Annotated in this window: 41 protein-coding genes, 8 tRNA genes, 1 pseudogene and 1 riboswitch; of the genes and pseudogenes, 25 read left to right on the forward strand and 25 right to left on the reverse strand. The window is 48.4% G+C overall.

Annotated features, from left to right (window positions below; genetic code table 11):
• Positions 1 to 571: 571 nt before the first annotated feature.
• Positions 572 to 1,036: a DUF4124 domain-containing protein gene (locus KU855_RS09865; protein ID WP_218530123.1), complete on the forward strand. Its 465-nt coding sequence runs from the start codon at positions 572 to 574 to the stop codon at positions 1,034 to 1,036.
• Positions 1,037 to 1,093: 57 nt separating this feature from the next.
• On the opposite strand, the gene clpB is transcribed toward KU855_RS09865, so the two are convergent.
• The 3 genes from clpB to rluD form a co-directional block, all read right to left on the reverse strand.
• Positions 1,094 to 3,667, reverse strand: coding sequence for an ATP-dependent chaperone ClpB (gene clpB, locus KU855_RS09870; RefSeq protein ID WP_218530124.1), 2,574 nt, complete (start codon positions 3,665 to 3,667; stop codon positions 1,094 to 1,096).
• An 85-nt stretch (positions 3,668 to 3,752) separates the two neighbouring features.
• A complete protein-coding gene (gene pgeF / locus KU855_RS09875; protein ID WP_218530125.1) occupies positions 3,753 to 4,475 on the reverse strand; it encodes a peptidoglycan editing factor PgeF in 723 nt (240 codons plus the stop codon).
• A gap of 1 nt (position 4,476) precedes the next feature.
• Positions 4,477 to 5,451 (reverse strand): 23S rRNA pseudouridine(1911/1915/1917) synthase RluD, encoded by a 975-nt coding sequence (rluD, locus tag KU855_RS09880; protein ID WP_218530126.1) that lies wholly within the window; start codon positions 5,449 to 5,451, stop codon positions 4,477 to 4,479.
• A 120-nt stretch (positions 5,452 to 5,571) separates the two neighbouring features.
• Here rluD and KU855_RS09885 point away from each other — a divergent pair, with 120 nt between their 5' ends.
• Positions 5,572 to 6,333, forward strand: coding sequence for an outer membrane protein assembly factor BamD (locus KU855_RS09885; RefSeq protein ID WP_218530127.1), 762 nt, complete (start codon positions 5,572 to 5,574; stop codon positions 6,331 to 6,333).
• 67 nt (positions 6,334 to 6,400) lie between these two features.
• Here KU855_RS09885 and KU855_RS09890 read toward each other — a convergent pair whose 3' ends face one another.
• The 3 genes from KU855_RS09890 to KU855_RS09900 are packed head-to-tail and all read right to left on the reverse strand — an operon-like array spanning position 6,401 to position 10,341.
• On the reverse strand, positions 6,401 to 7,480 hold the full coding sequence (locus tag KU855_RS09890) for a 3-oxoacyl-[acyl-carrier-protein] synthase III C-terminal domain-containing protein (RefSeq protein ID WP_218530128.1): 1,080 nt from the start codon (positions 7,478 to 7,480) through the stop codon (positions 6,401 to 6,403).
• Entirely contained in the window at positions 7,461 to 8,213 is a 753-nt protein-coding gene (locus KU855_RS09895; RefSeq protein WP_218530129.1) for a hypothetical protein, read from the reverse strand. Before KU855_RS09895 ends, KU855_RS09890 begins: the two co-directional genes overlap by 20 nt.
• A complete protein-coding gene (locus KU855_RS09900) occupies positions 8,179 to 10,341 on the reverse strand; it encodes an RND family transporter (protein WP_218530130.1) in 2,163 nt (720 codons plus the stop codon). The genes KU855_RS09895 and KU855_RS09900 overlap by 35 nt, the downstream gene beginning before the upstream one ends.
• 233 nt (positions 10,342 to 10,574) lie before the next feature.
• Here KU855_RS09900 and KU855_RS09905 point away from each other — a divergent pair.
• The 8 genes from KU855_RS09905 (at position 10,575) to KU855_RS09940 (ending at position 11,519) form a co-directional block, all read left to right on the forward strand.
• Positions 10,575 to 10,650 (forward strand) — tRNA-Phe (locus tag KU855_RS09905).
• A gap of 46 nt (positions 10,651 to 10,696) precedes the next feature.
• Positions 10,697 to 10,783: transfer RNA gene (locus tag KU855_RS09910), tRNA-Leu, on the forward strand.
• Positions 10,784 to 10,819: 36 nt separating this feature from the next.
• Positions 10,820 to 10,906: transfer RNA gene (locus KU855_RS09915), tRNA-Leu, on the forward strand.
• Positions 10,907 to 10,934: 28 nt separating this feature from the next.
• A tRNA-Leu gene (locus KU855_RS09920) sits at positions 10,935 to 11,021 on the forward strand.
• Positions 11,022 to 11,068: 47 nt separating this feature from the next.
• Positions 11,069 to 11,144 (forward strand) — tRNA-Phe (locus KU855_RS09925).
• Between the two features lie 49 nt (positions 11,145 to 11,193).
• Positions 11,194 to 11,280 (forward strand) — tRNA-Leu (locus KU855_RS09930).
• Between the two features lie 41 nt (positions 11,281 to 11,321).
• A tRNA-Phe gene (locus KU855_RS09935) sits at positions 11,322 to 11,397 on the forward strand.
• A 35-nt stretch (positions 11,398 to 11,432) separates the two neighbouring features.
• A tRNA-Leu gene (locus KU855_RS09940) sits at positions 11,433 to 11,519 on the forward strand.
• 54 nt (positions 11,520 to 11,573) lie between these two features.
• On the opposite strand, the gene KU855_RS09945 is transcribed toward KU855_RS09940, so the two are convergent.
• Positions 11,574 to 13,442 carry a methyl-accepting chemotaxis protein gene (locus tag KU855_RS09945; protein ID WP_218530131.1) on the reverse strand — a complete coding sequence of 623 codons (1,869 nt, stop codon included), beginning with the start codon at positions 13,440 to 13,442 and terminating at the stop codon, positions 11,574 to 11,576.
• A 541-nt stretch (positions 13,443 to 13,983) separates the two neighbouring features.
• Here KU855_RS09945 and KU855_RS09950 point away from each other — a divergent pair.
• Positions 13,984 to 14,820, forward strand: coding sequence for a DUF4097 family beta strand repeat-containing protein (locus tag KU855_RS09950; RefSeq protein WP_218530132.1), 837 nt, complete (start codon positions 13,984 to 13,986; stop codon positions 14,818 to 14,820).
• Here KU855_RS09950 and KU855_RS09955 read toward each other — a convergent pair.
• A complete protein-coding gene (locus KU855_RS09955; RefSeq protein WP_218530133.1) occupies positions 14,789 to 15,703 on the reverse strand; it encodes a LysR family transcriptional regulator in 915 nt (304 codons plus the stop codon). The two genes, KU855_RS09950 and KU855_RS09955, sit on opposite strands and share 32 nt — an antisense overlap.
• Positions 15,704 to 15,977: 274 nt before the next feature.
• Between KU855_RS09955 and KU855_RS09960 the strand changes: the two genes are divergently transcribed.
• Positions 15,978 to 20,882 (forward strand): S8 family serine peptidase, encoded by a 4,905-nt coding sequence (locus KU855_RS09960; RefSeq protein WP_218530134.1) that lies wholly within the window; start codon positions 15,978 to 15,980, stop codon positions 20,880 to 20,882.
• A 67-nt stretch (positions 20,883 to 20,949) separates the two neighbouring features.
• Here the strand turns inward: KU855_RS09960 and rsuA are convergent, their stop codons facing one another.
• Positions 20,950 to 21,651: a 16S rRNA pseudouridine(516) synthase RsuA gene (rsuA, locus tag KU855_RS09965; RefSeq protein WP_218530135.1), complete on the reverse strand. Its 702-nt coding sequence runs from the start codon at positions 21,649 to 21,651 to the stop codon at positions 20,950 to 20,952.
• Between the two features lie 222 nt (positions 21,652 to 21,873).
• Here rsuA and KU855_RS09970 point away from each other — a divergent pair, with 222 nt between their 5' ends.
• Positions 21,874 to 22,281, forward strand: coding sequence for an SMI1/KNR4 family protein (locus tag KU855_RS09970; RefSeq protein ID WP_218530136.1), 408 nt, complete (start codon positions 21,874 to 21,876; stop codon positions 22,279 to 22,281).
• A 25-nt stretch (positions 22,282 to 22,306) separates the two neighbouring features.
• Positions 22,307 to 22,810, forward strand: coding sequence for a DUF4447 family protein (locus KU855_RS09975; protein WP_218530137.1), 504 nt, complete (start codon positions 22,307 to 22,309; stop codon positions 22,808 to 22,810).
• Positions 22,811 to 22,870: 60 nt separating this feature from the next.
• On the opposite strand, the gene KU855_RS09980 is transcribed toward KU855_RS09975, so the two are convergent.
• Positions 22,871 to 25,453, reverse strand: a complete 2,583-nt coding sequence (locus KU855_RS09980) for a TonB-dependent siderophore receptor (RefSeq protein ID WP_218530138.1) — start codon at positions 25,451 to 25,453, stop codon at positions 22,871 to 22,873.
• A gap of 270 nt (positions 25,454 to 25,723) precedes the next feature.
• Between KU855_RS09980 and KU855_RS09985 the strand changes: the two genes are divergently transcribed.
• Both KU855_RS09985 and KU855_RS09990 read left to right on the forward strand, forming a co-directional pair.
• Entirely contained in the window at positions 25,724 to 26,188 is a 465-nt protein-coding gene (locus KU855_RS09985; RefSeq protein ID WP_218530139.1) for a DUF1456 family protein, read from the forward strand.
• Between the two features lie 138 nt (positions 26,189 to 26,326).
• Positions 26,327 to 28,015, forward strand: a complete 1,689-nt coding sequence (locus KU855_RS09990) for an NAD-dependent malic enzyme (protein ID WP_218530140.1) — start codon at positions 26,327 to 26,329, stop codon at positions 28,013 to 28,015.
• A gap of 59 nt (positions 28,016 to 28,074) precedes the next feature.
• On the opposite strand, the gene KU855_RS09995 is transcribed toward KU855_RS09990, so the two are convergent.
• Entirely contained in the window at positions 28,075 to 28,506 is a 432-nt protein-coding gene (locus tag KU855_RS09995; protein WP_218530141.1) for a DUF3069 domain-containing protein, read from the reverse strand.
• A 16-nt stretch (positions 28,507 to 28,522) separates the two neighbouring features.
• Positions 28,523 to 29,056, reverse strand: a complete 534-nt coding sequence (locus KU855_RS10000; protein WP_218530162.1) for a phosphatase PAP2 family protein — start codon at positions 29,054 to 29,056, stop codon at positions 28,523 to 28,525.
• Positions 29,057 to 29,441: 385 nt separating this feature from the next.
• Between KU855_RS10000 and queG the strand changes: the two genes are divergently transcribed.
• Positions 29,442 to 30,605 carry a tRNA epoxyqueuosine(34) reductase QueG gene (queG, locus tag KU855_RS10005; RefSeq protein WP_218530142.1) on the forward strand — a complete coding sequence of 388 codons (1,164 nt, stop codon included), beginning with the start codon at positions 29,442 to 29,444 and terminating at the stop codon, positions 30,603 to 30,605.
• A 25-nt stretch (positions 30,606 to 30,630) separates the two neighbouring features.
• On the opposite strand, the pseudogene KU855_RS10010 reads toward queG, so the two are convergent.
• Positions 30,631 to 30,843: pseudogene (locus KU855_RS10010) on the reverse strand (dodecin).
• 186 nt (positions 30,844 to 31,029) lie between these two features.
• Here KU855_RS10010 and KU855_RS10015 point away from each other — a divergent pair.
• Positions 31,030 to 31,920, forward strand: a complete 891-nt coding sequence (locus KU855_RS10015; protein ID WP_218530143.1) for a LysR substrate-binding domain-containing protein — start codon at positions 31,030 to 31,032, stop codon at positions 31,918 to 31,920.
• A 51-nt stretch (positions 31,921 to 31,971) separates the two neighbouring features.
• Here the strand turns inward: KU855_RS10015 and KU855_RS10020 are convergent, their stop codons facing one another.
• The 7 genes from KU855_RS10020 to KU855_RS18865 all read right to left on the reverse strand — a co-directional run bounded on the left by KU855_RS10020 (position 31,972) and on the right by KU855_RS18865 (position 38,900).
• The gene (locus KU855_RS10020) at positions 31,972 to 32,697 is read right to left on the reverse strand and encodes an HDOD domain-containing protein (RefSeq protein WP_218530144.1); all 726 of its coding nucleotides are present in this window, start codon (positions 32,695 to 32,697) and stop codon (positions 31,972 to 31,974) included.
• Between the two features lie 135 nt (positions 32,698 to 32,832).
• The gene (locus KU855_RS10025) at positions 32,833 to 34,773 is read right to left on the reverse strand and encodes a TonB-dependent receptor (protein ID WP_218530145.1); all 1,941 of its coding nucleotides are present in this window, start codon (positions 34,771 to 34,773) and stop codon (positions 32,833 to 32,835) included.
• A gap of 103 nt (positions 34,774 to 34,876) precedes the next feature.
• Positions 34,877 to 35,056, reverse strand: a riboswitch (cobalamin riboswitch).
• A 49-nt stretch (positions 35,057 to 35,105) separates the two neighbouring features.
• Complete coding sequence (locus KU855_RS10030; protein ID WP_218530146.1) at positions 35,106 to 35,345, reverse strand: hypothetical protein; 240 nt, start codon at positions 35,343 to 35,345, stop codon at positions 35,106 to 35,108.
• 211 nt (positions 35,346 to 35,556) lie between these two features.
• Entirely contained in the window at positions 35,557 to 36,237 is a 681-nt protein-coding gene (locus KU855_RS10035; protein ID WP_218530147.1) for a type 1 glutamine amidotransferase domain-containing protein, read from the reverse strand.
• 36 nt (positions 36,238 to 36,273) lie between these two features.
• Complete coding sequence (locus KU855_RS10040) at positions 36,274 to 37,431, reverse strand: iron-containing alcohol dehydrogenase (protein WP_218530148.1); 1,158 nt, start codon at positions 37,429 to 37,431, stop codon at positions 36,274 to 36,276.
• Between the two features lie 417 nt (positions 37,432 to 37,848).
• The gene (locus KU855_RS10045; RefSeq protein WP_218530149.1) at positions 37,849 to 38,415 is read right to left on the reverse strand and encodes a DUF5655 domain-containing protein; all 567 of its coding nucleotides are present in this window, start codon (positions 38,413 to 38,415) and stop codon (positions 37,849 to 37,851) included.
• A gap of 362 nt (positions 38,416 to 38,777) precedes the next feature.
• On the reverse strand, positions 38,778 to 38,900 hold the full coding sequence (locus KU855_RS18865) for a hypothetical protein (RefSeq protein WP_256260967.1): 123 nt from the start codon (positions 38,898 to 38,900) through the stop codon (positions 38,778 to 38,780).
• 113 nt (positions 38,901 to 39,013) lie between these two features.
• Here KU855_RS18865 and KU855_RS10050 point away from each other — a divergent pair, with 113 nt between their 5' ends.
• Both KU855_RS10050 and trmY read left to right on the forward strand, forming a co-directional pair.
• Positions 39,014 to 39,307 carry a hydrogenase maturation nickel metallochaperone HypA gene (locus tag KU855_RS10050; protein WP_218530150.1) on the forward strand — a complete coding sequence of 98 codons (294 nt, stop codon included), beginning with the start codon at positions 39,014 to 39,016 and terminating at the stop codon, positions 39,305 to 39,307.
• A 306-nt stretch (positions 39,308 to 39,613) separates the two neighbouring features.
• Positions 39,614 to 40,216 carry a tRNA (pseudouridine(54)-N(1))-methyltransferase TrmY gene (trmY, locus tag KU855_RS10055; protein WP_218530151.1) on the forward strand — a complete coding sequence of 201 codons (603 nt, stop codon included), beginning with the start codon at positions 39,614 to 39,616 and terminating at the stop codon, positions 40,214 to 40,216.
• A gap of 49 nt (positions 40,217 to 40,265) precedes the next feature.
• Here the strand turns inward: trmY and KU855_RS10060 are convergent, their stop codons facing one another.
• The 3 genes from KU855_RS10060 to KU855_RS10070 are packed head-to-tail and all read right to left on the reverse strand — an operon-like array spanning position 40,266 to position 42,827.
• A complete protein-coding gene (locus KU855_RS10060; RefSeq protein WP_218530152.1) occupies positions 40,266 to 40,805 on the reverse strand; it encodes a GDYXXLXY domain-containing protein in 540 nt (179 codons plus the stop codon).
• Entirely contained in the window at positions 40,798 to 41,862 is a 1,065-nt protein-coding gene (locus tag KU855_RS10065) for a DUF4401 domain-containing protein (protein ID WP_218530153.1), read from the reverse strand. The genes KU855_RS10060 and KU855_RS10065 overlap by 8 nt, the downstream gene beginning before the upstream one ends.
• Entirely contained in the window at positions 41,859 to 42,827 is a 969-nt protein-coding gene (locus KU855_RS10070; RefSeq protein ID WP_218530154.1) for a DUF2157 domain-containing protein, read from the reverse strand. The genes KU855_RS10065 and KU855_RS10070 overlap by 4 nt, the downstream gene beginning before the upstream one ends.
• A gap of 276 nt (positions 42,828 to 43,103) precedes the next feature.
• Here KU855_RS10070 and metC point away from each other — a divergent pair, with 276 nt between their 5' ends.
• The 3 genes from metC (at position 43,104) to KU855_RS10085 (ending at position 46,851) form a co-directional block, all read left to right on the forward strand.
• Positions 43,104 to 44,297 carry a cystathionine beta-lyase gene (metC, locus tag KU855_RS10075; RefSeq protein ID WP_218530155.1) on the forward strand — a complete coding sequence of 398 codons (1,194 nt, stop codon included), beginning with the start codon at positions 43,104 to 43,106 and terminating at the stop codon, positions 44,295 to 44,297.
• A 357-nt stretch (positions 44,298 to 44,654) separates the two neighbouring features.
• A complete protein-coding gene (locus KU855_RS10080; RefSeq protein ID WP_218530156.1) occupies positions 44,655 to 45,509 on the forward strand; it encodes a hypothetical protein in 855 nt (284 codons plus the stop codon).
• 10 nt (positions 45,510 to 45,519) lie between these two features.
• Positions 45,520 to 46,851 (forward strand): DUF4785 domain-containing protein, encoded by a 1,332-nt coding sequence (locus KU855_RS10085; protein ID WP_218530157.1) that lies wholly within the window; start codon positions 45,520 to 45,522, stop codon positions 46,849 to 46,851.
• A gap of 70 nt (positions 46,852 to 46,921) precedes the next feature.
• Here the strand turns inward: KU855_RS10085 and KU855_RS10090 are convergent, their stop codons facing one another.
• The gene (locus tag KU855_RS10090) at positions 46,922 to 47,395 is read right to left on the reverse strand and encodes a MarR family winged helix-turn-helix transcriptional regulator (protein ID WP_218530158.1); all 474 of its coding nucleotides are present in this window, start codon (positions 47,393 to 47,395) and stop codon (positions 46,922 to 46,924) included.
• A gap of 240 nt (positions 47,396 to 47,635) precedes the next feature.
• On the opposite strand from KU855_RS10090, the gene KU855_RS10095 reads away from it, so the two are divergent.
• Both KU855_RS10095 and yghU read left to right on the forward strand, forming a co-directional pair.
• Complete coding sequence (locus KU855_RS10095; RefSeq protein WP_218530159.1) at positions 47,636 to 48,529, forward strand: alanyl-tRNA editing protein; 894 nt, start codon at positions 47,636 to 47,638, stop codon at positions 48,527 to 48,529.
• 201 nt (positions 48,530 to 48,730) lie between these two features.
• Positions 48,731 to 49,588: a glutathione-dependent disulfide-bond oxidoreductase gene (gene yghU / locus KU855_RS10100; RefSeq protein WP_218530160.1), complete on the forward strand. Its 858-nt coding sequence runs from the start codon at positions 48,731 to 48,733 to the stop codon at positions 49,586 to 49,588.
• Between the two features lie 88 nt (positions 49,589 to 49,676).
• Here yghU and KU855_RS10105 read toward each other — a convergent pair whose 3' ends face one another.
• Positions 49,677 to 50,750 carry a hypothetical protein gene (locus KU855_RS10105; protein ID WP_218530161.1) on the reverse strand — a complete coding sequence of 358 codons (1,074 nt, stop codon included), beginning with the start codon at positions 50,748 to 50,750 and terminating at the stop codon, positions 49,677 to 49,679.
• Positions 50,751 to 51,218: the final 468 nt, after the last annotated feature.

Consider the following 51,218-nt stretch of genomic DNA (forward strand, 5'->3'; position numbering starts at 1 on the left):
AGACGTCTTAAATCGTTGTCGATTTATCAACTACTGTGAATGTCCACACAGATTTGCTTGTCTTCTACTTGTTAAAGAACGTTGCCGCTGTGGGCTAGGGATGCGTATTCTACGCATTTCCTTGAGTGGGTCAAGCCCTTTATCAGGCCTTGAACCTAAGCGGTTAAACTTTCGCCTAGCGCCACTTAATTCACTCAGGGTCACTTACCATGTAAGCCCCATCCTGACTGGTGTTCGGTTGCTTTGCAGCGCCGTATTCCGTGTCAGTGGGGCGCATTATAGGGGCTTGCGCAAATTGCGCAAGGGCTAATTGTCCGCAACACCCTCAACTGCTCAAACTAACGCCAAACCCGGGGCTTTTGCTTAAAAATCACGCGAAAACTGTTGGCATTACAATCAGCAAGGGGGCATTTCCGTGACCCGCAGCTACAAGTCATAGCGTGAACTGGCATTAGCCAGCAACGGCACGGTAGATTAAGCAAGACTGTTTACTGCTTTGCTATTGGCACACCGCCTGCGCTTGAGTAAACTTTAACCATAATTACAATGCAATCATTGCAAGGATCTGCAAATGCCCACTCTTTACCGCCATTGCCAGTGCTCGCTACTATTATTGGTCTGTTGCTTTTCGTCCACTCTCATTGCCGCTGAGGTTATTTACACTTGGATTGATAATGATGGCTTGGTGCATTACAGCCAGCAAGCGCCGAGTGACGATATTCAATTCACTAAGATATATAACGATGATATCGAGCCGGCTAAGTCAGGTTTTATCGCGCCTAAGCAAAAACAACTCTCGCGTCAGGATCAGCAGGCAATCACTGAAGCGCAAGCCTTATTGATTAAAAATAAAGATGCTAATCAAGCCAGGGCTTTGTGTGAGTCTGCACAACATAAACAACAACTATTAACTAGCTATAGTCGATTAACGGTGGCCGATCCTGCCACTGGCGAGCAAGTTGAGCTCAGCGATACACAGCGCAAAGCCGATCTTGCGGTTCAACAAGAGCGTATTCGCCTTTACTGCACAAAATAATATTCCACCAATAAACAAGGCGCCATGGGGCGCCTTGTTTATTGAGTGGTTTAACACTTACTGAACAAAATCCAGTTGCTCATCTTTTACTAACACTTTTATCGGTTTTCCAGGCAATAAGTCACCACGCAATAATCGCTGGGCTAATGGGTTTTCAATCTCTTGTTGCAAGGTTCGCTTTAATGGCCTTGCACCATAAAGAGGGTCAAATCCCACGGCGGCAATATACGATAACGCTTCATCACTGATTTCAAGTCCAAACTCTTTTTCAGCTAGACGTCGACGTAATGACTCGATTTGGATGCGGGCGATACGCTTAATGTTTTCCTTATCCAATGGATGGAATACCACGGTTTCATCGATGCGGTTTAAGAACTCAGGCCGGAAACTTTGAGTAACCACGCCCATCACCCGGGCTGTCATTTCTTCGTAACTCAGGGTATCAGCAGATTCTTGAATGATGTCAGAACCTAAATTAGAGGTCATAATCACTACGGTATTCCTAAAATCAACCGTGCGCCCTTGACCATCGGTAAGGCGACCATCATCCAACACCTGCAATAGAATGTTAAACACATCAGGGTGAGCCTTTTCCACCTCATCAAGCAAAATCACTGAATAAGGTTTACGCCGTACGGCCTCGGTTAAATAGCCACCTTCTTCATAGCCCACGTAGCCTGGGGGAGCACCGACTAAACGTGACACCGAATGTTTTTCCATAAATTCCGACATGTCGATGCGAATTAGGGCTGACTCAGTGTCAAACAAGAACCGGGCTAAGGTTTTACACAGTTCAGTTTTACCAACCCCCGTTGGCCCTAAAAATAAGAATGAACCAATCGGTTTATCTGGGTCAGCAAGCCCAGCACGACTGCGTCGAATCGCATTGGCAACGGCATCGACCGCTTCATTTTGACCGATCACCCGCTCATGGAGGGCATCTTCCATTTGCAGCAGTTTTTCCCGCTCACCTTCAAGCATTTTAGCCACCGGAATTCCCGTGGCTTTTGATAAGACTTCTGCGATTTCAACATCGGTGACCTTATTCTTTAATAAGGTCATGTCTTGCATTTCTGCTTGAGAGGCTAAATCCAATTGCTTTTCGAGCTCGGGGATCCGACCATATTGCAATTCAGACATATGGGTTAAATCACCAGCACGTCGCGCCACTTCCAAATCCATTCGCGCTTGTTCTAAATCAGCCTTGATATGCTGCGTACCCGCTAGAGCGGCCTTTTCGGTGTACCAAATCTCGTTGAGCTCACCGGCTCGCATTTCTACGTCAACCAGTTCATGGCGTAAAATATCCAGCCGCTTGCGACTCGCTTCATCACCTTCTTTCGCCAACGCTTGCTCTTCTAATTTTAGCTGTATCGCCCGACGCTCCAACCTGTCCAATTGCTCAGGCTTGGAATCGATTTGCATACGAATGCTAGAAGCCGCCTCGTCAATCAAATCGATAGCTTTATCCGGTAACTTGCGATCAGAAATATAGCGATGCGACATACTCGCCGCGGCCACAATGGCAGGGTCGGTAATTTCCACGTGATGATGAAGCTCGTAGCGTTCTTTCAACCCACGCAAAATAGCGATGGTATCTTCGACACTCGGTTCATCCACCAGCACTTTTTGGAAACGACGCTCGAGCGCCGCATCCTTTTCTATATATTGGCGATATTCATCTAAGGTGGTCGCTCCCACACAATGTAAGTCGCCCCGAGCTAAGGCAGGTTTAAGCATGTTACCCGCATCCATCGCGCCATCGCCTTTGCCGGCGCCAACCATGGTATGCAGCTCATCAATAAACAGGATCACCTGCCCTTCTTCTTGGGCGAGTTCATTTAAGACCGCTTTTAAGCGCTCTTCAAACTCTCCGCGGTATTTAGCACCAGCAATGAGGGCGCCCATATCCAGTGACAAAACACGCTTATTCTTAATACCTTCAGGCACTTCACCATTAATGATCCGCTGAGCTAACCCCTCGACAATGGCGGTTTTACCTACCCCAGGTTCACCGATCAGCACTGGATTATTCTTGCTTCGACGTTGTAGCACTTGGATAGTACGGCGAATTTCATCATCGCGACCAATCACAGGGTCGAGCTTACCTTGCTCGGCACGCTCGGTCAGATCAATCGTGAATTTTTTTAAGGCTTGGCGCTGATCTTCGGCATTGGGATCATCAATTTTTTGGCCGCCACGAATCGCTTCGATGGTGCTCTCCATTAATTCTTTGGTCGCGCCGGATTGGGTTAAACATTGCGCTAACGTATCTTTCCCTTCAAGGGCGGCTAACACAAACAATTCACTTGAAATGTATTTATCTTTGCGCTTTTGCGCTAGTTTATCGCATAGGTTCAGTAACCGAATTAATGCCTGAGACAATTGCACATCGCCGCCAGAGCCATCAACTTGAGGCAAGCGGTCAAGCTCTTGTGTGAGCAAAGAACGAAGATTGCTGACACGAATACCGGCTTGGGTAAGTAAAGGATGAATCGACCCTGAGTCTTGATTAAGCAGGGCCATCATTAAATGAATGGGCTCAATAAATTGGTTATCTCTACCCAGTGCGAGTGACTGAGCATCGGAAATAGCCAGCTGGAATTTATTGGTCATACGGTCTAATCGCATATTACCTCCACAGCAAACTAACAAACGTAGAATAAGTGACTGTTAACTAAGATGGAGGCAAATACAAAAAATTCAAGCTAGCCAATCAATCTTTAAGCCAAATTAATGAAGCCTGTCGACCCGTTACGCCATCGCGGCGGTAGGAGAAATATTCATCTTTCAGAGTGAAAGTGCATTGATGGCTATGGAAAAACTGCTGAACACCCACCCGAGCCAATCGCAACTCAGCTAACTTGGCTAAGTCGGCGAGATATTTGTCTGCACAGAGGGCTGTAAATGCCGTATCATCGTCGGCATGACGACTAATAAATGCCGCCCTAACTTCGCTCCCCACTTCAAATGCCGAAGGTCCAATGCAGGGGCCAAAATACGCACGCACTTGCGCTGGCGGGCAGCTAAACTTGGCGACGCCTATTTCAAGGATCCCATCGCACAATCCGCGCCAACCGGCGTGCAATGCCGCCACTTGTGTACCCGCGTCATCACATAACAGCACAGGTAAACAATCGGCGGTCATCACAGTACACACTTGATGCGGGCTTCGGCTAAAACTGCCGTCAGCGCAATTATCTTCCGCTAACGGTAATTCCAGCACGCTCGTGCCATGCACCTGATTTAGCCAAGCAGGCAATGCCGGCAAGGCTAGCTCGGTTTGCAACCGCAACCGATTGGCAACCACATGCATAGGATTATCTCCCACGTGATCACCAAGATTCAAACTATCCCAAGGCGCCAAGCTATAACCACCTGTGCGGCGAGTAATCGCCATCCCTACATTCAAAGGCAGCGACCAGTGGCTTGGCAACATCTTAGATATATTCCATCGGATGAGCTTCAGTATCGGCACGTAACGCTTTGGTCAGCTGCACCATGTCATCAGGGATCGGAGCTTGCCAGCTCATCAGGAAACCTGTGATTGGGTGATACAACTCGAGACGCACGGCATGCAATGCTTGGCGCTTAAACCCACGGAGCATTTCCATAAACTCTGGGCTAGCCGCTTTAGGCGGACGTGGACGACCACCATAGACAGGATCTCCGACCAATACATGACCAATATGCGCCATATGGACACGAATTTGGTGAGTACGGCCCGTTTCCAAGCGTAAACGCAAACGCGTATGTGCTCTGAACTTTTCAGCCACACGATAATGAGTTACCGATGGACGACCGTTATGAATCACCGCCATATGCGTCCGCTTTGTCGCATGGCGAGCAATCGGCGCATCCACCATACCACCGGCGGTCATGGTGCCGGTGACTATCGCTTCATACTCACGGGTAATTTCACGCGCTTGCAACGCGGTCACCAAATGAGTTTGCGCTTCGACAGTCTTAGCTACCACCATTAATCCGGTAGTGTCTTTATCCAAACGGTGAACAATACCCGCTCTTGGTACATGTTCGATATCTGGGCAATGATGCAGTAACGCATTCATCAAGGTGCCATTATGATTGCCAGCGCCAGGATGAACCACCAAGCCCGCCGGCTTGTTGATCACCAAAATATCGTCATCTTCGTAGACGATGTCTAAATCCATTGCTTGCGCTTCAGCAACCACTTCTTCTTCGAGGGTCGCTTCAATCTCAATAATTTGAGATTCCAGTACCTTCTCTCTAGGTCGGGTCACCGCGACACCATCGACATAGACAGCACCTGATACAATCCATTCCTTGATACGGGTGCGCGAATAGTCTGGAAATATTTCAGCGACTGCTTGATCTAATCTCAGTCCAGTTTGGCTTGCTGAGATCTCGCTTTTTAGATTAATCTGTTGAGTCATAGGAACCGTACCCCGCTTTTGGGGTCCAAAAGTGTGTGCTATCTGATACAATCGAGTTTTCTATTTTATCTCGAAATGGAAAAATTCTTAACAACAACTTATAAAAGAATTGAATTCAGTATGTATAAATTTGCCAAGCGCACTGCAATCCTACTGCTCACTTTGAGCATCGGAGCCTGCAGCAGTAATGATCAACCGGACGATCTAATCAACCAACAATCTCCAGAAGCCCTTTATAATCAGGCGCGTACATCAATGGAGTTAGGTAATTTCGCCAAGGCAGTACGTTCTTTAGAAGGTCTGGATACCCGTTATCCTTTTGGCCCGCATAAGACTCAAGTACAGCTGGATTTAATTTATGCTTACTACAAGCTAAACGATCCTGCCTCTGGAATTGCCAATATTGACCGCTTTTTACGACTAAACCCGACCCATCCCGACATAGATTATGTTTATTATATGCGCGGCTTGGTCAATATGCAGTCCGATAGTTATCTATTTCATGACATGTTAGACATAGATAGAACTGACCGCGATCCGAAAGCCGCCATGGATGCTTTTAAAGACTTTGACCGATTGATCAAAGCCTATCCTAAGAGCAAATATGCCGCCGATGCGCAAAAACGGATGCAGTTTCTGAAAAACCGTTTAGCACAGTATTCAATCCGCGTGGCTGAATACTACATTAAGATGAATGCTTGGAGCGCGGCCGCTATTCGCGCGCAATATGTGATGGAAACCTTTCCCGGTACCCCATCCGTCGAGCAAGCCTTAGAAGTCATGATTGAAGCCTACGGTGAGCTCGGTCAAGATAAGTTAAAACAACATGCGCAACAGGTATTGGCGGCGAATTACCCAAATAATAAATTTGCCAAACAATAATAGCACTCACCGGCACGGTTAAGTGATTGTTGTTGCAACCTAGACTCACTCCTATCGATGAGAGAGTCTAGGTTGTGCTTTGCGACTCGCTGTCACAGTGATGATAAACACAGCCCCCATAAATATATTTTGTCGCCTCTGCCCCTAACACTAATACTTTATCATTATGGCGTAATCGGCCCGAGTGGATTAATCGCGACAGGCTCACCCAAATAGCCGCCGAGCCTAAATTGCCCAACTCAACGGCGTCATTAATGATGCGTTCCGGCGCAATCTGCCAATGTTGACTCAATAAAGTATCGATATGCCCATTGGCTTGATGGGGAAGAATATAAGCAAAATCGTCAAGTTGGTAGCCACGTGACAACACCGCCGCCAAGCCTAACTCAAACAAGGTTGGCCCCATGCTTCGCACCGCATTGGCATTATGGTGAAAGCGACTTATCTGTCCTTGCCAGACCGAATCACTGCCCCCAGCCAAATAAAACCCGGGTGACTGGCCAATGCCTTGATGCCCCAGATACATATCGCTAAGAAATGACACTCCAGCTTGCCAAGGCCCCAGCATCACGGCTCCGGCCCCATCCCCCATCTGCATGAGATTGAGTAACTGATCGGTATCGAGAAAGTCTGAAGTAAATTGGCTATATACCGAGCCGGTTTCGCTGCCCGATATCACAATCGGCGCCGAGTCAGCCGCAATCATCGCGGCCGCAATTTGCAAGCCATTAGCAAAACCACAACAGGCCTGACGTAGCTCAAGGTAAGGCGCACTAAACGCTAATGCATCGGCTATCCAAGCCGCATTGCCCGGCACTTGAGTATGGGGAGTGCAAGTGTGACTGATCAAATATTGACACGGCTCGAGCGTGTCAAAACCCGCATGCTGTCGCATCCGCGCAATGGCCGTCAGGCTTAATTCAATGCCATTGGGTTCGGCGCCACTGGCGGCTTTATCGAGACGCCGGCTTAAATATCTGTGCTGAACCCCAATGAGATTGGCGATTGTTTGTGCCTTACGCTTAAGCCTTGGATTGGTCAGTGCAGCGAGCGCCGCTAACAATTGTGCATTATCGACCCCTTGTGGCGGTAACGCATGACCTATACCAAGCAAACTTATAGAGTGTTTAGCAAACCTGACGCTCATGCCCTCTCCTTGTAAACAGCTGTTCAAGATCGATCCCAACGGCTTCAAAATGTTGCTGATAAGGCAGGAGCAACTCACCTAAACGCGCATTCACTTGCTGCCGATAAAAATGAAAATCATCGGCATTGGCCCCTAACGATTTAGCATAATAGCGACTCATATACACGTGCTTGGTTTCATCTTTAGCGATCAACTGGCATAACACGGCAAAGTCACGGTTTAACGACCATTGATAATGCGCTAATTGATGCATTAATTGCGCGACCAACATATCGAGTACGCTGATACTGACAAAATGTTCAGCTAAACTGTGGCCCTTGGCTAATTGCCGATAAAACGCTTGCGCTTGCTGCTGCGCCACTAATGCATCAACATGCTGCGGAACCTGACTGGCCACATGCGTTAACGCCTGATCATGCCAAAACTCTTCTTGACCAATACTTTGTAATTGCTGAGCCGCTTGCTGCTCACCTCGACGCCCCGCTCGGCGGCTTTGGACTGAAAATACCCATTGTGCCGACTGCTCACCGCACAGCAATAAGGGCAATAACAACCCCAAGTGCTCAGCAAGATCATCCTTAAGCATCAAGGGGCCCTGATGCGCGTGACACCATGATTTGACCTTGGTGCCACCGTTAGCTTGAGCAACGCAGGCAGCCCCTGAGTTTGGTGACGATGACAGGTTAAAATCATCCAGGTTAATCTGAGCGAAGCAGCGGGGGGGAGCTGGCATCTGATGACCTCCTCATTAAACGCATATAAAGATTAGGCAACAACAGTAAATCTACCCACCAAGCCGCCAGAATCATTAAGGCGGACAACAAACTAAGATCACGTATTGGCCCAAAGTCAGATAATATTCCGATACTAAATCCGGCCACTAAAATGAGACTGGTTAGGCTAATCGCTGGCGTGATTTGGGCTAACATGACGTTCATGACTCGGCGCTGCTGGGCAGCCTGCTGCGGCAATCTTAACAACAGATGCAAACTGTCATCCACGATAATCCCCATGATAATACCTACCGCCACGGCACTACCAAGGCTGATGCCTCCGCCGAGCACACTCCAAAGCCCAAACACCCAAAGGATGGGTAGTAGATTCATCACTAACGCCAACAAGGCCAACGATGTCGAACGACGCAAGCATCCCACCACTAGCATTAAAAATAGGGCGCTAACAGCGAACGACATCATCATATTAAGGCCATTATCTCGGCTCAGTCTCGCAAACATCATTTGAGGGCCAAGCGCCTGACTCAATGTCAATTGCTCCGGTAATGTCTGGGTTGTGAGCCAAGCATTGATATCATGTTCAAGGGCCAACATGCTGGCGGTATCTGTTGACGTAAGATGGAGGGTTATTGCGCTGGTCGACAACTGCCCATCGATTTCGCGGCGCAACATATGGCTCAGTTCGGGGCTATCGACAAGCAGTCGCGTCAGTGTTTGCCCACTCACCCCGGTGGCCTTTAACCAATCCACATAGGTGTCTACCGAGGTCACTTGTGGATGGTTCAATAGAAAGCGCTTAAATCGGTTAGTAAATGATACCACCTCTGGGCGCAACAGCCCTTGGGGGCGCTGACTATCTAACTGAAAATAGATATGATTAGCCCCTGCAAATTGCTGTTGTAACACCTCGCGCGCCTGCGATAAGGGATTGTCATCACTAAAATAGCCCAATGGATCATCACGCACAGTTAATTGAGTTAATCCCCCCCCTGCGGCCAAGGTGGCAATCACCGCCAACCACCAATAACGCCGCGGCTGTCGACACGCGTTAACGGCCCATGACACAGACCAAGCGGAGGGGGTCGTGACTTGACTCGCCTTGGCCCAACGACTAAACCACAGCAGCAAACTGAGATTAAGCGCTAACGCGACTAACACCGCAAAGGTCACCATAATCCCAAACGCTTGGATTGGGGGCGATGGACTTAAGGTTAATAAAGCAAAACCCAGCGCGGTGGTCACCGACGCCCACAACATCGGCTTAAGGTGCTCTAACACACTGAGCTGCATCGCTTGCTTAGGCTCCCCCCCTTGACGCACATGGCGCGCCCATCCTAAATATAAATGACTACTGCCGCTTAATAGCAAGGTCACCACCACAACAGGAACAAAGCCACTAATCGCCGCCAAGGTTAACGATAAATAGCCCGCTAATGCCAAGGTGAGATAACTACAGATGATGATATTGAGTATGATGGCGACGACCCAAATAAAGGCGCGCATCCGCCAGTATAGGCACAGGATGATCAGTAATAATAAGCTCGGAGCAAACCACAATAAATCGGCTTTTAATACATTGGCATATTGCCAATTTAAGGCCAAGGGACCATACCAATGATATTGGCTGGACTCGGGCAATAAGTGGGACACTGCAGCGCCAAGTGCCGCGATGGATTGATCAAGCCGAGCTGGATTAGCCGCCGATTGAGTTAAAGTGATTTCCACTAAACAAATGCGACCATCCTCAGAAAGTAAACTGTTTTGTCTCGGGAAACCCTTATAGGGCAGCCGAGGAAGCTCCGAGGTTGTGCTCAGCATTTGTGCCACGCTGAGCACTGAAGTAACTGACGTTTGCTGGCTAAGTACTTGCTCGATGGCGGTTAATAACGGCAGCTTAACACGCCAATCCTGCTCTGACTGCAATACCAACCATAAACTATCACCACGCTCAAATTGTGTTTCAAAGCGGCGATTGGCAATAAAATCACTGGAGCCATTGGCAAAATACGCATCATAACGACTGTTAATTTCTAGCTGACTTACGCCTGGCGTCATCATGATCAGCCATCCCAGCCAAAATATCGGCACTAGCCAAGGACGATGAGACAAGCTAAAGATCCAGGTCATTATTTTTACTTATATTTTCCATTGTTAGTTTCAGTCTGGCAGATATAGACCCTGTGCAGGGACTTATTCATTCAGCTCATCCCTTTTTTTTAACACCAACGCCCTGATTACGACGATAAAAACACCAGCCACAATTAGGCTCGGGCAAAACTTAGGCAAAACCATTGATTTTTTCACTTCTCGCTAGAAAAGTGTTGACTCAAATCGGCAAAAGCTTTTTAATGCACGCCGTTGCCCGAATAGCTCAGTCGGTAGAGCAGAGGATTGAAAATCCTCGTGTCCCTGGTTCGATTCCGGGTTCGGGCACCAATCAATCTTTGTCTTTGACAACTATTGATATTAACAAGTGTACAGCGCAGGTGTGGTGGAATTGGTAGACACGCTAGCTTCAGGTGCTAGTGCCCTTACGGGCGTGGAAGTTCAAGTCTTCTCACCTGTACCATCTTGTTAATAAGTTAAAGTCACACAGGTTGTCAGTGCAGGTGTGGTGGAATTGGTAGACACGCTAGCTTCAGGTGCTAGTGCCCTTACGGGCGTGGAAGTTCAAGTCTTCTCACCTGTACCAATTTCTGACAATCAATCGTGTGTGTAATGCAGGTGTGGTGGAATTGGTAGACACGCTAGCTTCAGGTGCTAGTGCCCTCACGGGCGTGGAAGTTCAAGTCTTCTCACCTGTACCAAAGTTGATGTGAATCATCTTAGGTACAAAATCACAAGATAGTAAGATGCCCGAATAGCTCAGTCGGTAGAGCAGAGGATTGAAAATCCTCGTGTCCCTGGTTCGATTCCGGGTTCGGGCACCAATCTTGATGACATTTCAACGTCAGACTAAGACGTAAACCAGTCAACAATGCAGGTGTGGTGGAATTGGTAGACACGCTAGCTTCAGGTGCTAGTGCCCTCACGGGCGTGGAAGTTCAAGTCTTCTCACCTGTACCAATTAAAAAATCTCGCGTAAGCGAGTTTTATCGCAAGAATTCGCCCGAATAGCTCAGTCGGTAGAGCAGAGGATTGAAAATCCTCGTGTCCCTGGTTCGATTCCGGGTTCGGGCACCATCTTTGTCTATACTAAGACATGAAATAAGTACAATGCAGGTGTGGTGGAATTGGTAGACACGCTAGCTTCAGGTGCTAGTGCCCTCACGGGCGTGGAAGTTCAAGTCTTCTCACCTGTACCAATTAAAAAAATCTCGCAATTGCGAGATTTTTTTTTGCCTAAAATTGGCCTTTCCTTAACTGGTGCGCCTAAAGGTGGCTAATGCGAGTTGCAATGCATCGACTTGAATGACTAATTCGGCGGAGTGACTGGCACTGGAGCTTGCGGTATCACTGCAACTCACCGAGGTATCGCGGATCACCACCACATTCTGATTCACTTCAGCGGCAACCGCACTTTGTTGCTCAACTGCCGCCGCAAGTTGAGAATTCATAGCCATGATCTCACTGACGTTACGATTGATTTCACTCAACAAATCCGCCGCTTTCGCCGAGGTAGCCACATTGACTTCCACTTCGTTTTGAGCCTGTTGCATCATGGATACCGCCGTCGCCGCACTGTGCTGCAAAGCTTGAATAATCCCGGCAATCTCACTGGTAGAATGCTGAGTTTTCTTGGCCAAATTTCGAACCTCATCGGCCACCACCGCAAATCCACGCCCTTGTTCCCCTGCCCGTGCGGCTTCGATTGCGGCGTTGAGCGCTAATAAATTGGTTTGATCGGCAATCGCGGTGATCACATCTAATACCTGCTCAACACTCTGACTTTCTTTATTCAAACGCGTTAGCACCGCCGAGGCTTGATCCATCGACCCCGCCAGTTGACTCATTTGGGTCATGCTGAGTTCGACCACCTGCCGTCCTTGTTCCGCATTTTTTTCGGTGACACCAGCTCGATTGGCCGCGTGCAAAGTGGTGTTGGCTATCTCTTCAATCGTGGCCCCCATTTCGGTAATCGCAGTAGCGACCATATCGGTTTCGTGCATTTGTTGCGCCACATCTTCGGCGGTTTTGCTGGCATCTTTAGCAAGATTGACACTGGAGCCATTAATCATCTTAATGGCGGACTCGACATCCAAGATTAGCACTTCAATACTATCGAGCATGCCATTAAAGTGTTGCCCCATAGCACTCAACTCATCGTGACTATCTAACCGAGTTCGTACCGATAAATCACGCGCCACCTCGACCTCTGTCATGACTCGCGAAATATGATCCAAGGGGGTAATAATGCTGCGCGTGATGATGAACGCACCGGCAACCAATAGCGATACGATCAGGCCAAATAACCCCAGCGTCAGATTCAGATAAAAAGCAGACACGGCCGCCATCGCCACATCGGTTTCCTGTTGTAAGCGGTTAAACTCTGCTTCGGCTTGCTCTGTGATCCCAGCTAACTCTCCGAACAAACCCGAGTCTGGCGCTAAACCAAGCGCCTGCTGCGCCATGACTAAACCTGAAAAATCCGCTTGATAGGCTTGAATATATTGCTGGATCTCAGCGCGATGCGCTTCGGGCAAATCAGCAGCGACAAGCGCTTGCTTAAAGGCCAACAAGGTTTGCTCAAATTGGTTAAAATAACTGAGCGAAGAGCGCAACATAAAGTCTTTCTCATGTCGCCTAAGTTGCAGCATCAACACCATCAATGTGTCATTATTGCCCGCCGCTAAACTTTGCTCTACTTGATGGACTGCTTCACGTAATTTGCCATAGAGCCCAAGCTTAGGGGTGAAGCCTATTTGCTCGCGCATGATGACGGCCTGATCCATTAATTGGTAATATTGTTGGAGCTGCTGCGACAAGCGAAACAAGGTGTTGTCTGAGATACTGTAATCACTAAATAGCTGCATCATTAGCCCTAACTCTTGTTGCAGCAATTGCCGGTGCTGCCGGTGCTCATCACCTAAGGCCTGATTTGGATGCATAAAAAAATCCCTCTCAAGCGCCTGCAATGCCGCCAGTTCAAGCTCAATGGTTATCAGGGAGGTTTTGGTCTGCTGTAAATTTTCTTGTTGCTGGCTCGAAAACCACTGTAACACCAACATGGCAAGGACAGACACCAAAGCTAAAGCCGTATTCAACACCATTTTATGCCGTATTAACATCGTAAATCCCCATATAGAGCAAGGTTACACTCACTCACTATTGTTATTATTTGGTTATTTTAGTTATCGACATTAACTCAAATTTCATGACAAAAAATCCCATTATTTAAGGAAATAGCGCGCCACTTGCTTAAATTATCACCGCGACGTTGATTAATTGAGCAGTCACAGTGAGACCAGCCGTTATTTGGGATGGCATTGTTAACCCGTCAGCAATGACCGCCGTTGAGATGGCAAAAACTCACACCAATAACGCCCTCATTGTCATCGAAGCTTGCGTCCACAATCACAACGAACGTTTAAGAGCGACCATTTATCATCGAAATAGCTGGCTCAGCATGGGTGTATAACCTAACGAACGCCTGACTGCGGCCTTTATTGATCAGCAAATAGTGCAAAATAGTGAACAAGGCGATAGCATCGTTGTTTAATTTATCACCAAGGAACGCCAATGAAACACTTAACTCTTTTGTTGATATTACTATGCGCTGTGAGCGTCCCTAGTGTTGCGACCCAAATTGAGCAACGCCTAGAGGCAAGTATGAACGAGAGCATCTCAATACGCGTCCTGCGTGGTGAAGTGAGAGTCGAAGGCTGGGATCAAGCTGCAATTGCGGTGACAGGTCAGCTCGATAGCTTGAGCGAAGGTTTTATTTTTGAAAAAAGCGGTAACACTTGGCACATCGAAGATAAGATACCTCACCGTTTTCAAAGCGATGATTGTGAGGGGTCACAATTAGTCATCCGGGTGCCGCGCCAGCTGACACTGCAACTTTACAGCATCAGTAGTAATCAACACTTAACTCAATTAACTGGGACAATTCACAGTAAAAATACGCGTGGTTCCATCCATGCTAACCAACTCTCGGGCAACATCCATCTGCAAACCACCTCAGGTGATATCTATAGCGACGCCTTATCAGGAGAGGTTCAGTTACGTTCGGTGTCAGGCAATAGTATCGACCGCCATAGCCAAGGTCAGATTATGATCAACAGTGTCAGCGGTAATATTGATAGTGATACCGAGGCGACTACCCTTGCCATAGCCACCACTTCCGGTAATAGCAAGATTAACGCTGACATGGCGCAAACCATTGATTTTTCATCTGTCAGCGGTGATAGCCACTGGCAGGTATCCGCGAGTCTAACTCAAGGAGAAATGACGTCCACCAGCGGAGATATCAATCTGTATTTTAGTGCCATGCCTGCACTAACAATAGCGGTCAAGGCTCGTGGCAGTGCTCGGCTAATCAACCAGCTAACCCAAGAGAGCCAACAAGGGAAACATACAATCCTCGAGTTAGGAAATCGCGGCGAGTTAACCATCGAATCCACCAGCGGCACGATTAAGCTGCAACACGCAACCAGCCATGAGTAGTGAGCTCATGGATGATTTGCTGATATAAGCCCGTGGCTTGCGCATGTTTGGTCATGACTAATCCGTATTGAGCCTGAATAGCGGGCATGTTAGCCAGCTCAATTTCCACCAGTTGCCCGCGGGCTAACTCCTTAGTGATGGCCAGTCTCGGGGTAATGGCAATCAAATCCGATTGCCACATACTATTCTTAATCGGCTCGAATTGGTCAAAGCGAACTAAGCCCGAAAAATCATGTCGATAAGCACAGAATAAATCTCCAAATTGATTCAAAACATGCTGAGAAAGTTGCCGCGAAACGGCTAGTGGGTATTCCCGAATGGCCTGTTCAGGCCATTCGGCGGCCAACATCGGGTGCCCAGCTCGACAGCAAAAGACCGCCGCTGTGGCGGGCAGAGGCAATATCGCCAGATCCGGGTGTTCAACCATGATATTGTCTTCCACCTCCGCCACAAACAAGCCAATATTGCCGGCCAATAATCGCGGTAATAGCTCCGACCAATGTGCCACTTGGATCTCAATTTGCACTAGCGGCTGGCGCATCAATAACCGCCCGATAGCCTCACCAACTAAGGCTTGCGCTACAATCGGGCTAGCGCCAATCACCACCTCGCCTTGGAGGCGCCCCTGCATTGATAAGATATCCTGATGCAAGGCTGAGACTGAGCTTATAATCGGCTCAGCCCGCTGGCTGAGCAACTCGCCGTATGGGGTCAAACTGATCCCGCCATGACAACGATTGACTAATTGCACCCCCAGCGAGCTTTCTAACTTTTGAATGCTGCGACTTAACGAAGGTTGAGCAATATTAAGCACATTGGCCGCTTGCTGATAGTTCAGTTGTTGCGCCAACACAATAAAATGCCTGAGATGTCTAAGTTCCATTGCGCCCCCTTGTAACGTATACGCAACATTAAGTGAGCGTGACTAGAACGACAAGCCAATGGGGGTGACAATTTGTATCAGCCCACAACATCCCCCCTGTCAACGGCCAGCTATAACACGCTGTTTTAAATCAATATTAATCTAATTGATACTTAGGCATAGGGTTTGACTATGAGGTTGATAGCCATAACGCATTGGATAAGTGTCGGACTTCCTGCAAAGAATCAGAGGTTATTTTTTAACAATTACGCAACCACCTTTCCAAGGGAAACACATGAAACTAAAAAAAATCAGCATGATGACTCTTGCTGCCTTGTACGCGGCAGGCGCTGGGAGCATCTCAGCCTCGCCGGCGATGCAAGGGCAGTCCGTCAATGGTATCAAGGCCGTTAACATCACGCCTGAAATATTGGCGCAAGCTAATCAAAAACCATTTCATCCAGCGATAGAAAAAGCCAATCGTCCAGGTCAGTCTGGGGTTAATATTCATCGTGCAATCCAATCAGGTAGTGCGAAAGTTCCCTTTCAGTGGGAGCAAGACATTGATGGCGAACACACCTATATCATTCAATTAACTGATGCACCGGTCGCGCTTTATCAGGGCGGTTTAGCGGGCTTTGAAGCAACCTCACCGCGCAGCCAGCAACCGAATATGCGCAGCAATCAACGCTACGGCGAATTAAACGCCAAGAGCCCAGCCGTCAAAAGCTATCGTCAATTTTTGACTGAACGCCAAGATATCGCGGCCAATCATATTCGCAGCGTGGCTCCACGCGCTGAGATTAAGCGTCGCTTTAACGTGGCCCTTAACGGTATGACCATGACGCTCACCCAGGCGCAAGCGGCCGAGATCGCTAATTTACCGAGCGTCAAAGCCGTCTCACGTGCCAAAAAATATGAATTATTTACCGACGTCGGTCCCAAGCACATTGGTGCCGATAAAATTTGGCAAGGCCAAGGGGTACCCAGTAATGTCCCCATGCGTGGTGAAGGTATCGTTGCCGGTATTATCGATACCGGGATTAACTCAGATCACCCCTCATTTGCTCCCATTGCGGCTGATGGCTATGCGCATCAAAATCCGCTGGGCGAAGGTAATTACCTCGGTGATTGTGTCGAATACCCTAGCATGTGTAATAGCAAACTGATTGGTGTTCGCTCCTACGATATCATCACTGATAGCTACAAAGATCCCGTCTTTCAACCAGACACGCCCGAGTGGGATGTGGACTATAAACGCCCGCCGACCGGTGAAGACTATAACGGTCATGGCTCTCATACCGCCGCGACCGTGGCCGGTAACATGCTGTACGATGTGGCCTATAAACTGGCTGAACCTAAAGAGCAAGGTAATGGTTTTGACACCCCACTAATTTTCCCTGAAGTCTCAGGTGTGGCTCCACGAGCTAACGTGATTTCATACCAGGTGTGCTATCCAGGTGATGGTAGTTTTGGCGAGCAATTTGGGGGGTGTCCGGGAGATGCCTTAGTCGCAGCCATTGAAGATGCCATTTTAGATGGCGTTGATGTCATCAACTTCTCAATCGGGGGCTTAGAAAGCCTGCCTTGGCATGACGCAATTGAAATGGCCTTCTTAGCGGCACGCGAAGCCGGAATTTCCGTGGCGGCATCGGCAGGTAACTGGGGACAATATGGCCCAGGCTACATCGACCACGTTTCCCCTTGGTTAACCTCGGTCGCAGCAAGCACCCATGGCCGTCAGATTGAGCCTATTGCCGGGCAATTGGCTGACTTTGTCGGTGAGAATGCACCCGCTGAGATCACAGGTTACGGCATCACGGGCAATTTCACTGGTACTATCGTCAACGCCGCTGACTTTGGTGATGAACTCTGTAATGAGCCATTTGCCGCCAACACCTTTGAGGCGTCGCACATAGTGCTGTGTAAGCGTGGGGATATCGCCCGAGTAGAAAAAGGGGTCAATGTCGCTGCCGGTGGCGCCGGTGGGGTGATCTTATATAATGCCCTCAACTGGGATAATGGCACGGGTAGCAATAGTTTAAACCTTAATGCCTTCCCTATTCCTGGCTTACATGTTGATTATAATGCTGGCCTTGATTTAGTCGAATGGGTCGGCGCCAGTCCAAGCAATCAAGCCACCATTTATACATCAGAAATCGTGACGACCGAGCGTGAAGCCGATGTGCTAGCTAACTTTTCTTCACGGGGACCAAGCCGTACCAATCCTGATGTGATGGTACCTAATGTGTCAGCCCCAGGCGTTGATGTGTTTGCCGCTTACGCCGATGAAATGCCATTTAGCATGTACCCATCGACCAGCGATTATGCCGCTATTAGCGGTACTTCGATGTCAGGCCCTCATGTCGCAGGCGCGCTCGCCTTGTTGACCCAAGCGCATCCAGAGTGGACACCGGCGATGATCCAATCGGCGCTGATGATGACCGCGGGTGCGGGTAAAACCCCTGGACGCGACAACAACTACGAGCCTATCTTGCTGGAGTCGAGCTTCTATGACATGGGCAGTGGTGTTATCAATCTTGAACGTGCGGTTAAAGCCGGTCTAGTATTAGATGAAAACGGAGATAACTACCGCGCCGCCAACCCTGCCGAAGGTGGCGATGTCACGGCCTTAAACATGGCCTATTTGGCCAACGCTAACTGCCAAGGCACTTGCACCTGGATGCGAACCTTTACCGCCACCGAAGATGGCCAATGGCAAGCGGCCACGGAAGTTATGACGGCTGAGGGTACGCCCTTCCTTGAATTAGATGTTTACCCTAAGAACTTCAACATTAGTGCTGGCCAAACCCAAAGCATCATGGTGACCGCCAAGATCTTAGATGTGGAATCTGTCAATGCGTCATCAGCGTTTAACGAAGTCTTTGGCAAGTTAGTGCTGACACCTAATGGTAGTGAGTTGCCCCAGCAACACCTGCCAATAATGGCACGTTTTAGTGGCAGCAACTTACCAAAAATCGTCTCAGGTCAAATCCACCGTGACACAGGCACCATGTTAACGCCTGAGTTATTTAGCAAAGAAATCAGCAATTTAAACATTAAAGTCAGTGGCTTAGTGGCGGGTGAACTCGAAACTCATAGCTTTGGTTATCCTGATGATTATGACTTTAAAGAGCCTGAAACCTTAATGAACAACAAGGGCATTAACGTGCGCTTTTTCGATATCCCTGAAGGCACGAAACGTGTGGTTTGGGAGCAGGTATCTGAAGAAAAAGGCATGGCGACCTCCCTTGATATCGGTATGGACCTCAATGACAATGGATTAGTCGATTGGTTTGATGAGGCCATTTGTTATTCGTTTACCGATGTACAAGAGTACTGTGCGATTAACGATCCTATCCCTGGTCGTTACTGGGTGATGGTCGGTAACTACCAACGCAATTACTTTGGCGACGCCGAAGTATTCAAAGAGGTGGTGACCAGCTTAGCCATTATTGGCGATGTGGATAGCAACAACTTAAGCGTCACCGGTCCACAAACCACTGACGGGTTAACCCCGTACCAGTTGCAATTAGATTGGGATCTTGTTGATGCCAAGCAAGGTGACCGCTTCTATGCACAGGTCGAGGTAGGTAATAGCGCCGATAACATCGGTAATCTCGGCAAAATGGCCATTAATTTAATCCACACCGGTGACGATGTGGTGGTCAATGCGAGTCAAGCACAAGCGGCTGAAGGCGACATCGTCTCCTTTACTGTCGACATGGCAGCTAACACCTTAGGACTTGAGCGTAATGTCAATCTGGCGTTAACCTTACCTAACGGGCTGCAATTGATTGAAGACTCACTTCAGGTGGCGAGCAATAACCAAGATCTGCGCGATCAACTGGCTATTACCGGCCAACAACTGAGCTTATCGACCACCCAAATGGCCAGTAATGCCCAGCAACGAGAGTATCAGTTCACCACCAGTGCCGACGATTTAACCTGTCGCATTCCTATTGGTAGCAATCCTTACTACCTTGATCTGTATAAAGAAGCCTATATCGAGCCGCTGTTTGATATCCAAGGCTACGCGAATCAAGGCATGTTGCTGCCCCTGAGTGCATTTGGTATCGATAGGATCCCGCTGTATAACAACGATCCTCGTTACATGGAAAGCGATACCCTTAACATTTCTCCGGCCGGTTTCATTCAACTCGATAGCACGCCATTATTCTGGCCAGCACATTATCCTATGGATGCAGCTTTCTTCCCAGATACTGTGATTGCCCCGCTGTGGCGTGGCGACGGCTTTATGTTGCCTGAGTTCAATATGGACTCAGAATCCTATGATGGTGTCTCGCTTGCAAGCACCTCTGATGGCCGCTATCTGATTGTTGAATGGGATAATATGCGCCAAGAAATGGCTTGGGGAATTAACTTCGACCCCGATCCTGATGCGCGTTATAGCTTTGAGTTGTTAGCCTCAAGCGAACTAAACTTCGCCCCAGGTGAGCATGAAATTATCTTTGCATATGACAAGATCACCGGTAATAAGTCCCACTTAGGTTCTATCGGTACCCATGGTTTCCATGGTCCACGAGGCACCTTCGGTCCGTCTTATGGTTACATTGGTGATAGCGTCGCCTTTAACAATGTTGATGAGGTCGTCAGCGAAGGACTCGTCATCTGTGGTAACTACTTTGGTCCTGAGCAATCGGCCATAACCATGAGCTTTGACGCCCGCGTCAGTGCCAGTGGTGTCGGCCAAACCTTGGCCGTTGCAGTCACCAGTGATTACACCGGCAGCAACAGTGTGACCAGTGTGGCTGAAATCAAGGTGCCCTCAAATCTGAGCCTAGGTAGCCTCAGCGATATGCAAACATCTGAAAACACAGCGGTAAGTTTTGAAGTGATGGTACGTGACCGTGAAAACAGTGCCAATGGCATTGAGGTCATGGGTGAACATATCACTGCCGAGGTGGTTGGTAATCAAGTCACTATCACCCCTGAAGCCGATTGGCATGGTGAAACCTTAGTCACGGTGAAGGTGTTTGATTTAGCCTTCAACAATGATGCGGTGGCTAGCGACTTTACCTTAACGGTGATCTCAGATGGTGTTGAACCTACACCTGAGCCAGAGCCAACGCCTGAGCCAACGCCAGAACCAGAAATTAACTCTGATGGTGGTAGTTTAGGTGGCAGCCTGTTAGTGCTGTTAGGGCTAGGGGCGTTAATCCGTCGTCGTCAATCATAAGCTGTCATCCTTGATTGACAAAAGGGCTTGCCATTGGCAAGCCCTTTTTTATGAGGATAGCTGACGATTATGCTTGAATGCTGGCGACTTCCGCCGCAGTTAACTCGCGCCACTCGCCTTGCGCTAACTCGCCATCTAAGGCAATTGCCCCAATTTGTTCACGATGTAAACCCACGACTTTATTGCCAACCGCGGCAAACATCCGCTTTACCTGATGATACTTACCTTCGTGAATGGTCAATAACGCCTGATGTGACGACACAATCTCAAGTTGGGCCGGCAGGGTTAACTGATCTTCGCCGCGCAGCGCCAAACCCGCGGCAAATTGGGCAATTAATTCTTCCGTTAAAGGATCGGCTAATGTCACCCGATAACGCTTCGCACAGTGTTTTTTAGGGGAGGTCACCTGATGAGACCATTGACCATCATCGGTGATTAACACCAGGCCGGTGGTGTCGACATCGAGGCGACCGGCAATATGCAATTTCTCGACTTGCGCCACATCCACTAAGTTCATCACCGACAAATGCACTTCATCTTGGGTAGAGCAAATATACCCTTGAGGCTTGTGAAGCATAATGTAACGAGCACCCAGCAATTGGATAATCTCATCATTAAAGGTCACCACACTTTCATCGACCAGTTGTAATGACGCATCCTTAACCATGATGCCATCGACTTTGATCTCTCCACGCTTCAGAGCACGTTTAGCTAAAGAGCGGCTCAAGCCCGTAGATTCACATATATATTTATCAAGACGCACAGTCATTACCCATTACCATCAAATAAGCGGCGATTATAGCCAATGGCAGCTCACATGGCTTGTGATACCGTCATTAATGTCAAAATATCGCTGGGTGACATGCTCAAAGACGGCTATCAAGGTGAAGCCATTGCCACGGTTTTATTGGCGAGCAGGCGATAAACGATTGGCAAGATGATTCCGGCTCACGCTATACTGCCGCTAATATCTTGATAGTGAACATTCGCCATGCATGAACTGATTGAACGTCTGCAACAACTTAACCAAACCGTCCCTGTGCCGTTGGAACTGCCTGAATATGACCAACTGGTCGATGCCGAAGAGCAATTACTGATTGGACTGCCAAAAGATCTCAAGCAATATTTGCTTCAAGCCAGCGATGTCGTCGTTGGCCGTATCGAACCGGTGACCGTCGCTGACCCGAGCTCTCACACCTATTTACCCGAGGTGGCCGCTTACGCTTGGTCGATTGGTTTACCACGGGATTTACTCCCCATTTGCCAGATTGACGATGATTTTTATTGCATAGATCAAGAAGGTCAGGTTTATTTATGGCAAGATGGCTACCTAGATGAAGAGACCACATGGGAATCCTTCTGGGAATGGGTGGACAATGTGTGGCTAGCCCACTGCTGATCGATAAAGCAATAGGAAAATAATTATGGCAAAGCAACCTGATTTAAACGCTGTTGAAATGCAATATTTGCGCATGTCACTTGGCCTAAACCCAGCACAACTTGCGCAACTAACGCAAACCACAGAAGAGCAAGTGTTAGCCTGGGAATCGGGAGCGACCATCGCACCTGAATTAGTACAGAAAAAACTATTAGAAATTGACGAAACCATCGAACTGCGAGTTGCCGATACGTGTGATGGTATTGAAACCTTATTCAAGCAAGAACCTAAGCGGCGCTTAGCATTTGTGGTGTATCCCACTCAAGCGGTGTACACCCAATATAACCCTGAGTTCTTAAGCTCATTACCCCTCACAGAGCTCTACACCACTTGCGCATGGCGTATCAAAAAAGAATGTAAGCTTATTTTGGATGTTGAGGTCACCTTGGTCCAGTTAGACGCCGAAGCCTATAAAAGCTATCGCGCCGAGCATAGTTTAGGTGAAAGCCCTAACAACCGTGCGAAATGGGCCGCGACACAAATTGGCTAATTCGCCCCAGCCATCTTATAAAAAAGCGGCATCATTGCCGCTTTTTTAATGGCGATTCAGTTAGAACTGATAACGCACTGAGCCATAAACCACGGCCCCTAGCGCCGAGTGAGTGGCTTGATCATAACCCATAAAGTCGGCTTCGCTGAATGGTGGATCTTCATTGAAGAGGTTATTACCGCCAACCGTCAGGGTCCAATGATCAAACCCTACGTAGCTGGCATTGACATCCAAGGTCGCCATGGAATCAATGGTGCGATCAGCGCCCGCATCCAAGCTGTCTTCAAATTCACCGATATAATTCAAGCGCGCCGCAGTCTGCCAATCGCCTATATTCCAATCCATCCCCGCCACCCAGCGGAATTTAGGGTGTTGAAACTCACCGGCTAATTGTCGCTTACTGCCATCGGCACGGGTTTGATCAAATGAATTGACCCAGGTCAGATTGTAACTAAAGTTGAAATCCCCCGCGCTAGCGGTTGGCATAACATAGTTAACATTAAAATCGACACCATCGGTAGTTTGGCCACCCAAGTTTTCAAACTTGTCATAAATTTCAATGATGCGACCCGGGACGCCAGCCGCAGCGGGCTCACGTTTCACCACGGCGGGATTATTACCCTCGTTATCAAGCAAGTATTGGGTATCTGAGGTAATCAAACCGGTTTGGTCATAATTCCAATAATCTATGCCAGCGCTTAAGCCATCGGTGATTTCCCAAACAATACCAAAGTTATAAGAGGTGGATTTTTCAGGTTGTAAATCAGGGTTACCACTAAATATCACCGTGCGCTCTACCGGCTTACAATCTTCTTCTAAACCAGTTAATGGACAACGGGTATTATCAATCAAGCTCGGGGATTCTTGAGTCGAACCGAGCCCTAACTGTACCAACGAGGGAGCCCTAAATGCCTTACCCCAACTGGCGCGCATGGTCAGAAAATCGGTGGGGGTAAATAATAAGGCAATTTTTGGTGTCGTGGTATTACCAAAGTCCGAATAATTCTCGTAGCGCACGGCTAACTGAGCCTCGAGGGTTTCCATTAACGGCACCCCAAACTCAGCAAATAACGAAGTTTGATCACGCGAACCGCTAGCCTCTGTCGCTTCGGTTCCAAAAATTTGGCCGCGACGGAATAACTCATCGGGTCTATCTTCAAGCTTCTCTTCACGGTATTCAAAGCCCACAGCCATGCCCACCGCGCCCGCTGGCATCTCAAAGATTTCTCCCGCTATCTTGCCATCAAAGGCAGAGGTCGTGGATTTACCATTACGCGTGGTTTGCACGCTAATATCATCGATAACCGCTTGAGATTGCGTCTGTGATAATGGATTAAACTCGCCGGCATTAATCGATGCCTGTAATTGCGGTGTCCATACAAAGCCTTGGGTTCCGAACTCTTGGTTTCTATTCCACGAATAGGTATAAGCCAATTGCCATTCCCAATCCGCTAACATGCCATCAAGCCCCAAGACGACGCGGGCACTGTTGGATTCCGCTTCTTTTTTGCGCGTTCCGGCCTCGGTTAAACGCCGACGCATGGTGATATCTTCACCGGGGAAAGGGTTCACTGCGGCATCACTGGTAAAAAGTGGGTTATCTGCCAACATATAAAACTCACCAAACGATGGGCTCGCAGCGCCTTTCACCACACTTTCATTATGCTGATACATGAGTTCAGCAAACATTGATAACTCATCATTAAACTCATAGGTTTGAAATACCGACAAGCCAACTCGAGAAGTTTCAGGAATCGATGTCATCACCGGAGCGTAATCAAACCGGCAAAATGCGCCATTGATGCTCGATGCAGGACAATTAACATCCGGCGTCCAGTTAAACACATCCGACTTAGGTAAAATTGAGCCATCAGCCCCTACGGTTGCCGGAATATAAGTGCCAGGATTGCCTGCGGACGAGCGGAAATCTGAACCGCCATTGGGCGTTTGATTGGCCGAATTTGAGTAATCGCGATCACCAAACAGGGTTTCGTTTTCTTTAAAATAATCAAGAATCACTGTCGTGTGAGCTTTATCAGATTGAGTGCCCCACAGCATAGAGCCAGCGACTTGGCCACCGCCATCTTCCACGGTATCAGATACCTTGGCATTAATTTCAAACCCTTCGAAATCTTTCTTTAAAATGATGTTGATAACACCCGCAATCGCGTCGGAGCCATAGGTGGCCGATGCGCCATCTTTGACGATATCGATGCGCTTAATGGCTGACATGGGGATCGCATTAATATCAACAAAGGCAGTATCAATATTTTTGGCGAATGAATTGACGGCAATACGTCGACCATTCAATAAGACTAAGGTTGCATCCGCCCCTAAACCACGTAATGACACCGCCGCCCCACCATTGGAGGTATCGTCGGAGTTATTCCCTTGGGTGGAAAAAGTACCGTTACCGGAAATAGGTAGTTTACGTAATAATTGCGACACATCTTGAGCGCCCGATTTAATAATATCATCAGCACTGATCACAGTAATTGGCGAGGCGCCTTCTAAATCAATTCGCTTAATATGCGAACCCGTCACTTCAATTTTCTCAATGGTTTCTTCGGCCATGCTAGGTGCTGCCATCACGGTTAATACCGCCAGCGCACAGGCGTGTTTAGCCCGAGGTTGTGATTTCATTATGAGTCCCTTTTGGTCATTATTTGCTTGTTGATTTCTTTTATTTTACTCGTCACCAAATTGCTGCAATTTAACCATTTGGCAACAATAAGCTAATGCTTTATTAGCTAAAGTCAATCATGGCTTAATGGATCACGGGGGTTCAAAGAATTGCCTGACGCTCAATCGACCTAAATGCCAATTTTATGCTATGCTTGCGAGCAATATTTCAACAGACATCAGTGGCTAAAGCAGGCCACCAAGCTATTGCACTTTAGGTGCAGGAATCACATGATAAATAACGATAAATTCAGACAAATTCGCTACGTCTTCAATTACAACAACACCCATGCGTTAAAAATATTTAAACAAATGGGTGCGCCGATGACTGACGACGAATTATTGGCCTTCATGAAAAAAGAAGAAGATCCTGGGTTTGTCTTACTCAGTGATGAACTGTTATGTCGTTTTTTAGATGGCATTATTATTGAGAAACGTGGCCTCAAAGAAGGCGCAGAGCGACCAAAACCACTGACTGAGCTCAATAACAATATGATCTTACGCAAGCTTAAAATTGCCCTGCAGTTAAAAGATGATGATATTTTAGCCGCACTGAAACTTGCCGATTTTCGTTTATCTAAATCAGAATTAGGGGCTTTATTCCAAAAGCCTGAACATAAAAATTATCGCCACTGTGGTGACCAGATTTTACGCTATACCATTAAGGGGCTAGGGCTCATTCATCGCGAGCAATAATCACCACTTAACCGCAGTACTCGACTGCTTTTTAGCTATGATTAAAAAGCAGTCGACAAAAAGACTACAAAGATCACATTCCGTGTTAATCTTAAGGCATTGAACGTCTCATCACTACAATGCTAAGCAAGGTTTACCATGGAAGATAATAAACGCCCGCTGTATCTCCCCTTCGCCGGTCCAGCCATTCTTGAGGCTCCCTTAATTAACAAGGGTAGCGCCTTTACCGAAGAAGAGCGGATATTCTTTAATCTGGAAGGACTCGTACCTCATGCCATTGAAACTATTGAAGAACAGGCATCGCGGGCCTATGATCAGTTCAAAAGTTTTTCAAATGATCTGGATAAACATATTTATCTTAGAAATATTCAAGACACTAACGAAACCCTATTCCATCGCTTAATTCAAAATCATATTTCCGAGATGATGCCTATCATCTACACCCCCACAGTGGGTCAAGCCTGTGAGCGTTTTTCTAAGGATTACCGCCGCAATCGGGGCTTATTTATTTCTTACCCCAACAAAGAGCGCATTGACGATATTCTCAATAACTCAACCCGTCACAAGGTTAAGGTTATTGTGGTCACCGATGGCGAGCGGATCTTAGGCTTAGGTGACCAAGGGATTGGCGGCATGGGTATACCTATCGGCAAACTGTCACTGTATACCAGTTGTGGCGGGATCAGTCCGGCATATACCTTGCCTATCACTTTAGATGTTGGCACCGACAACCCAAATTTATTAGAAGATCCCATGTATATGGGCTGGCGCCATCAGCGCATTGGTGGCGATGAGTATGCCGAGTTTATTGAAGCCTTTATGCAAGCAGTTCAACGCCGCTGGCCTGATGCACTGATCCAATTTGAGGATTTTGCCCAGAAAAATGCCATGCCATTATTAGAGCGCTATAAGGATAAATATTGCTGTTTTAATGATGACATTCAAGGCACCGCCGCGGTCACCGTAGGCTCACTACTGGCGGCATGTAAAGCCGCGGGCAGCCAATTGAAAGAGCAACGCATTGCCTTTTTAGGCGCAGGCAGTGCCGGTTGCGGCATTGCCGAAGCCATCATTGCGCAAATGGTGTCAGAAGGCATTAGCGATGAGCAGGCCCGCAGTCAAATATATATGGTCGACCGCTGGGGACTGTTGTTAGATAACATGCCGAACCTGCTCAACTTCCAAGCTAAATTAGCCCAAAATGCTGAGCTTATTCATACCTGGCGCGGCAACAACGATAATATCTCATTATTAGATGTGGCCAACTTCGCCAAACCGACGGTATTAATTGGGGTCAGTGGTGCGCCGGGACTGTTCACCGAAGAAATCATCAAGGCCATGCACAGTCATTGTCCGCGACCAATAATCTTCCCACTTTCAAACCCTACTAGCCGTGTGGAAGCCACCCCGAAAGACATTATTTGCTGGACCCAAGGTCAAGCATTAGTAGCAACGGGCAGTCCATTTGAACCTGTGGTCTATGATGGCGTGACCTATGAAATAGCCCAATGCAATAACAGCTTTATATTCCCAGGGATTGGTCTTGGGGTATTAGCTAGCGGCGCCCGTCGTGTCAGTGACGAGATGCTGATGGCCTCCAGTCGCGCCTTGGCAGAATGCTCCCCCCTCGCCATTGACGGTGAAGGCGGTCTGTTGCCGAAGTTGGAAGATATTCATGCGGTCAGCCAATACATCGCTTTCGCAGTCGGTCGAATGGCGATGGATCAAGATTTAGCCTTGCCCACCTCCGATGACATATTACGCCACGCCATTGAAAGCAATTTCTGGCAACCTGAATACCGTTATTATAAGCGCACCTCGTTCTAGAAACGCTGTTCCATAAAAAACCGCACACTGTGCGGTTTTTTTATGGCGCCTAATGGGGGTTAGGCAATCACTTGCTTAATGCTATTAAGCATAGAACGATCGGTACGGGCCTTTTTGAGTTTCTTAATGCTCTCTTTCAGCGCCTGCTCTATCAGCTTAGCGAAGATACCAGCATAGGCCTGCTCATTAACTTCGTCATCAGAGTCTTGACGTTCAGCAATCTCCTGCCCCGCCATGGTCAACTTCAACCAGGCATGACCAATAAAAAAGCCATGAAACTCAGCCTCACTAATTAACGCCCGAGCACTGGCCGGAATAGCCTGATAGTGCTGCACAAATAAGCCATCATTATCGACAATTAATTGCTCATAAAGATCGGCAAAGGCCTCATGCAAGTTTTGCGGCATCTCATCCATCGGCAATACTTTTGCAGACACATTAAAGGCAGCCAATCTGGCTGTCTCTCGGTATTGGGCACTTTTATCCGTCATAGTCATTCTCTATCGATTAGAAACGGCCGCTAATATACAGACCATATTGGCCATTGCCTACTATTGGTATCACATTTATGTCTTGATAAGGGTCGGTGAAGTACCAGCCAGCCAATGCGCCAATGGCGGCGCCCGCTAACACATCACCGAGATAATGCTTATCACTTTCGACACGGCTATAGGCCACAAATGTGGCACCGACATAGGCTGGCAGGCCATATTGCCAGCCATAGCGCTGTTGTATAAACGTCGCCGCCATAAAGCTATCTGTGGTGTGGCCTGACGGGAAAGAGTCATTGCCACTGCCATCGGGTCGCTCTTTATCAATAGCAAACTTGAGGCCTTCGGTGACTAATCGTGCCGAGACTGCCGCCTTGGCGAATTGCCACATGCCTTGATCGCCGTCCTCATAAAACACGGTGGCGGCCAGCGCTGTCGCTGGTAGGGCCAAGTGAACGATATCGCCACTGGTTTCGAGGCTAGAGCTTGCCCATAGCTGACTTGAAAATATTAATGACGTTGCCGCCACCTGCCATTTTATCACTGGCATCCACTTTGTTATTCCCACCACTACCTATCCTTATTTCAAGCCTGCGGCTGTCGTCCTCAATTTAAGTACAATACCAGCAAGTGATCTAGCACAGGACATGAGACTGACAGCTCTGAGCGACCGGCAGGCTTGTTGCTGCGACATTTACTGTTATGACCGATGTTGCTACTTTTATGTCGTCACTTATAAGCTCGAGATCAGCAAGGGGCCACTATCTAGCCCAATTGACGCCGATAAGGTCAGCCAAGCTGTTTAAGTCACAAAAATAGGCGGCAATTATGCCAAAACTCGCAGGGATTAGCCATGTGCCAGCGATACACAACAGATTTGGCGCCAAGCCATTGCCAAGGTAAACTAGCCGCAAGACTTCAAAACCGAACATGTGATGCCTGCTGCCTGCCCTTTATCCACCCATCATCTCGCTCAACTCGCCTCGGACATTAAACAATGGGGACAAGAATTAGGGTTCGCCGCGATTGGCATTACCGACACGGATCTTCGCGCTGAAGAGCCAGCTTTAGCGGCATGGCTTGCGGCGGATTATCATGGTGACATGCATTACATGGCGCAGCACGGCATGATGCGTGCTCGCCCCCAGGAGCTACACCCTGGTTGCTTGCGAGTCATCAGCGCCAGAATGGACTATTTACCAACCAATGCCCGCTTTACTCGGCAACTGAATGATCCGACCCATGGCTATATTTCGCGCTATGCCGGCGGCCGCGATTATCACAAACTCTTACGCCAACGCCTCAAGAAACTCGGCGACAAAATTGCACAAGTGCTGAGTACTTATAGTGAATTTAGCCCCGATTATCGGCCCTTTGTCGACTCGGCGCCGATCTTAGAGCGACCACTGGCGCAAAAAGCCGGCCTTGGCTGGACCGGCAAACACAGCTTGTTACTCAATGAGCACGCCGGTAGTTGGTTCTTTTTAGGTGAGTTATTGATAAATTTGCCTCTGCCAGTTGACGCTCCGAATCAGCAAGACTGCGGTGCCTGCACGGCCTGCATCACCAGTTGCCCGACTGCGGCTATCGTAGCGCCTTATACTGTCGATGCACGCCGTTGTATTTCATACCTTACCATTGAACTGGATGGGCCGATCCCCCTTGAGTTTCGGCCATTAATCGGCAACCGTATTTATGGTTGCGATGACTGCCAATTAGTCTGTCCTCATAACCGTGATGCACCGTTAGGGCAAGAGCCAGACTTTCAAACTCGTGAGGTGTGGCAAGATAGCCAATTGTTAAGTCTATTCGCTTGGGATGAGGCGCAGTTTTTATCACGGACTGCCGGCAGCCCGATCCGCCGTATTGGCCATAGACGTTGGTTGAGGAACCTTTCGGTGGCTTTAGGGAATGCGCCTAGCAGCCCCGACATCATCGCGGCGCTAAAAGCTAAACTCATTGAATTTGCCGATGATGCCATGCTAACAGACCATCTCACCTGGGCGTTGACTCGCCAACAGGCACCCGCTGACCATGCCAGGCGTAAAACCGCCCGCTTAATCCGCATTATCGAAAAAGGATTAAGCCGCGACGCCTAAACGCCGATGGCTCAATCACTAACGCCTAACCATGCGGCGTTAATGTAAATCCAAGTTTAATCGTCACCTGCCAATGGGCCACCTGATTATTATCGAGGTGGCCACGGGTCTCTACCACCTCAAACTAGCGTAAATGGTCTAACGTTTCTGCCGCCGAGGCAATGGCGTTTTTGACCGCCTCGTCACTGCTGATAGGGGAAGAACCGGTTAATTCAATGATTTTGTAGGTATGGCTCATAAGCGACTCCGAGTAATTTTTAATCAGTATAGCCGCTATCGGTTTTTTACGAGCTCGAGCAAAAATGTTTAAACAAATATCATAATAATGTAAATTTAAGCTTCCAACCATCTAGACGTCCAGAAGTTTACTGTGCTAATCTTGACCACATCCTACACAAAAACTAAGCGCCTAAGAGTAGCCATTATGATAGAGCTAAGACATTTACGTACCCTTGTCGCCCTTCAACAAAGCGGTAGCCTGGCGGCTGCAGCAAAGATCCGCTTTGTGACTCAATCCGCGCTATCTCATCAAATTAAAGAGCTAGAAACTCGCATTAACTCGCAAGTCTTTATTCGTAAAAGCAAGCCACTGTGCTTTACCGAAGAAGGCAGTCGACTCCTGCGCTTAGCCGAAGATATCTTACCTAAAGTGCAACACACGGAGCAGCTACTCAAGCACGGATTAGATCAGCTGCCGCCGACCATTCGCGCTGCCGCTCATTGGCCCGTATTAAACGGTTGGTTATCACAGGTGGTAGAACACGAAGACAGCATACTGAGTGATGCCCAACTGCAACTGACCTGCCAGCACCCGCAAGCCGCGCTAAAATCACTGGTCGCGGGCCACCAAGATCTGGTGCTGACTTCCAAGCTGTCTAGCGATGCGGCACTGGCATATCAACATGTGTTTGATTATGAAATTCGCTTACTGGTCGCCGCAAACCACCCGTTAGCCGAACATCAACATATCCATGCCCAAGATTTACAAGGGAGCACCTTATTTAGCTTTCCTGTGATGCCGGCTAAGTCAGAATTAGTCCAGCATTTCTTAGAGCCTGCAGGCGTTGAGATTAAGCAAGAAATTGCCTGTGATAGCTTGCAGCAAGTGGCCAAATTATTGCTGCAAGAGCAAGGGGTCGCCGCCTTGCCACATTGGGCAGTCAATGAACTCAAAGCCTACCCATTAGTCAGTTTGACCTTAGGGGTAAAAGGCTTCTACAGACCCTTATTTGCCGCATACCGCCGCAGCGACGCGCTCAATCAACCCTTGCAAGCCTGCATTCAGGCCCTCAGTCAACAAGGCCAGGGGCATTAAACTAACCACAAACAATTAAGGCGCCCATCGGCGCCTTAATGTTATCTCAAGTTATAGTGGATTAAGCAATAATCCCCGCCGCGACAGGACCCTGCGTAATATTAACCCCGGGGAATTGGGGTTGGCTGAGTTACTCAAGTTGTGGGCAATTAAAAATTCATCTCGCAAGTCTTGATCTAAATCTAAAGCTTGGAACGCATCTAAAGTTAATGATTGTTGTTCATTATCAATAATGCTTTTCATCACCTCTAATGGGATGGTTTGCTCGGCTTCTGCATTTAAATAAGAAAACGCGGTTAACGCAATAATCTGACCGAAAACACTAAATAGGGATATGGTTTGTAATTCATCCGCATCCACCTTAGCTTCATCGAGCTCTTTAAGACTCAGCATCGCATCTTCGGCAATGCTTTCATTGAGCTTCCAATAACCAAACACTAACTTTTTATAAGGTTGTGGCAACTCATCTAAGCGTTCTTTTAAATAGAAAGTGAAGGCATAGCGGTAAATATTGACTTGGCCAAGTCGAATTAATGCGTCCTTTAAACTGCGGTTTTTACCTTGACCACTGCTGGTGCTCGCGGTATTGGACCGCCATAATAAATGCCCAGCTAAGGCTGGATCACTTGCGACAATATCGATGACGTTTTGAATATCACCATCGGCAATAATGGCTTTTTTCAATGGCAGTAAGGTGCCTTTACGTCCCAGTATTTGCTCTTCGTTGCCCATAATGGCCCGAATTTGATTGAATACCAACTGCTCTAATTCTGTCATGGTAATGAAATAGCCTAATTATGATTATTGTTATCCTGTATCAACTACCTAAAAATAACCATAGGGTTAGGCTTTTACAAGTTTTCAATGCCACTAAATGAAGAAAGTGCCGATCACAGCTGATCGGCACTCAATTTAGAATTGATATTGCAAGGTCAATTGCACGTTGCGGCCGCTCCCCGAATAGTAACCGTTGCCATATTCACTGTAGTAACTAGCAGCAACATATTGCTTATCTAACAAATTATCGATACGCAAACCAAGACGCCAGTGGTCACGATAATAATTGGTGGCGAAGTTCACTAAGCCATAACCGGGTAATTTATCACCCAGATTAGCACTGTCACCTTCGACAAAGCGCGACGAGTTCACAATGGTTTCCACTTGCCATTGCCAATGATCGCCGAGGGTCTGGCTCAGCTGGAGTCGACCACTATGGGGCGCGACCCAAGATAAGCGTTTACCTTGATTTTCGCCTGCGGTTAAGCTGGCATCGATATACTGATATTCGGCTATGAGCTCCATATCAAAGGCCATTTGCCAACCTAAGCGGCTATTCACCCCATAGCGCCTCGAGGCTTCAGCATTGATATTGGCACCGCTAAATGGCCCACCGTCAGGAGTCAGTGCGGGGTCATTATCAAAAATGATTTCATCTTCTAAATCGAGACGATAAATATTGAGGCCAACATTGAAGTCAGTATAAATCCAGTCGACACCGGCCTCATAAGAACGCCCAGTTTGCGGCTTGAGACCCGTGATCCCCTTGGGGGTGTAGGCTTGTTCATCGACTTTGGCAAAGCGGAAGTTATCGTCCATGCGCACATACCACCGCTGCGCTGCGCTCGGACGATAATTTAACCCCAGCTCAAATGCCGTTGCATCTTGCGATAAGTCCACCCCGTCTGGGTAGACATTATCATCAAAGAGCCGATCGCGGGCCTCGGCGTAACGGCCGCCGACCACATAACTTATTCGTGATGACAGTGGCACGGTCGCTTGTACATAACCACTACTCACGGTTTGAGTATTTTCTCGACCAAAGCTAAATGCCGACGTCCCTCGACTAAAATCTCCTCCCACAATCACAGTCATCGCGCCATGCTCAGTAGGGAAACTCGCCAGCGCCTTAGGCATAACACTCAGTAAACTGCGTTCATTGCGACCGCGACTACCCCAGTTCATCGAGGTTACTAGGCTATCGCTGTAATCGAGATCAGCCGACAATGCCCAAATTGACGTGAGTTGATGACTGGCCCCCATACGCCAAGCTTGAGTCATATCATGCTGATAATCTTGGCTGGCAGGATCCGCTGCCTGACGAGGATCATGTAAAAATTGCGCTAAGGTTAATGCCCCTGGCGATTGCACTTTATTGTCAAAGTAGCTGGCTTCCGCATAGAAGTGAGTCGCGCTCGAATCATAATTAATGCGAGCTAATACAGAACCGGTTTGCGAGTCATTATGATCCCGGTAGTTATCCGACTCATGGTAATTCGCTGAGCCGTAATAACTCCAAGCCTGATTTATGCGACCGTAAGCATCTCCTTGAGCTTGATAGCTATCGAAACTGCCGCCACCTAATTGGAGAGTTGCGCCGGTATTTTCTGGCTGACGAGTAATAATATTGATCACCCCACCCACCGCCTGATCGCCATACAGCACCCCAGCACTGCCAGACAAGACTTCAATACTTTGCACTAAACTCAGAGGGATGGCGCGCAAGGCCGGTGCCGCGATATCGATATTATTGAGTCGCCGCCCATCGACCAAAATTAAGGTATTACTGGCCGCTTGTGCGCCGGTAAATCCTCGCATAGCAATGGTGGCTTGGGTGTTGTTATCTGAGATTTGAATGCCATTAATACCGCGCAGCAAATCCGTAAGATTGCTGGCGCCACTGTTGGCAATGGCCAGTTCATCCAATACTTGGACATTAGCCGCCATGCTCATGACATCACTGTCGGCACGGCCTAAGACTAAGATATGTTCTGGATCACGGCTATCCGCGAATGATTGGCCGCATAAGATCAGGCCGAGTAAAGCAGCGATTGGCGTCGCTTGGGTATATTTCATGTTCCCATTTACCTTTTTTTGTTAGGAAATGGGGCAATATCGCCGCGCCGCAGGCAGCAAGGTGCCTGCGTGAAATCGCATCTCAGGACTTGCCCACCGAAATCACTGAAATCGCTTTGAAGGCCGGTCTCCGGACTGAGGTTCTGCTGACGCACATAAACAGTTATTCAACGCCAAAGCGCACTGTTTACTCACCATTCACCGTTGCGGGGGCAGTATCAGCTTCGCACTGATTTCCCGATTATCCCACTCAAAAGTAGGCACCATTCAAAGTTGACGAGTGCAAAAAATTTGCGCAGGAATTATAGACGTCTACACGTATGAATGTCTAACTAATTTGAATTTTCATCTACCTGACCGTCTTGGCTATAGAGTAAATGATCGTTGGCAAGATAAGACAGATACCAGGCGCCACCTAAGCAGCTGGCTGACACGGCCAATAATATGGCATAACCTAAGGGGATAAATAGCGCCATCAGCCCAATGCTTAAACAGACAACTAAGGTTAATACCAGCCCTAGCATTAATGACTTAGCCCGAGTCACTGGCAATGACATCTCTTGACTATCCATAGAAAATACTCCGCAGTGTTCCATTTGCGATAACATCCATTGCGCTCATCCTAGCGCTGTGGTGACCATAACAAATTGCCGCCAAATTACCAACCGAATTTACAAAACAAACATCAAATTATGCGCAGTTATTCGCCACAACTGGCCAATGTGACCACCCCTCACACTGGCCTTGCTACTCGGATAGCACATGCCATCATCAACGCCTAGCTTAGGGGATGAATTGCGCCATCATAGCATCAGCCACGGCGACCGAAGATGCGGGATTCTGGCCGGTGATCAGATGACCACTCTGGCTCACAAAACTGCTCCAATCATCGCCTTTGGCATACAAGCCACCATTGGCTTTCAACATGTCCTCGACCAAAAATGGAACCACTGCAGTTAACTGCACTGCGGCTTCTTCGCTATTACTAAAGCCAGTCACCGACTTACCCGCAACCAGCGCACTGCCATCTTGCGATTTCACATGCTTGAGCGCCGCGGGGGCATGGCATACCAAGCCAATGGGTTTATGCGCTCCATCAAAGGCTTCTATCAAGGCTATCGAGTCCTTGTCTTCGGCCAAATCCCATAATGGCCCATGCCCGCCCGGATAAAACACGGCGTCATAATCGGCGGCCACCACATCTCGCAACCTTAACGTGCCAGCAAGGTGTGCCTGGGCCACAGTATCTCGACTAAAGCGCACGGTGGCATCCGTGTGTGACTCGGGTGCATCACTGTTAGGATCTAACGGAGGTTGGCCACCTAACGGCGATGCCAGCACCAGCTCATGACCTTGATCTTTAAACGCATAATACGGTGCCGCAAATTCTTCTAGCCAAAATCCGGTCTTCAGTCCTGTGTTCCCAAGCGTGTCATGGGAGGTCAATACAAATAATATTTTCATAACGTCATCCTGTCTTAATGGCTACATCGGCTCGAATTACAAGGCCAAGGTTAAAATGTCACGACTCTTGCTGATATCAATATCTTCATGCTCACCTAAGGCAACCATGCCGTGTTGCTGCAACTGGCTCAGCACTTTTTCAATATCATCAACACCTAAGTCATAATCAGATAAGCGGGTCGGTAATCCCATGGCCTCAAAATACTCACGAGTATTGACAATCGCTTGGCTGATCTTTTGCTGTTCACTCCCCTGGTGGATGTTCCATACCCGTTCGGCATATTGCAGTAACTTGGCCCGCTTAGCGGCTTGAGTGACAGTCAATAAGGATGGCAGCACAATCGCCAAGGTGCGAGCATGATCTATGTTATATAAGGCGGTCAGTTCGTGCCCTATCATATGGGATGCCCAATCATGGGGGACACCCGAGGCTAAGGTGCCATTGAGTGCCGTGGTGGCTACCCACATCAAATTAGCTCGAATATCATAATTTTGCGGATCGCTAAGCGCTTGCGGCCCTAACTCAATCAAAATTTGCAGTAAACCTTCAGCAAACTTATCTTGCACCGCGGCATTGACCGGATAGGTTAAATACTGTTCGGTAATATGAACAAAGGCATCCACTACGCCATTAGCCACTTGGCGTTCAGGCAAGGTGAAGGTTTTGCTGGGATCTAAAATCGAAAATTGCGGATAAACACACACGCTACGGAAGGGTAATTTGGCCTGTAACGATTGGCGGGTGACCACGGCGGCATTATTCATTTCACTGCCGGTGGCCGGTAAGGTCAATACCGCCCCTAATGGCATCGCCTTGTTCACCTTGGCGCCAAAGCTTTGAAGAATTTCCCATGGGTCACCGTCATATACCGCGGCAGCGGCAACAAACTTAGTGCCATCGATCACCGATCCTCCGCCGACGGCTAGCAAAAAATCAATCTGCTCTTGTTTAACCAAGGTCACCGCCTGCATCAGGGTTTCATCACTGGGGTTGGGCTCAATACCGCCAAACTCAAACACCTGTCGTTGACCCAAAGCTTGATGCACTTCATCTAAGGTGCCACTACGACGGGCGCTATGACCGCCAAATAAGATCAATACCCTAGCATCAGTGGGCACCAGTTGTTGTAACTGTTGCACTTGACCCTGACCAAAACAAATACGGGTAGGATTGTAGTAATCAAAATTGAACATAGCTAACTTTTCCAGTAAGGAGCCACTTGAACAACTCGTGATGTCCTGACTCAACGACGATGCTTATGCACCACAACATCGCCAGCATAGGACAAATTAGACCGGTCGTCTAGCTTTGTGTCAACTCAGGGGATAATCCTATGACTCATTAGTAATAATCATAATAAACATAGTGTTAAATTACATTTCAGTGAAACGCCAACCTTAAGATCAGCGCCAATATTGAGTCAGCAGCTTGGCTGTCATCAGAGATGAATTGCTTGCTTCTCCGCGCGATGCCCTAGTTAAGTGAGTCTCTTGGACTGCAAGCGTTCAAGATAGAAGTGCATCAACCCCTTCTACAGCCCGTGACTCGCAGCGGCAAACGCGCAGCAACACTCCATAGCATAACCTGCCGAATGAGCCTTGAATCAACGCTTAACTGGCTGCCACATAGGCGGCCTTGAGCCATCCGATTAACTCTGCATCAATCTCATCGGTCGAACTCACTCGCACCGTGTATTGACACATGCGGCCTACCGGCATAACTTTTAAGCGCACAGAATCCTCAAGTTGTTTCACATTCAAGCCGATTTCCAATTGGGTGTTGGTGGCCGGACCTATCATGCAAAACTGCTTTTTGCAGCGATAGCTGATGTAGGTTTTTTTGGGAGCACTTTCAAACTCGCCCAATACTAGCAATTGCTGCAACAAGGCTTGATGAATTGGCAATAGGTGGGCTTTTTTATCAAGGTACAACGAACTTAGAGGATCCGCATCTGGATGCTCATCCAAGGCTGCCGAGTTGGCTTGCTTCGCTACATGAACCAAGGTATTGGCATCGCCATGGCCCATATTGAGCTCATTTTTTAACATGGCCACCAACTCGCCATGTTTACTTAATGGACTTTGTTGCACCAAAGCCACCAATTCAGCGAGTGACTTTTGGGTCCGTTTTTCGATATTAGCAAGTTGAGTCGCTAACGCTTGGGTAGGATCGGCCATGAGTGCCCCTCGGATACGTAAAACCACTAAATCGGTAATAGTTGTGATATTAAGTTAACTTTAGCTAACATGCACACTAATTGACCAATCTATAACCTTAACTGCGATTGCCGAAACTTTTCTCGCCATGACACCGATGGCTTCTCAGCATTGAGGCTCGGTTGCCTCATCGCTGACATCAGCAGGTTTGCTACATGCTGAGCATCATTGCTTGAATGCTCAATCATCGCCATCAGAACCCCATACAATAAGGCGATCACATATCCTGCTCAGCAACATCTCATCGTGCGAGATCACCAACAATCCCAGTTGCCGATCCCGTTCGCGGCCTGTGCGAACTCTACGGATTTGAGCCCTATGATTTAGCCAATAAAGGCAGCTTTATCCTCGCGCTGCCACAAACGCAGGCCCAGCAGGCGCTTGATATCCACAAGCAATTTGAGATTTGCCGTGGCGCCGCTCATATCGGTCAGGTTATTGAGCATGCGAGCCCTGCAGCGACGAATACCCCATCAGGGAAAGTGATCCTGCGCTCGGCTTGGGGTGCCAGTCGTTATCTGGAGATCCCCCAAGGTGAACGGCTACCGAGGATCTACTGATGCATGACTACTCCATCGTCTCAGCACTGATTGAACAGTGTCAGCTGCATGTGAGCAATCATCAGGCAAACAGCATTGTCAGAGTGGCGCTCAAGGTGGGGGTATTCAGCGGGGTTGAGCCTTCGTTGCTGCAAACGGCGTTCGATACCTTCAAACTGGAGGGGATTTGCCGAAACGCTGAGCTGAAACTCACCATCCAGCCGCTACGGCTGCAATGCCATGACTGCGGCGGCGACGCTGAGCCAACTAGCCGCACGATAGTTGGCCCAGCTTGCGGCAGTTTTAATACGTAAGTGGTGGATGGCGCAGATCTCTATTTAATGGCGCTGGAGCTCGTTGACTAACTGAATGAACAACCACAATGGTCACTCATCTAGCACCGCCATCATGCGGCGCTAGCCGCTAAATGAGTGGCTGCGTTTTCATTGATAACGCTCGGTCGCCACTCGAATTGACCAAACTAATCATCAATTTAGGCCGGCACTGATTATTCCCGTTACTTAGCTCGCCAAAACAGCGATAATGCCGCCATTATACTGGATGCTGAATGGCTTGATATCAGCATCTATTCTCTGTTTACTCATTAGGACTTAGATCCCATGCGTGCCTTTGTATTACGAGCCCGTTCAGCCCCGACCGATAGTCAACAACTGTTAGCGGCTGTCGGCCAAGATGCTCATACTGAAATTTTGGCTCACACCCTGATGAATACCATCTTTGTCGCACAATCTCATCGCGATGACGTGATTGTGTATCTCGTGCTTGAAAGCACACAAGATTATTCTCGTACCATCTGCTTTCAACCTCAGCTTATCCATGATCTTGGCGGCTTTCATGAACAAGCCCTGCTAACCACCATTGCCCAAGCGTTAGATTTATCCCAAGGGATGGCGAAAGAGCAAGAGCGTCAAGTGAAAAGTGGCGTCAGCGTCAGCACCACCAGTTTTGAAAAGTTGGTCAAAGATCTCGCCCAAGACTATCAGTTATACATGATGGATAAAAAAGGCACGTCAATTCGCGAGGTTGAGTTTGCCCATAACCCGTGTTTCTTGCTGACCGATCATATCCCAATGCCGAAAAAAAGCTTTAATACGTTAAAGCGCCTTGGTGCAGAAAAAATCAGCTTAGGCCCTAAAATGCTATTTGCCTCGCAGTGCGTTGTCCTCATTCATAACGAATTAGATATCGCCCAAACGCGTTAATGACAGCGCGACGGTTAAGTGGATGGCGATAATAACACTCGCCATCCACTTAATGGGATGGCGTTGCCTCGGTTGACAGCGCTAAATTTGTGTACGCTTGATCGTGCAAACTCACTAAGAGTAATTCTCCGTCATCGTCGACTTTAAAGTAGCCATAACGGGCGGTGGCAAATGTCGAACCTTGGCCCTCTTCAAAAAAGAAGGCATTTGTAGCCAACATAACTTGGCCATTTCGCCAGCGATATTTCATCAACAATTGGCCGGGTTCAACGCCTTCTCCAGCGTAAACACCGACAAGATGTCCTTGGTGATTGTCATCAAGCGCGATGACCGCTAAGCCATCGTGTATGGCTGGCTCACGCTCCTCTTCCTCCTCCGTCACCTGGCTGATTAATGCCGCCTTAATCTCTTGACTCAGTGCAAAACGCAGCGCCATATAATCGCCCTGCATAATCGAGCGCGGATCGATTGGCGCTAAAGGAAGATACACCCCATGCCCATGTGCCAGATGCTGTTCTTTTTGATAGATAGACCAGTTTACAGCTATCAATAGAGCCACTAAGGTGAAGATAACGACGCCTTTATTCATGGGAAGCCCCCGGTGATGCCACCAATTTAAGCAAACTCCAGCGCGCTCCTAACAGCACTAACCCCAAGCACAATAAGCTTTGAGATTTCACCATCAAACTGGTGTCTAACTGATAATAATAATGACTAAGATAAATTAACAAGGCGCTGATACCTAGGCCTATCAACACGCGATTACTGCCATTAAAGCCCAGCAATAAAATTAACCATCCAAGACTAATCCCCGGCGCCTTAATCGTGGCGACACACACCAACAAAGTCACCACCAGCGCCCATATTGCCAGTCTATCTCGCCAGCAAAATTCCAATATTGCCAACACCTTGACTACCGCAACTAGCAACACAATACTGGTCAGCACATCCTCAAACCACGGCCTAGTCAATAACTCAAATGTGCGATTGTCGGTATAAAGACTAAAGCCGTCTGCATAAAAACCAACGCAAGCGATAACCACTAACCCGAGCAAGAGCCCATACCCTAAAGCATTAATCTCCTTAATGTATTGAGGATAGGTATATTCGTGTAACCACAACCAAGCAGCAGCGCCTAATAACACGCTCGGCGCCACAAACGGGCAACCCAACAAATCGAGCGCAACACAGCTACTGATCACCATCAAAAAGGCTGACACCAAGCGATGGATAACATTAGGGAACAGCAGCATCAGCAGCAGTTGCATGCCAGCTACCATTAACCAAGCAAAAGCATTTTGAGTGACATCAAAGGCCGCCCAAGCGAGCAAAAATTGACCTGACAAACTAAGAACTAAAGCAGCATGCGACAAAAACTCATTGAGTTGAGTGCGAAACAAACCAAAAGCCATGATCAGCATCCCAGCGCCGCACAGGGCAGTGTTCAATGGTTCTCTAAAGGCAAAATCAAAGGTCACCCCTAAAAAGACTAAAAAAAATAAGGAGGCAAGCCAGCCTGAAAACGCTAATAGCCCCTTGATGTACCAAGGCGATGTCAACTCATCAGCTAATTGGCGAGTCTCAGCATCCACCAATCCGGCGGCGTGTAACTTGCGCCAGACTCGATTAGAAGCAGGGGTCATCATTGCCATCCTCGTTGAATATTTCTAAGCCATATCGCCGAGCCCGAACCTAAGCCGATAAGCAGTAATGACAACACCAAGAAACCGCCAATATCGACACTTTCAAATACCAAGCGCGCGACTAAGCTCATCGCTAAGGTACTGAAGGATAAAGCCGCCCCAGCCAGCATAAATAAATCACGACGCCGATAGCGGTAGACATACACAGTGACAGCACACCATATGGCCCATAACAGAAATCCGAGATCATCCGCACGGCTTTGGTTATCAAAACCGAAAATTTTCTCCATCCCTAGCCAAGTGATACACCCCCCCGCGGCCGTGGCGATGATCCTCGCCGACCAACGCTCAGTGGATGCCAAGATCGCGCCTGGGCGTAACTCCCAAACGACTAAGGCGGTAATATTCAGACAAAACAAGGCTAACATGATGATATCACTAATATTTGGCATCCATCGGGGTCGAAATACCCCAAGGTATAAGCTCAGGGCGAGGTTAACGACTAACAGCCATAACAACCATAAACTTGAAAAACGGCTGACAATGACCCAAGGCAACATGAGTGCTGCCCAAGTGGCAAATAACTGCCAAGGGTCGGCACCGGTTTGGTAGGTTTGTCCATAGAAGGCGAGCAAGATCCCCACCAGCATTGAGGCCACCAGCAACAACAGCTTGGCCAACACTGGCCGCGACACCTGTACATAAGCGACGATGACCATCACCAGCATGATCTCAAGCCCCGCAAACTTAGAGAAGCGGCTTAACTGGCCCCAATTTGCCGCAATAAAAAATGCGGTGGCGACCAGTAACGAGCAAGCGCCAGACCACAGCAATAAGCGATCAAGCAACTTAAGCCAGTCCATTCGACGAGGGACAAGCTCCAAGGTCTGCAACGCCTGCGGCACTTTATCTGGGGCGAGTTCATGGCTCGCAATATAGTCAACGAGTTGTTTTCGTTTTGAGGTCATAGACTTAAGTTTCCACTACCCGTGTCACCAAGCTGAGGCCGGCAATCGTAGGCACCCATACTAGTGTAAATGGATTGTTAATGGCAAATCGTTTGCTATCGTTCATCACAATGAACAATTTTCGGGTGATAGACGCAATCACAGTCTGTTACTCTATCAGCCAACCTCTGAAACGAGCCAGAGCCCGTCGATAAATCCCGCGCGTCGTGAGTATCGAGTGCTTGCTAAATTCAGCCTGAGAAAACGTCATCAGCCAAGCTAACACAGAGAAGTATCATGACTAACCAAAAACTCCCGACCCTATTAGTCAGTGCCGGACGCCAATCGCGCGTCACCCAAGGAGCCGTTAACCCTGTGATCCAACGGGCTTCTTCCTTAGTGTTTGATTCTGTCGCCGCCAAAAAAAAGGCGACCGCTCAACGCGCCAACGGCGAATTATTTTATGGCCGACGCGGCACCTTAACTCATTTTGCACTACAAGATGCCATGGTGGCTTTAGAAGGCGGTGCAGGTTGCGCCTTGTACCCTTGCGGCGCGGCGGCAGTATCCAATGCTATTTTGTCATTTGTTAAAGCCGGCGATCACATCTTAATGACAGGCGCCGCCTACGAGCCCACGCAAGATTTTTGTCAGGTTATTTTGCATGACATGAATGTCAGTACCACTTTTTATGATCCGCTCATAGGTGCCGATATTGCCACCTTAATTACAGAAAACACCCGGGTAGTGTTTCTCGAGTCGCCCAGTTCAATCACCATGGAAGTGCAAGATATTCCTGCCATGGTTAAGGCCATTCGCGCCGTGGATCCAGGTATTATCATCATGATTGATAATACCTGGGCTGCGGGAGTGTTATTTAAGGCGTTAGATCATGGTATCGATATTTCGATCCAAGCGGGCACTAAGTACATCGTGGGACATTCTGACGCCATGCTAGGTACTGCCGTTGCTAATGCCCGCTGCTGGGATAGATTGCGTGAGCGTTCGTATTTGATGGGGCAAATGGTCGATGCCGATACCGCCTACATCGCCGCACGGGGACTGAGAACCATGGCGGTCAGACTGAAACAACATCAGCAAAGTAGTATCAAAGTCGCCAAGTGGTTAAACCAACGTCCCGAAGTTGCTAGGGTAAACCACCCGGAACTGGCCAGTTGCAAAGGTCACGAGTTCTATAAGCGTGATTTTAGTGGCTGTAATGGCTTGTTCTCATTTGTACTAAAGCAGCGATTATCTCAGGCGCAATTAGCCCATTATCTGGATAATTTTCAGCACTTCCGCATGGCGTATTCGTGGGGTGGCTATGAATCATTAATCTTGGCCAATCAGCCCGAGGAGCTCAAGGCCATTCGTCCTGCAGGCGCGGTAGACTTCGAGGGCACCTTAGTGCGAGTGCATATTGGGCTGGAGGATGTTGACGACTTGATTGCCGATCTTGATGCCGGTTTTGAGCGCATCATGGCGTCGTAAGCTTGCGAGCGCAGCACTTAAACCACAGCATATCAGTCTAGGTGGCAGCGTCAAGACTGATATTCTTTGCTGTCGACTCTTGGCTTAACCCGCCATTCACTGATGCGATTATCAGCTATTTTCTCCGCCTCGCCTAAACGCTCGTTATTTCACCAACCGTTATTATCACTCCCTAAACAACCGCTTAAATAAACCAATCGCATGTTTTAAACAATTGCTCGTTTTAGCGGCCCAAAATCAGTACGCCAGTACCAGTAAATCCGCTTGCGCCAGTAGATCTTGCCCACTAGGTTTAGATGTCAGCATCGACTGCTGAGCATTGCCTAAAACGATAATAATGATCATAGGGAGATCCTCATGAAACTCAACCAGCTTATGCTGTTGGGTCTGTTTGCTGTCAGCCCCTTCGTCCAGAGCACCACCGGCATTGCCTTTATCCATGGCACAGGTCATCAAACCAACGCCGCCGCAGACTATTGGAGTCATGACTTTATCGACTCGGTACGCCAAGGTATAGCGCAACCCGATAAATTTTCTGTGATTAACTGCGACTTCGATCAATACATGTGGGAAAACGCGGCCGCCGGTTGTTTGGCGAGTCAATTGACCGATTTTATTCAACAGCAAGACATCGATGAGTTAATCATGATCACCCACTCCAACGGAGGCAATGTTGTCCGTTGGTTATTATCAAACCCAACTTGGGATAGCCGCTATCCTGCCATCATTAACACCACCGCCAGCGTCATTGCCATTGCCCCCTCCAGTGCGGGCACCCCGCTGGCGGATGCAGTCAATGAAGGCAATGTGTTTGAAACAACCCTTGGTTGGATATTGGGTTACGGCAGTAACGCGGTAAAACAGCAACAAGTAGGCTGGATGAGTTATTACAATGCCCATTGGCTGTATGGCACCGCTGGCAGGCCCAGTCTTGGCAAACCTTTTGAGGTCATCGTTGGCTCTGATGTCGATTCTGCCTTCTGGGATAGCGACAGTTACTGCGCCGGATATCAGTATCAGGTGGCACTAGAAACGACCCAGAACTGGCTCGATAATTGTTCTGATGGCTTTTTAGAGTGCAGCTCGCAAGCGGCCGCCGGCAATGTCTGGTTTACCGATAAGCAACTGACTCGTGGCCAAGAACCCTTGAGCCACCAGCAAAGTCGCCGCGCCTGTTTTAACCTAGATAGACTGATCCGCAATCATATTTAAGGAGCCTCTCATGCCTAACTATCACCCATGGCTCAGCATGATTGTGCTGTTGTCGCTCACCGCTTGCCAAGATCAAACCGCTCACTCGGTCTCGCCAGCCCCCGCCACTGACCCCGCCAACGTCATGTTAAGCTTAGCGCCGCCCAGTGCCGATGATTTAGTCCCAAGCCGGATTTCTAGCCCCAGCCTAACGGCGATCAACCAAAACCAAGAGACGGTGAGTTTTGTCACGGCTATCGCCGCCGATGCACTCAACCTTGCCCCACAATCAGTGCAAACAAGGATCAGTGATGAATATTGGCTGACAGTCACCGGCGCTGAACTTGCTCAGGGCATCCGCCTGCCCTTGAGCCAAGGCGGCAGTGTGGTCAGGATTGCGCCAAGGGGGGATATCAGCAGCGGCGGGTTAATCCATGCCGAAGCCATTGCCCCGCAATCCGTGCAATTGAAAGCAATATCTGCCCGAGCCAGTACTCAACAAGCCAATACCAAGGACAACGCTAATCTAATTGCCACGATGTTAGATAGCGACAGTTTGGCCTCAGCGGGACTCACGGATAATTCCAGCGCACTGGTGATTGCCGACACCTTATCTCCAGGTCATTATCAGCTGCAGGTGCAACAACACTTACCTGCCAGCAGCCAATACTTGGTGCATGTCAAAGAAAAACATTCGCCGTTTACCTTAGGTTTGTCAGCACCCAACATTGTCGCCATAGAAGATCAGCAATTAGCCTTAACACTATATCTACGTCAAGGCGGACAAGCGCTAAGCGCGCCTCACCTTGAGCCCAAAGTCACCCTCAGTGATGGCAATCTACAAAAGGTATCTCTGCCTCTGCAAGCGGTTGGTAATCACTGGCAATTAGCATTAACCAGTGACACCTTGGCGGCATTTCATCGCAGCAATAGCCATTTGAATGAGCTCCAAATCGATATCGAAACTCAAGTGCAAGGGCTGCCAATTAAACGCACAGTGAAAACTGCATTTAAGCCTTATGTGGCATCGGCTCGCATTCAATCTCAGGTGCTCAGCCAGTGGCAAGATGAGCTTCCAACCTCCCTTACCTTTGCTATTGATGTGCACTCCCCCGGCCGATTTGGTTTACAGGGCATACTGGTAGGTACGGATAGCCAAGGGCAAGCACAGGGAATCTTGTTGAGTCAAACGGCCGCTTGGATTACCCCAGAGCAAGATCAATTGACCCTGCAATTCGACCCGGAGCTGATCCAGCGTTCTGGATTAGTCGCACCGTTTGCGCTTAAAGCATTAACATTGAACGATCAGGGACAAATGGCTCGGATAAGCTATCAAGCCAATGCCTTAACCTTACAGCAGTAACCCACCAGCCCCTGCGATGTTTTGTCGCAGGGCGCAATCTGTTTGCGGGTGAGCGCGGCACAATCACGCGTTAATCGCCTTGAATTTGACCGACAACCAACAGCGGCGAGGCATCGAGTTCATTGGCATCCATCATGGAGACAATCCGCTCAATCGATGACAATAATTGACTCTGCTCCCATTCTTCGAGGTTCTGATAACGGGTAATAAAATGTTCTTGCAACGGCTTAGGAGAACCACTGAGGAGGCTGCGACCGGACTCACTTAAAGATAAATGCACTTTTCGCTTATCCGTTTCACTGCGGGTGCGGATCACGAGTTGTTTAGCCTCTAAGCGATCGATAATCGTGGTGACCGTTGCAGGGCTTAACGCCACTTCTTTAGCGATATCTTTGGCCAAGGGGGTCGCTAAGGTTTCAATACTTTGCATTACCATTAACTGAGGCCCCGTAAGACCCGAGACTTTGTTCAGTTGGCGAGAATGGATATCAATGGCTCGGATCACTCGCCGCAGTGAAATCAAAAGTTGTTCGTATTTTTCCATAGAATAAAAAAGTCCTTTGCCGCCCCAATTGAGCCATATCTGCACTTAGCCAGACGTATTACCCACAGCCCCACATGGTCGCGTTGGTTACCCCGTGACTAAGCCTTAGAGTGAGCAAGGGTAACAGAATTTTGACGTCATTTGGTGGCAAACTGAGATCTCGGCTGATTGTGCCGCTGCCAACATAGGCTCTGCTTTGCTATTATCCCCCCATGAAACATCACCCTACCCTATAAAACCATGACTGAGCCTCAAGTAGCCAACATCCCCATGACGGCCACGCAAGTGACCTTTACCCAGCCCATTCATTGCCTGACCAGCCCAGTGTTGTATTGCCTGTCCCATGAGCACTCCAGTATCTTGATCACCGCAGCCACGCCGTTTCATCCCATCTCACATTTGTGGCCCGATCACCCTGCCGATCGCGGCCATATCACGATTGATGACGTAGAGCATCCGCTGATTGATTGCCTGACTGGGGCATGGGACTGCGAACAAGGGCGTTTATTTATCGACAAGGACATTCCAGTCAAGCGCTGCCAAGCCGGCTGGATATTTGTAGTGGTTCACCGCATTCAAGGGCAGCTGGCTACGCCCATCGGCACCCAGGTGCAGCTGAGTGTGGATACTCACTATCAGCAGGCATTAAGCCGTGGCCATAGCGGTGCCCACCTAGCTGCGCTCGCTTTAAATAAGGTGTTGCATCACGACTATTGGCGCAAAGCGCCCACGCGCATCGACGCCCTCGGTCACTTTGATTTTCATAATTATGCCGAAGAAACCAGTGTCGTCAGCCAAGATCAGTGTGTTGACCGCTATCGGTTAGGCAAAACCTTAAAAAAGCGTGGCTTTAACAGTGACTCTTTTATCCAAGATTTGCCCCAAGTGACCAAACGGGTCAATCAGCAATTGCAACAATGGCGCGACAGCGGCGTTGATATCGGTTTTGTTCGTGAAGGAGAATGCCTCAGCGACTCGCGCTATTGGCAGACCACACTGGATGAGCAGCTCGTCAGCATGCCCTGTGGCGGCACCCACGTGCAATCGATGCGTGATCTCGGCGCCCTGACGGTGGAACTCTCACTCACTACCGAGGGACATATCGATATGGTCACTCACACAGCATGCCCCTAAGCTGCCATCGCTTTGCCCGAAGGCGCCACGATTGAGAATGCTAGCCCCACAAGAATAATAGCCTCGAGCATCGCCGCTCGGCACCTCCAATTTAATCCGCCGCTAGTTGTACTGAACGATACGAGTTTGGCATAGTGGTCATGAGTGATGCCAACATAGCAATAAAACCACGATCATGACCAATCAGATAGGATGACATATATGGCAGAACAATATACCCCAGCACGCGTATGGACCATGGATACCGCCAGCGGTGGCCAATGGGCTAGCATAAATCGTCCCGATTCTGGGGCGCGTCATCAACAGCAATTACCCGTCGGCCAACACCCCTTACAGCTGTATTCGATGGGAACCCCAAACGGCCAAAAAGTGACCATCATGCTGGAGGAGTTGCTGGCGCTTGGTGAATCCGGCGCCGAATATGACGCTCACTTGATAAGGATTGGTGATGGCGATCAGTTCTCCTCTGGATTTGTCGAGATCAACCCCAATTCTAAAATTCCCGCCTTAATAGACACCTCAAGCTCGCGCCCAATCAGGGTGTTTGAATCAGGCAATATTTTACTCTATCTCGCTGAGAAATTTGGTCATTTCTTGTCTCGCGACCTCAGCGAGCGCACGGAAGTCATGAACTGGCTATTTTGGTTACAAGGTTCGGCCCCCTATTTAGGTGGCGGGTTTGGTCATTTTTATAGATATGCCCCTGAGAAGTTTGAATATCCCATCAACCGCTTCACCATGGAAGTTAAACGCCAACTGGATGTACTGGATAAGCGCTTAGCGCAACATCAGTATGTCGGCGGCGCCGATTATAGCATTGCCGATATTGCCATCTGGCCGTGGTACGGCAATCTGATGCTTGGGCAACTCTATGACGCAGCAGAGTTTCTTGATGTGACCAGTTACCCGCATCTATTACGTTGGGCGCAGCAATTAGCGACACGACCAACACTTAATCGCGGCAAACTGGTCAATCGCAGTTGGGGGGAACCTTGGGAGCAAGTGCCCGAGCGCCATAGTGCGGCAGATATCGATAACGCCTTAGCTCAACGTGATTAGCCTTAACGCTCCCAGATGCGACTGGGAGCGATCCACTCAGAAAGCCCAGTATCAATGGACTTTTCACCCAAGTCGCCCAGCAACCTAGCTAACCACAATCTTTGACCTTAGATACATACGCCCAATATTTATTGATGCCGAGACGGTCGAGCTTCTCAATCTTTAACTCACAGCCAGAGGGGACACTGGTCACTATTGGAGCTAAGGTATAAATGGGAAAACGCGGCTTATCAGCACGTATGTTCTTAGCGGTTGTGGTGGTGACTTTCTGACCCACTAAGCCATTCACTTGAGGGTGACTATTATCAGGCTGGAGGCCAAACTGGGCTGTTAGCTGCACTTTATCATCCGGATAATGGCCTATATACAGCCATCCCAAGCCCTGCGCGGGTACTTCATCTTGTTTCGGTAGCATATACCCTAATACGGAAGGCTTAATGGTGACGTCTTCATCGGAATGCAATAGCAACTGAATTTTTTGCATGCTTTGAATGGCATTAATCACGGCATCTTTATCGAGTGACTCGCTAAAGCTAGGTAAAATAATCTCGGATAACTTACCATTAATACCAATACGCTTAAATGTAATAGACCCGGTTAAATTATTAGCTTCAGCCGCAATAGCTAAGCCAGTAATATCCGCCAAGTCTACCCCTGAAGAAATATTATATATATTGGCAACTATTTTAGCGCCCACCCCAATTTGATATCTGGCAATATCATCTTCATCTTCTTCAGGGCTATTCATCCAAGTATGTTTTGACCATAACATGGTCACTTCATAAGACTCGCCTTCAACACTCAAATTACTGGTCAGGATTTGCCCTGTCGATTGCCCACTTAACCGACGGACATAGGTTTCAGAATCACTGTTAGATAATAAACTTAAATGGCACTTAGTTGGATTAGTAAAGGCCTTGCCGCCAACCGTCTTGGGCGATGCGGCACTGGCTAAATCACAATCGTTAAACGCCGCCAATAACGCTTTGGCACCGTCGGTGCCTTGCCAGGCAATTTTAGCTTCCATCGGTGTCTCATTGGCGTAGTAAATATTGTTGGTAGAATTGATACTGGCCTGCCCATGTGATGGCGGCGGTGATAGGGTTGACTGGCAACCCAGTAAGCTCAGCAATATTAAGGTAAGCAGAAGGTGTTTGATCATTATTATTATCCTTATTGATTATTTTACTAACGCTATATCCATCATCACTAATACCCCCGCCCAAACTTAATCAATAGCAAATCCATTATCTGTAGGGAAGCAAATTGACTTAATACTAAAGACTGACAAGGTGATAGAATAATAAAAGCGTAGAAGATAATTAAAGCGAGTGCCAAATAAGCCGCCAATAAGTCATTAAAATAATATCATCGCCTCAACAAAAATCGGCTGAACCAGAAATGACGCCCGGCACGCGCGACCCGCAGGTCATTGCCTGCGCCAAGATCAAGGCTAAAGGGTTAAGCTCAGTTTGCAGTAACATCGGCGTTGTTGATCAAATAGTTCACGTAACGTACTGATCTAATGACACTTACTCTAATTACTCAACTCGGTAACTAACAGGCATACCTAGTCTTATGACTTTGTTCATTGCCTTGACGTTAGCTAACACCTCTCCGACTTGTGCAT

It is taken from the genome of Shewanella sp. NIFS-20-20 (assembly GCF_019209865.1).
Taxonomy (GTDB): domain Bacteria; phylum Pseudomonadota; class Gammaproteobacteria; order Enterobacterales; family Shewanellaceae; genus Shewanella.

Excerpts from the sequence above, each read along its gene's own strand:
- KU855_RS09890 (WP_218530128.1), bottom strand. The coding sequence starts at position 7,480 with ATGAGCGTCAGGTTTGCTAAACACTCTATAAGTTTGCTTGGTATAGGT.
- KU855_RS10070 (WP_218530154.1), bottom strand. The coding sequence starts at position 42,827 with ATGACCTCAAAACGAAAACAACTCGTTGACTATATTGCGAGCCATGAA.
- KU855_RS10020 (WP_218530144.1), bottom strand. The coding sequence starts at position 32,697 with ATGACAGAATTAGAGCAGTTGGTATTCAATCAAATTCGGGCCATTATG.
- KU855_RS10045 (WP_218530149.1), bottom strand. The coding sequence starts at position 38,415 with ATGGCCGATCCTACCCAAGCGTTAGCGACTCAACTTGCTAATATCGAA.
- KU855_RS10090 (WP_218530158.1), bottom strand. The coding sequence starts at position 47,395 with ATGGAAAAATACGAACAACTTTTGATTTCACTGCGGCGAGTGATCCGA.
- pgeF (WP_218530125.1), bottom strand. The coding sequence starts at position 4,475 with ATGTTGCCAAGCCACTGGTCGCTGCCTTTGAATGTAGGGATGGCGATT.
- KU855_RS10040 (WP_218530148.1), bottom strand. The coding sequence starts at position 37,431 with ATGTTCAATTTTGATTACTACAATCCTACCCGTATTTGTTTTGGTCAG.
- metC (WP_218530155.1), top strand. The coding sequence starts at position 43,104 with ATGACTAACCAAAAACTCCCGACCCTATTAGTCAGTGCCGGACGCCAA.
- yghU (WP_218530160.1), top strand. The coding sequence starts at position 48,731 with ATGGCAGAACAATATACCCCAGCACGCGTATGGACCATGGATACCGCC.
- KU855_RS09995 (WP_218530141.1), bottom strand. The coding sequence starts at position 28,506 with ATGACGGATAAAAGTGCCCAATACCGAGAGACAGCCAGATTGGCTGCC.
- queG (WP_218530142.1), top strand. The coding sequence starts at position 29,442 with ATGCCTGCTGCCTGCCCTTTATCCACCCATCATCTCGCTCAACTCGCC.
- KU855_RS09980 (WP_218530138.1), bottom strand. The coding sequence starts at position 25,453 with ATGAAATCACAACCTCGGGCTAAACACGCCTGTGCGCTGGCGGTATTA.
- KU855_RS09975 (WP_218530137.1), top strand. The coding sequence starts at position 22,307 with ATGGCAAAGCAACCTGATTTAAACGCTGTTGAAATGCAATATTTGCGC.
- KU855_RS09970 (WP_218530136.1), top strand. The coding sequence starts at position 21,874 with ATGCATGAACTGATTGAACGTCTGCAACAACTTAACCAAACCGTCCCT.
- KU855_RS10080 (WP_218530156.1), top strand. The coding sequence starts at position 44,655 with ATGAAACTCAACCAGCTTATGCTGTTGGGTCTGTTTGCTGTCAGCCCC.
- rsuA (WP_218530135.1), bottom strand. The coding sequence starts at position 21,651 with ATGACTGTGCGTCTTGATAAATATATATGTGAATCTACGGGCTTGAGC.
- KU855_RS10000 (WP_218530162.1), bottom strand. The coding sequence starts at position 29,056 with ATGCCAGTGATAAAATGGCAGGTGGCGGCAACGTCATTAATATTTTCA.
- KU855_RS10085 (WP_218530157.1), top strand. The coding sequence starts at position 45,520 with ATGCCTAACTATCACCCATGGCTCAGCATGATTGTGCTGTTGTCGCTC.
- rluD (WP_218530126.1), bottom strand. The coding sequence starts at position 5,451 with ATGACTCAACAGATTAATCTAAAAAGCGAGATCTCAGCAAGCCAAACT.
- KU855_RS10060 (WP_218530152.1), bottom strand. The coding sequence starts at position 40,805 with ATGAATAAAGGCGTCGTTATCTTCACCTTAGTGGCTCTATTGATAGCT.
- KU855_RS10065 (WP_218530153.1), bottom strand. The coding sequence starts at position 41,862 with ATGATGACCCCTGCTTCTAATCGAGTCTGGCGCAAGTTACACGCCGCC.
- KU855_RS09885 (WP_218530127.1), top strand. The coding sequence starts at position 5,572 with ATGTATAAATTTGCCAAGCGCACTGCAATCCTACTGCTCACTTTGAGC.
- KU855_RS10105 (WP_218530161.1), bottom strand. The coding sequence starts at position 50,750 with ATGATCAAACACCTTCTGCTTACCTTAATATTGCTGAGCTTACTGGGT.
- KU855_RS09960 (WP_218530134.1), top strand. The coding sequence starts at position 15,978 with ATGAAACTAAAAAAAATCAGCATGATGACTCTTGCTGCCTTGTACGCG.
- KU855_RS10025 (WP_218530145.1), bottom strand. The coding sequence starts at position 34,773 with ATGAAATATACCCAAGCGACGCCAATCGCTGCTTTACTCGGCCTGATC.
- clpB (WP_218530124.1), bottom strand. The coding sequence starts at position 3,667 with ATGCGATTAGACCGTATGACCAATAAATTCCAGCTGGCTATTTCCGAT.
- KU855_RS09990 (WP_218530140.1), top strand. The coding sequence starts at position 26,327 with ATGGAAGATAATAAACGCCCGCTGTATCTCCCCTTCGCCGGTCCAGCC.
- KU855_RS09865 (WP_218530123.1), top strand. The coding sequence starts at position 572 with ATGCCCACTCTTTACCGCCATTGCCAGTGCTCGCTACTATTATTGGTC.
- KU855_RS09900 (WP_218530130.1), bottom strand. The coding sequence starts at position 10,341 with ATGACCTGGATCTTTAGCTTGTCTCATCGTCCTTGGCTAGTGCCGATA.
- KU855_RS10095 (WP_218530159.1), top strand. The coding sequence starts at position 47,636 with ATGACTGAGCCTCAAGTAGCCAACATCCCCATGACGGCCACGCAAGTG.
- trmY (WP_218530151.1), top strand. The coding sequence starts at position 39,614 with ATGCGTGCCTTTGTATTACGAGCCCGTTCAGCCCCGACCGATAGTCAA.
- KU855_RS18865 (WP_256260967.1), bottom strand. The coding sequence starts at position 38,900 with ATGCTCAATAACCTGACCGATATGAGCGGCGCCACGGCAAATCTCAAA.
- KU855_RS10050 (WP_218530150.1), top strand. The coding sequence starts at position 39,014 with ATGCATGACTACTCCATCGTCTCAGCACTGATTGAACAGTGTCAGCTG.
- KU855_RS09985 (WP_218530139.1), top strand. The coding sequence starts at position 25,724 with ATGATAAATAACGATAAATTCAGACAAATTCGCTACGTCTTCAATTAC.
- KU855_RS09950 (WP_218530132.1), top strand. The coding sequence starts at position 13,984 with ATGAACGAGAGCATCTCAATACGCGTCCTGCGTGGTGAAGTGAGAGTC.
- KU855_RS09955 (WP_218530133.1), bottom strand. The coding sequence starts at position 15,703 with ATGGAACTTAGACATCTCAGGCATTTTATTGTGTTGGCGCAACAACTG.
- KU855_RS10030 (WP_218530146.1), bottom strand. The coding sequence starts at position 35,345 with ATGGATAGTCAAGAGATGTCATTGCCAGTGACTCGGGCTAAGTCATTA.
- KU855_RS10015 (WP_218530143.1), top strand. The coding sequence starts at position 31,030 with ATGATAGAGCTAAGACATTTACGTACCCTTGTCGCCCTTCAACAAAGC.
- KU855_RS10035 (WP_218530147.1), bottom strand. The coding sequence starts at position 36,237 with ATGAAAATATTATTTGTATTGACCTCCCATGACACGCTTGGGAACACA.
- KU855_RS09945 (WP_218530131.1), bottom strand. The coding sequence starts at position 13,442 with ATGTTAATACGGCATAAAATGGTGTTGAATACGGCTTTAGCTTTGGTG.
- KU855_RS09895 (WP_218530129.1), bottom strand. The coding sequence starts at position 8,213 with ATGCCAGCTCCCCCCCGCTGCTTCGCTCAGATTAACCTGGATGATTTT.